Genomic DNA, 40,572 nt, shown 5'->3' with positions numbered 1-40,572 from the left:
AATCACCATGGCTCCGCCATGTCTCAATCCTCCGCCTTGCAGCTGCACGCACCCAGCCCCGCTCCTTCTCCCACCCCCCATGTGCCGGTCGGTCTAAGGCCTGTCGCCCCAGTGGAGCACGTTTCACACGGGGTGTGAACGGAATGCCCGAACCGTCCCGCCGCGCACTCTGGTGCGCCGGGGTACGAATCGGTTGAATCAGTCGCCTCGCAAGAGGCGGCCGGGTCGTCTGCTCCCCCTCGTACAGTTGACGGCCCGCACCCGCGTCGTTCGCCCTGCCGACCTGCCCGACACACCGTGGCAGCGCGGACGACGCAGGATCGCACGACCCACTGCCCACTGATCGGAGGGTGGCTGCGGGGTCGAACCGGAACCGGGTTCCCCCGGGCCGGGCCGGGGCCCGCGTGCGGTCCCCCCGCCGTTCGGCGAGCACAGAAGGAGGGGGCGTATCCGGTAGCCGGATACGCCCCCTCCTCACCTTCTGCGGCCGGTTCGGCCTCGATGGCCGGTCGCCGTCGGCGCGCTACGCGCCGCGCAGCTCCGCGCCCGTCCGCTCCGCGGCCAGCGCGACCGCCGCGTCGCGGGCGGCCGTGGCCTCGTCGACGGTCAGGGTGCGGTCCGGCGCGCGGAACCGCAGCGCGTACGCCAGGGACTTCCTGCCCTCGCCGATCTGCTCGCCGGTGAACACGTCGAACAGCCGCAGCGATTCGAGGAGGTCACCCGCGCCCTCCCGCAGCGCCTGCTCCACGTCGGCGGCGGGCACGTCCTGCGCGACGATCAGCGCGACGTCCTGGGTCGCCACCGGGAAGGTGGAGATCCGCGGCGCCTGGAGCGCACCGTCGACGGCCTGCTCCAGGAGGTCGAGGTCGATCTCCATGGCGCAGGTCCGCTCCGGCAGGTGGAGTTCCTTGATGACGCCCGGGTGCAGCTCACCGGCGTGCCCGACGAGGGCCTCCGCGTCGTTCGCCGTGACGAACAGCGCGGCGCAGCGGCCCGGGTGCCACGGCGCGTGCTGGTCGTTCCGGACGATGAGCTCGACACCCGCCTCGCGGGCGATGGCACGAGCGGCCTCGATGGAGTCCGCCCAGTCCACCGGGCGGCCCTTGCCCCACCAGCCGGCCTGCTCGCGGGCGCCCGCGAGGACGACGGCGGCGCGGCGCGGCTGATGCGGCAGCGCCGCGTTCAGCCCGGCGATCTGCTCGTCGCTGGGACGGTGGTCGACGGGCAGCCGCACGGCCTCCGTCTCCTCGCCGGTCAGTGGGGTCTCCCCCGCTCGAACGGAGCTGAGAGCTTGGGGAAGGAAGACCAGCCCCGTCTCGAAGAGCGCCAGGTCGTGGCTGCCGCGGCCGTCGTTGCGCCGCAGTGCGCCGAGGAGGCCCGGCAGCAGCGTGGTGCGCAGCGCCGGCTCCTCGTCGGAGAGCGGGTTGACGAGCTTGACCGTACGGCGGCGGGCGTCGTCGGCGTCGAACCCGAGCTGGTCCAGCACCGCGTCGCCGATGAACGGGTAGTTCAGCGCCTCGACATAGCCGACTCCGGCGAGCACCCGGCCGACCCTGCGGTGCAGCCGCTGGCGGTCGGTGAGCCCGCGCCCGGACGGCGGCGTCGGCAGTGTCGACGGGAGGTTCTCGTAGCCCTCCAGCCGGATGACCTCTTCGGCGAGGTCGTTCGGCTCGCTCAGGTCGGGCCGCCAGGACGGCACGGTGACGAGGAGCTCGTCCTGCCCGTAGACGTCGCAGCCGACCTGCTGGAGGCGGCGTACGACGGTCTCGCGGCCGTACACGACACCGGCCACGCGGTCGGGATGGTCCGCAGGCATCACGATGGTGCGGGGCGCGGACGGAGCGGTGACCTCGGTGACGCCGGCCTCGGCGGTGCCGCCCGCGAGCAGCACCAGCAGGTCGACGGTGCGCTGCGCGGCGGCGGCCGCGGCCTGCGGGTCGGCGCCGCGCTCGAAGCGCTTGGACGCCTCGGAGGACAGCCTGTGGCGGCGTGCGGTCCGGGCGATCGAGATCGCGTCGAAGTGCGCGGCCTCGATGACGACCTCGGTGCTGGTGTTCTCACCGTTCCGGGCGTCGGCGATCTCGGTGTTGGCGCCGCCCATGACCCCCGCGAGACCGATCGGCCCGCGGTTGTCGGTGATGACCAGGTCCTCGGCGTCCAGGACGCGGACCGTGCCGTCGAGCGTGGTGAGCTTCTCGCCCTGCTGGGCGCGGCGCACCCCGATCGGCCCGTCGATACGGGTGCGGTCGTAGGCGTGCAGCGGCTGGCCGAGCTCCAGCATCACGTAGTTGGTGATGTCGACGGTGAGCGAGATCGGGCGCATCCCGGCCTTCTGCAGCCGGCGCTGCATCCAGATCGGCGAACGCGCCTCGGGATCCAGGCCGACGACGGTGCGCGCGGTGAACCGGTCGCAGCCGAACGGGTCGGCCACCTTCACCGGGTAGCCGAACGCGTTCGGCGCAGGCACGTCGAGGAGAGCCGGGTCGCGCAGCGGCAGCCCGTACGCGATGGCGGTCTCACGGGCGACACCACGCATCGAGAGGCAGTAGCCCCGGTCAGGGGTGACGGCGATGTCCAGGACCTCGTCGACGAGCTGGAGCAGCTCGATCGCGTCCGTGCCGACCTCGTGCTCCGGAGACAGCACGATGATGCCGTGCGTGCCGTCGTCGCCCATGCCGAGCTCGTCGGTGGAGCAGATCATGCCGTGCGAGGTCCGGCCGTACGTCTTGCGCGCGGCGATCGCGAAGTCGCCGGGCAGCACGGCGCCGGGGAGGACCACGACGACCTTGTCGCCCACGGCGAAGTTGCGGGCTCCGCAGACGATCTCCTGCGGCTCACCGGTGCCGTTGGCGGAGCCGACGTCGACGGTGCAGAAGCGGATGGGCTTCTTGAAGCCCTCCAGCTCCTCGATGGTCAGTACCTGTCCGACGACCAGGGGGCCCTTGAGGCCGGCGCCGATGTGCTCGACGGTCTCGACCTCCAGACCCACGTCGACGAGCTTGGCCTGTACGTCACGGCCGGTCTCCGTCGCCGGCAGGTCGACGTACTCCCGCAGCCAGGAAAGCGGGACGCGCATCAGATCTCCATCCCGAACGGCCGGGTGAACCGGACGTCACCCTCGACCATGTCTCGCATGTCTTCGACGTTGTGGCGGAACATCAGCATCCGTTCGATGCCGAACCCGAAGGCGAATCCGCTGTACTTCTGGGGGTCGACGCCGCAGGCGACGAGCACCTTGGGGTTGACCATGCCGCAGCCGCCGAGCTCGATCCAGCCCTCGCTGCCGCAGGTGCGGCAGGGGCGGTCCGGGTCGCCGACGGACGTGCCGCGGCAGACGTAGCAGACCATGTCCATCTCGGCGGACGGCTCGGTGAACGGGAAGAAGTTCGGCCGCAGCCGGGTCTTCATCTCCGGGCCGAAGAGCGCCTGGACCATGTGGTCGAGGGTGCCCTTGAGGTCCGCCATGGTGAGGCCCTCGTCGACGGCGAGCAGCTCGATCTGGTGGAAGACCGGGGTGTGCGTCGCGTCGAGCTCGTCGGTGCGGTAGACCCGCCCGGGGCAGACGACGTAGACGGGCGGCTCGCGGTCGAGCAGGGTGCGGGCCTGGACCGGCGAGGTGTGCGTACGCAGCACGATGCCGGACTCGTCGCCCGTGGTCGGCTTCCCGTCGGGCGTGGTGCCCTGGACGAAGAAGGTGTCCTGCATCTGCCGGGCCGGGTGGTCGGGCACGAAGTTCAGCGCGTCGAAGTTGAACCACTCCGCCTCGACCTCGGGGCCCTCCGCGATCTCGTAGCCCATGGCCACGAAGACGTCCGCGACGCGCTCCATGATGGTCGTCAGGGGGTGACGGGCGCCGGCCGGGGTGCGGTCGTACGGCAGCGTGACGTCCACCGCCTCCTCGACCAGCACACGGGCGTCCCGCTCGGCCTCCAGCTCCGCCTGACGGGCGGCGAGGGCCTTGCTCACGGCGCCGCGGGCCTGACCCACGCGCTTGCCCGCCTCGGCCTTGGCCTGCGGCGGCAGTGCGCCGATCTCCCGGTTGGCGAGGGACAGGGGCGAGGTACCGCCGGTGTGCGCGGTCTTCGCCTGGGCGAGCGCGTCGAGGTCGCCCGCGGCGGCGAAGGCGGCGAACGCCTCGTCCCGCATGCGCTCGATCTCTTCCGGTTTCAGTGCCTCGACCTCGACTGGGTCGTACGACTTGTTCGGTGCCGACATCTCTTCCCGTGCTTCCGATTGGCTGGTACTGCTCTGAACCGGGGACACCCCGGACCCCGCGGCCCCGCTCGACGACTGGAGGACGCAAAGGTGCCAAAGGTCGAGTCTAAAGGCCACGAGGGGTGGAGAAAGCCCGCGGGCTGCTCAGGCCCTCCCGTCGCCCGCCGCCGACCTGCCGGATTGCTTCGCGGACGCTCCTATTTCAGATAGGCCGGAGCCCCCACGGGCAGAATAAATCGGAATTCTGCGCCGCCGCCGGGGCCGCGGCCGACCGTGATCGTGCCGCCGTGCGCCTCGACGATGCCCTTGACGATGTACAGGCCCAGCCCCGTGCCGCCGCGCTTGCTCCCCCGCCAGAAGCGGGTGAAGACGCGGCCCATCGACTCCTCGGGAATGCCGGGGCCATCGTCGCTCACGGTGACGGCTGTTCCCTTCTCGTCGCTCTTCGCGGGTGCAGGTGCGACTTCGATGGTGACGGTTCCCTCGCCGTGGCGCACCGCGTTTTCCAGCAGGTTGCCGAGAACCTGGTCGACCTTGTCCGGGTCGGCCCACACCGCGGGCAGCGGTTGCCGGGTGCGGACGAGGAAGCGGTCGGGCGCCTGGCCGTTCGCAGTGAGGGCCTGGACGTGGCGTTCCACAGCGGCCGAGAGGTCGACCGGCTGGCGGCGCAGCTCCAGGCGGCCGGAGTCGATCCGGGAGATGTCGAGCAGCTCGGCGATGAGCCGGGTGACGCGGTTGGCGTCGGCGTCGACGGTCTCCAGCATCAGGCGCTTCTGGTCGTCGGTGAACCGTTCCCACTTGGCCAGCAGCGTCGCGGTGAAGCCCTTGACGGAGGTCAGCGGGGAGCGCAGTTCGTGGGCGACGGTCGCGATCAGTTCGGCGTGGCTGCGCTCGGTGCGGCGACGGGCCTCGGTGCCGCGCAGGCTGATCACCAGCCGGCGTACCGGACCGGTCGGGTACTCACGGACGTACCGGGCGGCGACCAGGACCTCGCGGCCGCCGGGGAGCAGCAGGTTCCGCTCGGGCTGGCCGACCCGGGTGGCGAGGCCGCCGTACGGATCGGTCAGGGCCCACCAGCGTCGGCCCTTGAGGTCCTCCAGCGGCAGTACGTGCTCCAGCGGGCGGCCGAGTGCGGCGGCCCTGGGTACGGCGGTGATCCGGGCGGCCGCCGCGTTGAAGCAGATGACCCGGCCCGTCCTGTCGGCGATGACGAGTCCGTCGGGAAGGTCGTCCGGGTCGATGCCGGATGCGACGGTGTCCTCCGCCGAGCCGGTGCCCTCGCTGTCGGCCGGGATGCTGCCACCGTCCGGACCCCGGTCGGCGCGCACGTCGGCCGCGTGCGTCTCGCGCGGCCTGCTCATGCCGACAGACATATTCCCGTACCCCACCTCTCGAACCGGTGCAGTGGGCCCCCGAGTTCGTCACCCTACTAGTCGTCGGTGACGGAGCGACACCCTGTGGGGGCGCACTGCTGAGGTGCGCCGGTCGGCGGGGTACGGGGCCGGTCAGCCGGCGGTACGGCGGGGGCGCTGGGCGCGGGCCGAGGCGTACAGGCAGACGGCCGCCGCGGTGGCGAGGTTGAGGCTCTCCGCCTTGCCGTGGATCGGCACCCGGACGACGGCGTCGGCCAGCGCCCGGGTCTCCTCGGGCAGCCCCCACGCCTCGTTGCCGAAGACCCAGGCGGTGGGGCCGCCCATGGTGCCCGCGTCGAGCTCGTCGTCGAGGTCGTCGTCGCCCGCGCCGTCGGCGGCGAGGATCCGTACGCCCGCGTCCCGCAGCCCCTGGACGGCCTGCTCGACCGGTACGCCCACGACGACCGGCAGATGGAAGAGCGAGCCGACCGAGGCACGCACGGACTTGGGGTTGTACAGATCGACGGAGGCGTCGGTGAGGACGACGGCGTCGGCGCCGGCGGCGTCGGCGCAGCGCAGCACCGTACCGGCGTTCCCGGGGTCGCGTACGTGCGCAAGGACGGCGACCAGGGTGGGCTTCGCGGCGAGGACGGACTCGAACGGCGAGTCGAGGAACCGGCAGACGCCGATGAGTCCCTGCGGGGTGACGGTCTGCGACACATCGGCGAGCGTGTCGCCGTCCGCGAGGTGCACCCGGGCGCCGGCCGCGTGGGCGGCGTCGATGATGTCGGCGTACCGCTCGGCCGCCTCGACGGTGGCGAAGAGCTCAAGCAGGGTCGACTCGCCGTCGCTGCCGCGGTGTCCGGCGGCCTCGCGCACGGCCTGCGGCCCCTCGGCGATGAACCGTCGTTCCTTGCCCCGGAAATTGCGGCGGGCGAGGCGCCGTGCGGCGGCGACGCGCGGCGACCGCGGGGAGATCAGTTCGGGGGTGGCCATGGTCGGCAGCGGGCCTCTCTGCGTGCGGAGGTACGGAACAAGGGGTGCAACGCACCGGACCCGCAGACGACGAGCGCCTGCGGGTCCGGCTCAACAGCCAAGAAGTGTGCCCTGGATCAGGCAGCCTTCGGGGCGTTGACGTCACTCGGGAGGGCCTTCTGGGCAACCTCGACGAGAGCGGCGAACGCGTTGGCGTCGTTGACCGCGAGCTCGGCCAGGATCTTGCGGTCCACCTCGATGTTGGCGGCCTTCAGACCCTGGATGAGGCGGTTGTACGTCATGCCGTTCTGGCGGGCAGCGGCGTTGATGCGCTGGATCCACAGCTGACGGAAGTCGCCCTTGCGCTTCTTGCGGTCGTTGTAGTTGTAGACCAGGGAGTGGGTGACCTGCTCCTTGGCCTTGCGGTACAGGCGCGAGCGCTGACCGCGGTAACCGCTGGCGGCCTCGAGGATTGCCCGGCGCTTCTTGTGGGCGTTGACTGCCCGCTTGACGCGTGCCACTTGTTAACTCCTTGTAGCGGGGCTGGTGTTCACGGTATCGACTCACCCAGCCCGGAAACGAATTGGTCCCGGTGTGATCGAGGTCGCGCCCCCGGATTCACCGGGGGCCGAACCTCACTTGCCGAGAAGCTTCTTGATCTTCTTGGCGTCGGCCGGAGCCACGACGACCGTGCCGGTCAGCGAGCGGGTCTTCTTGGACGACTTGTGCTCGAGCAGGTGGCGCTTGCCGGCCTTCTCGCGGAGCACCTTGCCGGAGCCGGTGATCTTGAATCGCTTGCTGGCACCGCTGTGCGTCTTGTTCTTCGGCATCGCGCCGTTCTCTCCTCGTAAGTGGCGCCCCTCGCGGTGCAGGCACCGGACAGCAGGGGCGTCAGATCTTGGTGGGGATCCCGAGGGGACCCGGGGCCGCCTGGGTGGCGCCCCCTGAGGTCACGCCTCGGAAGGTGTCTCGGCCGAAGCCTCGGGCTGCGCTTCGGCCGGAGCCTGGGCAGTCTCTTCCGCAGCAGCCTCGGCGTCCGGGGTGGAACCCTGACGCCCGGCCTTGCGGGCGGCCTGGGCCTCACGGGCCTCGGCCATGGCTTCGGTCTTCTTCTTGTGCGGGCCCAGAACCATGATCATGTTCCGGCCGTCCTGCTTCGGGTTCGACTCGATGAAGCCGAGTTCCTCGACGTCCGAAGCGAGACGCTGGAGCAGACGGAAGCCCAGCTCAGGGCGGGACTGCTCACGACCACGGAACATGATCGTGATCTTGACCTTGTCGCCCTGCTTGAGGAACCGGACGACGTGACCCTTCTTGGTGTCATAGTCGTGCGGGTCGATCTTCGGCCGGAGCTTCATCTCCTTGATGACCGTGTGCGCCTGGTTCTTGCGCGCCTCACGGGCCTTCATGGCCGACTCGTACTTGAACTTCCCGTAGTCCATGAGCTTGCACACGGGCGGACGGGCGGTCGCCGCCACCTCGACCAGGTCGAGGTCGTACTCCTGTGCGAGTTCCAGGGCCTTGGCAAGCGGAACAATCCCGACCTGCTCGCCGCTGGGACCGACAAGTCGCACCTCGGGAACGCGAATCCGGTCGTTGATGCGGGGCTCGGCGCTGATGGATCCTCCTCGGTAGCACCACGCGGCCGCCTGGCGGACAGCCACGTAACGTCTGTTTCGTGAGACCAACCGCACCAGTGCATGAAAAATGCCCCGGACGGGACACAGGCGGGGCTCCTGGAAAACCGGAACACCGCCGCGGCCAACCGCGGGGCTATCGGGCGGCTCCATCGTCCGTACGGAACGATGGGCGCCACCTGACCGGTGACCTGCCGTCCCGGAGGATGGTCAGGTGGGAGATCGGAGCCTCCACTTGTGGGCCGGGCTCATAATTGCCCAGCCGGTCGTTACACCAGGTTAGCAGCTCCCCAGGGCGGGCGCTAACCGGCTGCCGCAGCCCACTCCCGCAGACGGAGCCGGGCCGGCGTGGGCCTATCGTATGGCGCATGAGTGACGCGACCCCCAGCAGTGAAACCCCCGGCTTCGACGACATGACCCGCGACATCGCCGAGGTCCCCGCGGTCGAGGTGATCGTGACGGTCGCCGTCAACCTGATGAGCGCGGCCGCCGTGAAGCTCGGCCTCACCGAGGACGGCGACGAGCACAAGGACCTCGACGAGGCCCGCAAGCTGGTCCACGCCCTGGCCGGCCTGCTGGACGCGAGCGCCACGGAGATCAGCTCGTTCCACGCGGCGCCGTTGCGGGACGGACTGAAGTCGCTGCAGCTGGCGTTCCGCGAGGCCTCGCTGGTGCCGGACGAGCCGGGCCAGGGCCCCGGCGAGAAGTACACCGGCCCCGTCTTCGGCTGAGCCGCCGCCCCTCTCCTCCCCTCCGTACGACCGTGAGCCCCTGCCCGGACGGGCAGGGGCTCACTGCATCCCCGCGTCACGCCCTGCTGAACTCCGCACACCCCGGGGCGGGGTGGGTCAGCAGGTCCACCGGAGCCGCGACCACACCGCCGGTGCGGCTGTTCGCGCGCGTCGGGCCGGTCGGGTGATCAGCGTGTGAAGAGGGGCTCACCGGGCGCGATCGTGTCGGCCGGAAGCAGCGCGAGGTCCAGGCCCCGCACCAGGCGTGCCCGCAGGACCTCGTCGGCGGCGAGCGATTCCGCAACCCGGCGGGCCGTCTCGGCGGGGGCCGCTTCGGGCGCCAGGACCAGGGCGAGAGTGCCTCCCGACCGTCCCGGGACGAGGTGGGCGCGGAGCACGGCGGGCTCGGCGGCGACCGCGTCGCGTACCGCGGAGGTGACCGCCGGGTCGTCCAGCGGGTCGGCGCTGGTACGGCCCTCGGCAAGGGCGAGCAGCGCGGAGCCGGTCAGTTCGTACGCCACGGGACCGGCGAGGTCGAGCACGACCGTGTCCGCCTTCTCGTGTGCGGCCGCCTGCAGCGCCTGGTGCAGGGGTACGGCGACGGGGCGGGCCTTCGGGTCCCAGCGGGCCAGCGAGGCGGTCGAGGTGAAAGCGGGCAGTGCGCGACGGTCACCGGCCTGGAGGGTGGGGACGGCCATGTCACTGGTCTTCTCCCGGCGCAGCCCGGCTTCGTCCTCCTCCACCTCCCCGAGGACGGCGACGACGGGGACCAGGAGCCTGGTTCCCTTGAGCGCTTCGAGGACCGGGCCGACGGCCGTCCGGTCCTCGGCCCAGGCGGCGAGCGCCGCGGTGAGTGCGGGGTCGGCCGCGCCGTCGTCGTCGGAGTAACCGGGGTCCGGAATGTTCTTCATCGCCACACGGCGAGCCTAGTCGGTGCGGTTTCTCACGATGTCCTCAGGTGCGCCACAGCCCTCTACCAGATCCTCTTCCCAGCGTCCGCTCCATGCCTTTGAAGAACGGCTGGATGCCCCGGAGCGCCACCGGGCCGTGGGACATCGACAGCATCGGGCAGGTAAACCGACGGGCACACGTATCTGGTGGCGCTGCTCTCCGCCGGGCAGCCGCCGAAGGAGACGGGCATCGAGCGGGTGGAGTCGGTCGCGAAGGCCACGGTGACGGTGCTCGACGAGGCGCGGTGAGCGCGGCCCCGGCTCTGCCTCAGCGGCGCACGGAGGGCTTCCTGCCGCGCCACAGCAGCACGGCCAGCGCCAGCAGTACGGCTCCGAGGCCGCCCGCGACCGGGGCGAGCCAGCCGACGGGAGCTTCGTCCTTGTGCCGCGAGGTGGGGCCGGGACCGAAGTACCGCTTGCTGTAGCCGGCCTTCGCGGAGTCGGCGGACGCGGCCGAATCTGTTTTGATCCCGGCCGGGCTGAGCGTGCCCCCCGCCTTGATCGCGGCAGCCGGGTCGACGATACCGTAGCCCCGGGAGTCGTCGCGGCCGCCCTCGGGTGAGTCGCGCGCGGTGTCCATGAGGAGCTTCTTGACCTGGGCGGGCGACAGCCCCGGGTGGGCGGCTCGGACCAGCGCGACCGCGCCGGAGACGAACGCCGAGGCGGCCGAGGTTCCCCACTCGATGTAGTAGTGACGGTCGGGGGACGGGACGACGATGTCGACGCCGGGGGCGCTGACGGTGGCGTACCAGCGGCGGGTGGAGAACGCCGCATGCGTGCCGTACCGGTCGACGGCGGCGACCGCGATCACACCGGGGTAGGCGGCGGGATACGAGATGTGGTCGCCCTTCTCGCCCCCGTTGCCCGCCGACGCGACGACGACGGCGCCCTTCTTCAGCGCGTACTGGATGGCGGCGTCCTCACCGCCCTCGGGGTGCGCGGACTCGCTGTCGTCGCCGAGGGAGAGGTTGATGACGTCGGCGCCGTGGTCGGCGGCCCAGCGGATGCCGTCGGCCAGGGCCGTACCGCGGGACTCGCGGGCCTTGGCACGGGACGGGTCGGAAGCTTCGAGGATCACCCGGACCGGAAGGATCTTCGCCTCCGGGGCGATGCCGAGCACCCCGTCGCCGCGGCCGACGCCGTGACCGCGGCCCGCGATGATGCCGGCCATCGCGGTGCCGTGCCGGGCCCAGGAACGGTCGCCGCGCCCCGCACCGAAACCGATCATGTCCTTGCCGGGCAGCACCTGGCCCGCCAGGTCGGGGAGGCTTCCGTCGACCCCGGTGTCGACGACGGCGACGGTGATCCCCTTGCCCCTGGTGGTCTGCCAGGCCCGGTCGGTGTGGAGCGCCTGGAGGCCCCACTGCTGGGGCCGGATCGTGTCCGCGCGGGCGGGGACGGCGGGCAGCAGCGCGAACGCGGTGGCGGCGCAGACCGCGCCGAGTGCGCGGCGGTGACGGCGTCGGCTGCTCATCGCGGCTTCTCCGAGAGGTCGGTGACGGTGCGGCGCAGCCCGCGCTCGATCCGGTCGGCGATGCCCTTGGCCTCATGACCGAGACCTGCCTGCGCCACGGCCGCCGTGGAGTCCGCGGCCAGCGCCTTGGCGACGGGCTGCGGGTGGGTGACCGTACGCCCGTCGGCGAAGCCGGAGACGGCGAACACGACGACCGGTACCTCGGTCAGCACATGAACGGTCCAGGTGGCGCGCTGTCCGTCGCCGAACCCGGCGGCAGCGGTGTCCTTGACGGCGTACGTACGGGGCATGAGGTCGGTGCGGATGTCGAGGTGCTGGTCGGTGAAGCGAGTGCTCAGCGCCCTCATCTCGTCCGTTCCGCCCTCGGTGAAGACCATGCCGACCGTGGTGACGCTGCTGGACGTGGCGTCGGCGTACGTGGCTCGCAGCAGCCGTTCGCAGCCGACCGGTCGGAGCGCCTTGAGGAGCAGGGGGTCGAGCCCGCTCGTGCAGCCACTGTCCGGGGCGACGCCGATCCGGGTCCAGACCCGGTCCGCACCGCCGGGACCCGCGCCTTCGCCCTTGAGGGTGCGCGGGAAGAGGGTGTCCACGGGGATGTCACGCCAGGCGGTGCGGCCGGTGACGTAGGGGTCACGGGCGCCGGGATCGGCGGAGGACTCGCTGGTGAGATAGGCCCCGGTGACCGCGCCGCCGATCAGCCCGAGCCCGAGCACGACACAGGCCGCGGCGGCCGCGGCCCTGGCCGGGTGACGGGTGGGGACGGGGCGCAGCCGGGTGGTGGTCTCGGCGGGCGTCTCGGGGGCGGGGTACGGGCGGTTTCCGTGGGGGTACGGGAGATGGCCACCCGTGTACGGCGGGGGCGGTATCGCGCCGGGCCGCGGTGTGAGATCCACGGCACCGACCGGCCGACGGCGGGTAGCGGCGGGCGGCACCTCGGGCCGGGGCGGCGGGGGTGCGGGGGCGGGGCCGGGAGTGGGGGTGGGGGCGGCCATCGGACTCACGGGACGGAGCCGGGTGGTCGTCTCCACGGGCCTCTGCTCCGGGGCCGGGTTCTGGGGCCGGCTCTCGGTCCGGTCCTGGCTCTGGCTCTGGCTCTGGCTCTGCAGTGGAACGGGATGCTGCGCCGGATTCGGGCCCGGGGTCGCCTGGGCCGGGGACGCGGTGGGCAGGGCCGGGGCGGATGGCTCCGCCGTCCGGCCCGGCTCGTCCGGGGGGCCGGCCGGGCGGGGCGGCGTCGTCGGGCGGGGCGGCACGGGAGCGCGCTGCGCCTCGGTACTCATCCGCCCCCCTGGTCCACGTTCCGTACCGCTCGCGGATCACCTTCACAGGCAGGCCCGTTGGTGACCGCGTGCCCGTCACTCTACGGGCTGGGAAGGGTCGGGTGGGAGCGGGGCGCCGCTGCCCCTTGGGATCTGCCCGGATCGTCCCCCTACCCAGCGGTAGTGGTGTCTGGCAAGCTGCGGCCATGACTGCCCGCGCCGCTGACCGGACCCGCTACGACCGGGCCACCGCGCACCTCGACGCCCCGATCGCCGTCGTCGATCTGGACGCCTTCGACGCGAACGCCGACGACCTCGTCCGCCGGGCAGCGGGCAAGCCGATCCGGGTCGCGAGCAAGTCGGTGCGCTGCCGGACCCTGCTGGAGCGGGTGCTCGCACGGCCGGGCTTCGCCGGGATCATGTCGTTCACTCTGGCCGAGTCGCTGTGGCTGGCCCGGGCCGGGTTCGACGACGTCCTGCTGGCCTACCCGTCGGCCGACCGGTCCGCCTTCGCCGAGCTGGCCGCCGACCCGAAGCTTGCCGCCGCGGTGACGGTGATGGTGGACGACCACGCACAGCTGGAACTGATCGACGCGGCGCGGGCCGGTGGCCAGGAGGAGATCCGGGTCTGTCTGGAGCTGGACGCCTCGCTGCAGCTGCTCGGCGGCCGGGTCAGGATCGGGGCGCGGCGTTCGCCGTTGCGCTCCCCCGCCCAGCTGGCGGAGCTGGCGCGCTCGGTGGCGCGCAGGCCCGGTTTCCGGCTGGTCGGTCTGATGGCGTACGAGGGGCACATCGCCGGGGTCGGGGACGCGGTCGCGGGCCGGCCGTTGCGGTCCCGGGCGATCCGGCTGATGCAGGCGACGTCCCGCAAGGAGCTGGCGGCCCGCCGGGCGGAGGCGGTCCGGGCGGTGCGCACGGTGGCGCCGGACCTGGAGTTCGTGAACGGCGGCGGTACGGGCAGCGTGCAGCACACGGCGGCGGAGTCCGCGGTGACCGAGATCGCGGCCGGGTCGGGGCTCTACGTACCGCGGCTGTTCGACAACTACACGTCGTTCACCGCCCGCCCGGCGGCGCTGTTCGCGCAGCCCGTGGTGCGGCGGCCCGGCGTGGGTGTGGTGACGGTGCTCGGCGGCGGCTATCCGGCATCGGGGGCCGCGGGTGCGGACCGGCTGCCTGTCCCGTATCTGCCGGAGGGGCTGCGCTACGACCCGCAGGAGGGTCCGGGCGAGGTGCAGACGCCGCTGCTCGGCGCCCCGGCCGACGATCTGCTGATCGGCGACAAGGTGTGGTTCCGGCACGCGAAGGCCGGTGAGCTGTGCGAGCGTTTCGACGAGCTGCAGCTGATCGAGGGCGACCGGGTGACGGCGACGGTGCCGACGTACCGGGGCGAGGGGCAGACGTTCCTCTGACCTGTCGGCCGAGGCGGGGAGTGCGGCGGCGCCCGGGTGGGTGTGGGCGGTCCATGCGGTGCCGTCCCACCCTCGGTCGGTGCCCCGGTGCGGCGGCGTCCGGATACCGGCCGGGCGGGGTCGCGCCGCTCATGCCTCCACTCTGGACTTCCGCTGTCAACGGGGGCTCCGGGCAGGCTGCTTGAGGCGTACGCGGGCGCCTGCCCGGAGCGTCGTCCCGCACGGAGCGGACGGGATCAGACGGGCGTGACGTACGCGCCGGAGATTCCGCCGTCGACGAGGAAGTCGGTGGCGTTGACGAACGAGGAGTCGTCGCTGGCGAGGAACGCGACCGCGGCGGCGATCTCCGTCGCCTCGGCGAACCGGCCGATCGGGATGTGCACCAGCCGGCGGGCCGCGCGCTCCGGGTCCTTGGCGAACAGCTCCTGGAGCAGCGGGGTGTTGACCGGCCCAGGGCAGAGTGCGTTGACCCGGATGCCTTCGCGGGCGAACTGCACACCGAGCTCGCGGGACATGGCGAGGACGCCGCCCTTGGACGCGGTGTACGAGATCTGGCTGGTGGCCGCCCCCATGATCGCCACGAAGGACGCGGTGTTGATGATCGAGCCGCGGCCCTGCCGTCGCATGTAGGGCAGGGCGGCCTTGCAACAGAGGTAGACGGAGGTGAGGTTGACGTCCTGGACGCGCTTCCATGCCTCGAGCCCGGTGGTGAGGATGGAGTCGTCGTCGGGCGGCGAGATGCCCGCGTTGTTGAAGGCGATGTCGACGGAGCCGTAGGTGTCGTAGGCGGCCTTGAAGAGCGCCTCGACCTGTTCGGGGTCGGTGACATCGGTGCGTACGAAGAGGCCGCCCGCCTCCTCGGCCGCGGCCTTGCCCGCGTTCTCGTCGATGTCCGCGCAGACGACGTGGGCGCCCTCGGACGCCAGGCGGCGGGCGGTGGCGAGGCCGATGCCGCTGCCGGCGCCGGTGATGACGGCGGTGCGGCCGACCAGGCGGCGGCAGATGTTCTCGGTGTCTGTGGTCATGCCGGTTCAGGCCTCCGTGCTGATGAAGACGTTCTTGGTTTCGGTGAAGGCGGTGAGGGCGTCGGGGCCGAGTTCCCGGCCGAGACCGGACTGCTTGTAGCCGCCGAACGGGGTCCAGTAGCGGACGCTGGAGTGGGAGTTGACGGACAGGTTCCCGGCCCGGACCGCCTGGGAAACGCGCAGCGCGCGGCCGACGTCACGGGTCCAGAGCGAGCCGGCGAGGCCGTACTCGGTGGTGTTCGCGAGTCGTACGGCGTCCGCTTCGTCCTCGAAGGGCAGGACGACCGCGACCGGTCCGAAGACTTCTTCGGTGGCCGCCGGGGAGTCCGGGTCGGCGTCGGTCAGCACGGTGGGCGGGAACCAGAATCCGGGGCCCTCGGGGGCGCTGCCGCGGATCGCGCTCGCGCCCTCGGGGACGTACGAGCGTACGCGTTCCAGCTGGGTCCGGGAGATCAGCGGGCCCATCCGGGTCTTCTCGTCGGCCGGGTCGCCGACGACGACCGAGGCGACGGCGGGGGCGAGAAGTCCGAGGAAGCGGTCGTGGACGGAGCGTTCGACGAGGATACGGGTGCGGGCGCAGCAGTCCTGGCCCGCGTTGTCGAGGAACGCCATGGGGGCGGCTGCCGCGGCGGCCTCGATGTCGGCGTCGGCGAAGACGATGTTGGGGCTCTTGCCGCCGAGTTCGAGGGTCAGCCGCTTCACGCGCGCGGCGCACCTGGCCATGATCTGTTTGCCGACGCGGGTGGAGCCGGTGAAGACGATCTTGGCGACGCCGGGGTGCTCGACGAGGGCGTTGCCCGCCACGTCGCCCGCGCCGGGCAGCACCTGGAAGAGGTGCTCAGGAAGGCCCGCTTCCACGGCCAGCCGGGCGAGCCGCAGTGCGGTGAGCGGGGTGGTCTCGGCGGGTTTGAGGATGACGGCGTTGCCCGCGGCGAGCGCGGGGGCGGTGCCCCAGGCGGCGATCGGCATGGGGAAGTTCCACGGGGCGATCACGCCGACGACACCGAGGGGTTCGAGCAGAGTGAGGTCGATGCCGCCGGGGACCGGGATCTGCCGGCCGCTCAGCCGCTCCACTCCCCCGGCGGCGAAGTCGAGCAGGTCGCGGACGTTGCCCGCCTCCCAGCGGGCGTTGGCGAGGGTGTGACCGGCCTCGTGGACCTCCAGCCGGGCCAGTTCCTCGCGGTGTTCGTCGACGACGACGGCGAAGCGGCGCAGCAGCCGGGCGCGGTCGGCGGGGGCCATCGCCGCCCAGGCGCGTTGGGCGGCGGCTGCCCGTACGACGGCCGCGTCGACCTCGGCGGCGGTGGTGGCCTGGACGGTCGCCACGACTTCCTCGGTCGAGGGGTCGAGAACCAGGTGCTCGGTGATCTCGGCGGTCTTGGTGATCTCGGTGGTCACGTCGTTCCTCACAGACGTTCGAAGGCGCGTCGGAGCTCCCAGTCGGTCACCGCGGCGTCGAAGGCCTCGAGTTCGACGCGCGCCATGTTGCGGTAGTGCGCGACGACGTCCTCGCCGAAGGCCGCCCTGGCCAGGTCGCTCTTCTCCCAGAGGTCGGCGGCTTCGCGGAGTGTGGTGGGAACGTGGTCGTACGCGGCGGTGTAGGCGTTGCCCTCGCAGGGGTCGGGGAGTTCGAGCTTCTGCTCGATGCCGTGCAGGCCGGCGGCGATCATTCCGGCGACGGCGAGGTACGGGTTGACGTCACCGCCGGGCAGCCGGTTCTCGAACCGCGTCGAGCGGCCGTGGCCGACGACACGGAGGGCACAGGTGCGGTTGTCGTGGCCCCAGGCGACGGCGGTCGGGGCGAACGAGCCGGGCTGGAAGCGTTTGTACGAGTTGATGTTCGGCGCGTAGAGCAGGGAGAAGTCGCGCAGGGCGGCGAGCTGTCCGGCGAGGAAGTGGCGCATCACCGGTGACATGCCGCCCTGTTCGCCTGCCATGACGTTGCGTCCGTCGGCGTCCTGGAGGGAGAGGTGGATGTGGCAGGAGTTGCCCTCACGCTCGTTGAACTTGGCCATGAAGGTGAGCGCGACGCCCTCCTGGGCGGCGATCTCCTTGGCACCGGTCTTGTAGACGGCGTGCTGGTCACAGGTGACCAGGGCCTCCTTGTAACGGAACACGATCTCGTGCTGGCCTGGGTTGCATTCGCCCTTGGCGGACTCGACGGTCAGGCCCGCGGCCGCCATCTCGTTGCGGATGCGGCGCAGCAGGGGCTCGATGCGGCCGGTGCCGAGGACCGAGTAGTCGACGTTGTACTGGTTGGCCGGGGTCAGATCGCGGTAGTTGCGGTTCCAGGCCTGTTCGTAGGTGTCCTTGAAGACGATGAATTCGAGCTCGGTGCCCGCCTGGGCGGTGAGACCGTGCTCGGCGAGGCGCTGCAGCTGACGGCGGAGGATCTGGCGGGGGGCGGCGACGACGGGCGAGCCGTCCTCCCAGGCGAGGTCGGCGATGACCATGGCCGTGCCGTCGTTCCAGGGGAACCGGCGCAGGGTCGTGAGGTCGGCGTGCATGGCGAAGTCGCCGTATCCGCGTTCCCAGGAGGACATCGCGAAGCCGTCGACGGTGTTCATGTCGGTGTCGACGGCGAGCAGGTAGTTGCACCCCTCGGTGCCGTGCTCCATGACCTCTTCGAGGAAGAAGGCGGCGGCGAACCGCTTGCCCTGCAGCCGCCCCTGCATGTCGGGGAAGGCGAGGACAACGGTGTCGATCTCACCGCTCTCGACGAGAAGCCGTAGCTCCTCGACCGCGAGCGGGGGTGTGCGGTCTGCCACGGGAAGATCCTCCTTCGGTCAGCCGGAAGTCATAAGGTAGGCGTGAGAACCATTGTTGGGAAGGGAAGCCGGGACGTGGCGGAGGGAAGCGAGCCCATCGAGGGACCGCAGCCGGCGCTGCGGCCTGTCCTGCGGCCCGTGCGGGCGGGGAACGGCTTCGAGGAAGCACTCGAACAGATCCTGCAGGTGGTCAGGCTCGGTCTGGTGCCGGGTGGCGAGCGGCTGCCCGCGGAGCGCGAGCTCGCCGAGCGGCTCGGGATCAGCCGCGTCACCCTGCGGGAGGTCCTGAAGGTGCTGCAGGACCAGGGGCTGGTGGAGAGCAGACGCGGGAGGTACGGCGGTACGTTCGTGCTCCCGCGCACCGGCAGCCCCGGCGAGGACGAGCTGCGCCGCCGGGTGGCGGCCGTCGACGTCGAGGACGTCCTGCGCTTCCGCGAGGTGCTGGAGACCGGGGCGGCCGAGCTGTGCGCCTTGCACGGGCTGACCGACGAGGGCGTGGAACGACTGCGTACGGCTCTGGCTGCGACACACGATGCACCTCTGCCCGACTACCGCAGGCGCGACACGCTCCTGCACCTGACACTCGCGGAACTGTCCGGATCCGCCACGCTGGCCGCGCAGTACGCGGCCGTCCGGGCCACGGTGAACGACCTGCTGGACTGCATACCGCTGCTCGTGCGGAACCTTGAGCACTCACAGCATCAGCACACCGCGCTCGTCGAAGCCGTGCTCGACGGGGACGCCGAGGCGGCACGGGCCCTGATGCGCGAACACTGCGCGGGCACGGCGGCGCTGCTGCGCGGATTCCTGGCCTGACCGCTTGCGCGGCAGCCCACCGGAACGCAAAGGTATTTCTCAGCACCATTGAACCGGGTCCGCCCGCAGGCGGCCGACCGGAGGGCTCCGCCATGTCCGTACCGCTCATCGGCGTCACCACCTACTTGGAGCCGGTCGCCCGCTGGGGTGTCTGGGAGCTCCCCGCTGCCCTGCTCCCGTCCGCCTATCCGCGGCTGGTCCAGCGCTCCGGCGGTCTCGCCGCCCTGCTGTCGCCGGACGACCCGGCACGGGCGGCGGCCGCCGTGGCCCGGCTGGACGGTCTCGTCGTCGCTGGCGGCGCCGACGTCGAGCCCGTACGCTACGGCGCGGAGCGCGATGCCAGGACCGGTCCCCCGGCCCGGGAACGCGACGCGTGGGAGCTGGCCCTGATCGGTGCCGCGCTGGAGTCCGGTACGCCGTTGCTCGGCATCTGCCGCGGCATGCAGCTGCTGAACGTGGCGTTCGGCGGCACCCTCGTCCAGCACCTGGACGGGCACACCAACCCGCTGGGCGCGGCCGGGGCCTTCGGCGAGCACCTCGTGACGCCGGTCCCGGGGACGCGCTACGCGTCGATCGTGCCTGAGGAGTCCCTCGTACCGACCTACCACCACCAGGCCGTGGACCGGCTCGCTCCGGACCTGGTGGCGTCGGCCCACGCGGCGGACGGCACGGTCGAGGCGGTCGAACTGCCGGGGGCCCGGTGGGCGCTGGGGGTGCAGTGGCATCCGGAGATGGGGGACGACCTGCGGGTGATGCGGGCACTGGTGGCGGCGTCGATGCGGGGCTGACCGTGCGCCGATCGGCGGGCTACGCCTCGCGCGCCGTCAGCGCGAGCAGGTCGCGAGCCGGGCCCGTGGGACGGTGCCCCGAAGGCCAGACCGCCCTCAGTTGACGCCGGAGCCGTACCCCCGCCACCGGGATCTTCACCAGCCGCCGCGAGGACAGCTCCTCCCCCAGCGCCAGTTCGCTCAGGACGCACGGCCCCGCACTGCTCTCCGCCGCGCCCTTCACCGCTGTCGTCGAGGAGAGTTCGAGCAGTGGCTGCGCCAGCCCGCCGTGCACGGCCAGTGCCGCGTCCAGGACCTGTCGGGTGCCGGAGCCGCGCTCGCGCAGGATCAGTGGGGTCGCGGCCAGTTCCTGCGGGGTCAGCGGCGTGCGGCGGCGGGCCCACGCATGGGACGGGGCGACCACGACGACGAGGCGGTCGTGCGCGATGACCGTGCCGTCGAGGCCCTCCGGTATGGACAGCCCCTCCACGAATCCGAGGTCGGCCTCGCCGACGAGCAGCCGCCCCGCGACCGCCGCCGAGTTGCCCGCGAGCAGCGAGACCGCGGTGTCCGGCCGTTCGGCGCGCAGGGCGATCAGCCAGCCCGGCAGCAGATACTCGGCGATGGTCATGGAGGCGGCGACCCGCAGCCGCGAGTCGCGCCGGTCGCGCAGCGCCTGCGCGCCCACGTCGAACGCCTCGGCGGCCTCGACGATCCGGCGCGCCCAGTCGGTGACGAGCGCGCCCGCGTCGGTGAGCCGGGAGCCGCGCGGCGACCGGTCGAGGAGGGCCACACCGAGCTGTCGCTCCATCGACCGGATGCGGCTGCTGGCGGCGGGCTGGGTGATGCCGACGTCCCGTGCCGCGCGTCCCAGGCTGCCGTGCCGGGCGACGGCGAGCAGCAGCTCCAGCGCTCCGAGGTCGGGGACCCGGTGGGACAGGAGAACGGGTGCGGGCGCGTCGCTGGACATAAAGTCAGCTTATGACCTCATAGGGACAAGCTCCCTGGTGGGGGACGGCCTCCGGAACAAAGATCGTGGCATGGCCATCTTTCCCCAGACCCGCGCACAGACGAGCGCCCCGCACTCCGCCGCTGTGCGGCTTCCTTCTCTGCAGTACCTCGGCCCCAACTGGTACGCGACGGTCATGGGCACGGCCATCGTGGCCAGCGCGGGCGCGGCGCTTCCCGTGCACGTGCCCGGGCTGCGGGCGGCCTGCACGGTGGTGTGGGCGCTCGCGGCGGTGCTGCTCGCCGCGGTTCTCGCCGCCCGCGCCGGGCACTGGTCCGCCCACCGCGACCAGGCCCGCGCCCATCTCCTCGACCCGGCCGTCGCCCCGTTCTACGGCTGCCTCTCGATGGCGCTGCTGGCCGTCGGCGGCTCCACCATGGTGGTCGGCCGGGATGTTCTCGGGCATCGAGCCGCCCTCGCCGTGGACGTGGTGCTCTACAGCGCGGGCACGGCGATCGGCCTGACCGTCGCGGTCGCGATCCCGTATCTGATGGTCGTACGCCACCGTCCGGCGCCCGGGACCGCGTCGCCGGTCTGGCTGCTGCCGGTGGTGGCGCCGATGGTCTCCGCGGCACTCGGCCCGCTGCTGGTGCCGGAGCTGCCCTCCGGTCAGTGGCAGGAGGCGATGCTGCTGGCCTGCTACGCGATGTTCGGACTGAGCCTGCTGGCGACGCTGGTGATGCTGCCGCTGATCTTCGCGCGGCTCGTCCACCACGGTCCGCTGCCCCTCGCCCTGACCCCCACGCTGTTCCTGGTCCTCGGTCCGCTGGGCCAGTCGACCACCGCGGTCGGTCAGCTCGCCAATGTGGCGCCGGGGGCGATCGGGGCGCCGTACGCCTCCGCGCTCGGGGCGTTCGCCGTGCTGTACGGGGTGCCGGTGATGGGATTCGCGCTCCTGTGGCTGGCGCTGGCCGCGTCGATGGTGGTGCGCGCGGCACGGGGCGGCATGACGTTCAGCATGACCTGGTGGGGCTTCACCTTCCCGGTCGGCACCTGTGTCACGGGCGCCGCGGGGCTGGCCCGGCACACCGGCCTGACGGCGTTCACCTGGCTGGCCGTCGCACTGTACGTGCTGCTGGTGACGGCCTGGGCCCTGGCCGGGGTCCGTACGCTGCGCGGACTGTTCAGCGGAGCGCTGCTCGCAGCGCCGCAGGCGCCGCAGCCAGTGACGGCCCGTACCACGTGAGATACCGCCCGTCGACGAGCGCGGCGGGCAGCGCGGGAAACGCCTCGGGTCCGTCGGTGGCGGTGAAGCGGTACGGCTCGTCGGGCAGCACGACCAGGTCGGCGCCGGTCGCGTTGAGCTCGTCGAGCGGGATGCGCGGGTAGCGCTCGGCGTGGTCCGCGTACACGTTCCGCACGCCCAGCCGGGCGAGCAGATCACCGGCGAAGGTGTCGCGTCCGAGCACCATCCAGGGCCGGCGCCAGATCGGCACGATGGCGCGGCGCGGTACGGAGGCGGGCGGCGGGAGCGCCGCCCAGGCGGCCTCGGCCGCGTCGAGCCACTCGGGCCGGCCCAGCCCGCAGCCGGTCACCAGGGCTCGGTGCAGTTCGGTGAAGGCCTGGTCGAGGGTGCGGATCTCGGTGACAAGGACCGTGATCCCGGCCGCCCGGAGCGCGGCGAGGTCGGGTGCGCGGTTTTCCTCCTCGTTGGCGAGGACGAGATTCGGGCGGAGCGCGAGGACCGCGGCCACATCGGGGTTCTTGGTGCCGCCGATGCGTGCGGCGGTCAGACCGGCCGGATGGGTGCACCAGTCGGTGACGCCGACGAGGAGGCCGGGGGCGGTGGCGGCGACGGCCTCGGTGAGCGACGGGACGAGGGAGACGACACGTTCCACGGGCACCGGTGTCTCAGCGCCTCGGGTCGTTCGTGGCGTCGATGTGCTCGGCGACCGCGACGACCAGCAGCCGGGTGCCCGGCATCGTGGCCCGCCAGCGGTGCCGTACCCCGCCCGACAGGAACAGCGTGTCGCCGCGCTCCAGCCGGTACGCCTGCCCCTCCGCCTCCACCTCGGCGGCGCCCTCCGCGACGTACATCACCTCGTCGTTCCGGTGCTGGAACTCCCGCCCGAGGTCTATCTCGCCGGTGAACTCCAGCGCGCTGAGCTGGTGCCGCCCGCGCACCACTCTGCGTACCCCGTCGTCCTCGCCCGCGCGGACCACGTCGACGGCGCGCGCCGAGTCCGCGGCGGCGCGCAGCCGGGCCGTGGTGGTCTCCAGGGCGTCGGCCACCCGGTCCAGTGACCGGGCGCTGGGCCGAGCCCGCTCGTTCTCGATCTGGCTGAGGAACGGCACGGACAGGCCGCTGCGGCCGGCGACCGCGGCCAGTGTCAGCCCCAGGGTTCTGCGTCGTCGGCGAACCGCGGCGCCCACGCGGAGTGTGTCCTTGTCGTCCATGTCCGGCTCCCTCCCGACTCGCCATCCTTCCGGCTGCCAGCACCTTACGCACAACGTCGGGCAAGAACGGCCGGTAAATGAATGCCGGAACAGCCGGGAGGGGTGGCACCGCCGACCGGCGGTGCCACCCCTTCACGGTGCTTCAGACCCTACTGGGGCGTCATCTTGTCGGCGAAGCCCGGGTTCTCCTTCAGCCAGGCGCGGACCGCGTCCTGCTCCTTGCCCTTGCCGGTCGTCTGGATCTTCGCCTCAAGACTGGTGAGCTGGTCCTCGGTCATCTTGAAGTTCTTCAGCCAGCCGGCGACGCGCGGGTTGTCGTCGGAGAAGCCCTTGCGCGTCAGGGTGTGGATGCCGTCGCCCTTGCCCCAGAGGTTCTTGGGGTCCTTGAGCTTGGTGAGGTCGTACTGGTTGTATGCCCAGTGCGGCGACCAGAGCGGGACGACGATCGGTTCCTTCTTGGCGTAGGCACGCTTCAGCTCTGCGAGCATCGAGGGCGTGGAGCCGTCGACGACCTTGTACTCCTTGTCGAGGCCGTACCCCGGCAGGATCTTGTCCTTGAGCAGCCCGGTCTCACCGGCGCTCGGCTCGATGCCGACGACGCGGCCCTTGAAGTCGGCCGCCCTGCCCTTGAGGTCGTCGAGCGAGTCGACGCCCTTCACGTACGAGGGGACGGCCAGCTCCAGGGAGGTGGGGCCGTACCAGGAGCCCATGTCCTCCAGTCGGTCCCGGTACTTCTTCCAGTACGTGGCATGGGTGACCGGGAGCCAGGAGTCGGTCTCGAAGTCGATCTGGCCGTTCGCCATGCCGGTGTAGAGCGCGCCGGCCTCGTACTGCTTCACGTCGACCTCGAAGCCGCGCTGCTCCAGCAGCTCCTTCCAGAGGAAGGTGGAGGCGATGCCCTCGTCCCACGGGATGTATCCCATGCTGATCTTCTGGCCCTTGCCGACGTTCGATGCGTCGGTGGCGGCACCGGTGTCCTGCTTCGACGAGCCGAAGATGCCCATGCCACCGGCGACGAGCGCGAGGACGACGACGCCGACGACCGCGACGGCGGGCTGCGGACGGTGGTTCCAGATCTTCAGTCCGCCGGCCACCGACTGGGCCTTGGCGAGGGCGCGGCGGCCCAGGGGGGAGACCTCGCGGCCCAGCGCGCTGGTCATCCGGTCCAGGTACATCGCCAGGATGACGATGGAGATGCCCGCCTCGAAGCCGAGGCCGACGTCGACGTTGCCGATGGCGCGGTAGACGGAGCCGCCGAGGCCGCCGCCGCCGACCATGCCGGCGATGACCACCATGGACAGGCCGAGCATGATGACCTGGTTGATGCCCGCCATCATCGTGGGCAGGGCGAGCGGCAGCTGCACCCGCAGCAGGGTGTTGCGCGAGGTGGTGCCGAAGGCCTCGGCCGCCTCGACGAGTTCACCGTCGACCTGGCGGATACCGAGCTCGGTCATCCGGACGCCCGGGGGCAGCGCGAAGATGATGGTGGCGATGATGCCGGGCACGACGCCGACGCCGAAGAAGATGACGCCGGGGATCAGATAGACCATGGCGGGCATGGTCTGCATGAAGTCGAGGACCGGCCGGATCACCGCGGACACCGTTTTGGAGCGCGCCGCCCAGATGCCGAGCGGGACGGCCAGGACCAGCGTGACGATGGTCGCGACGAGCACCAGGGTGAGGGTGTCCATCGCTTCGTCCCACAGCTCGACCGAGTCGATGAGCGCGAAGCCCACGAAGGCGAGAACACCCGCGAGCAGACCGCGCAGCCACCAGGCGATGACGGCGACGATGCCCGCGAAGAGCAGCGGGGCGGGGGCGGAGAGGACGGCGGCTATGCCGTCGAACATGCCGCCGACGGCGGCGCTGATCGCGTCGAACAGCCAGGCCAGGTGGGTCTGCAGCCAGTCGACCGCACTGTTCACCCATTCACCGAGCGGGAGCCTAAACATCGGCGGCCACCTTCTTCGCAGTGGTCGTGGCGTCCTGCTTCGCAAGGGTCGTGGCGTCCTGCGCGAGCTCGATGGGGGTCATCGGCTCGCCGAGGACGGCAAGCAGCCGGGACCGGGGTACGACCCCGACGAGCTCGCCCTTGGCGTCGGTCACGGCGACCGCGACACCACTGCGTGAGCACGGCGTGAACAGCTCGATGATCGGCGTGGATTCGGAGACCGTGGCCGGCGCCGCCCTGAGGACGTCGTCGGGCGTACGGAGTTCCTTGCCGTCGTCGCCCGTGGTGCCCATGACGGTGTGCGGCTCGGCCATGACGGCGCCCGCCGTCAGCACCCGGGAGCGGTCGACGTCCTGGGTGAAGGAGGCGACGTAGTCATTGGCGGGGGTGACGAGGATGTCCTCGGCGGTACCCAGCTGGACGATCCTCCCGTCCCGCATCACGGCGATCCGGTCACCGAGGCGCATGGCCTCGTTGAGGTCGTGGGTGATGAAGACGATGGTCTTCTTCAGCCGCTTCTGCAGTTCGAGCAGCTGGTCCTGCATGTCGCGGCGGATCAGCGGGTCCAGCGCGCTGAACGACTCGTCCATCAGGAGCAGGTCGGCGTCGGTGGCGAGCGCGCGGGCCAGCCCGACGCGCTGCTGCATACCGCCGGACAGCTCGTCGGGCCAGGACTTCTCCCAGCCGGCGAGGCCGGTCAGCTCCAGCGCCTCGGCGGCGCGCTTCTCGCGCTCGGCGCGCGGCACACCCTGTACTTCGAGGCCGTACGCGGCGTTCTCCAGGACGCTCCGGTGCGGGAACAGGGCGAAGTGCTGGAAGACCATGCTGATCTTCGAGGAGCGCACGGCGCGGAGTTCGCGGGGGCTCAGGGCGGTCAGGTCCTGGCCGTCGAACAGCACGCGTCCGGCTGTGGGGTCCAGCAGCCCGTTGAGCATCCGCAGCAACGTGGACTTGCCGGATCCGGACAGACCCATCACGACGAAGATCTGGCCCGGCTCCACGGTGAACGAGGCGTCGATCACCGCTGCGGTCGTTCCGTCGGCGCGCAGCGCGTTGCGGTCCGTGCCGCTCTCGAGCTTCTGCACGGCTTGATCGGGTCGTCTGCCGAACACCTTGTACAGATGGTCGGCTTGCAGCCTTGACACATACACCTCACGCGTTGAACCGAAAACGGTCTGCCACCCCCTCCGGCAGACCGTGGAGCGGCGCGGATTCGGTCCGCTTGGCACGCGCTGCGGTGGAAATGGCGACGTGGTCCGCTCCGATGGCGCGCCTGCCCGCACTTACCCGGGCCAAACAAGACAGTGACCCAGTTCACTTCTGGGTCGGTGTCAGTGCGGTGCGGCATGATCGGGGTGTGACGCGACGCCTGATGCTCCTCGACACCGCTTCCCTCTACTACCGCGCATACTTCGGGGTCCCCGACTCGGTACGCGCACCGGACGGCACACCGGTGAACGCCGTGCGCGGTCTGCTCGACTTCATCGGGCGGCTCGTCCAGGACCACCGGCCGGACGACCTGGTGGCCTGCATGGACGCGGACTGGCGGCCGCACTGGCGGGTCGAACTGATCCCCTCGTACAAGGCGCACCGGGTCGCGGTGGAGACCGCCGACGGGCTGCCCGACGAGGAGGAGACCCCCGACACACTGGCGCCGCAGGTCCCGATCATCGAGGACGTGCTCGACGCGCTCGGGATCGCCCGGGTCGGTGCCGCGGACTACGAGGCGGACGACGTGATCGGCACGCTGACCGGTCTCGCCACCGGCCCGGTGGACATCGTGACCGGCGACCGGGACCTCTACCAGCTGGTCGACGACGCCCGTGAGGTGCGGGTCCTCTACCCGCTGAAGGGGGTCGGGTCGCTGCAGCTGACGGACGAGGCGTGGCTGCGCGAGAAATACGGGGTGGACGGCTCGGGCTATGCCGATCTGGCGCTGCTCCGCGGCGACCCCAGCGACGGGCTGCCGGGGGTCCCGGGCATCGGTGAGAAGACGGCGGCGAAACTGCTGGACGCCTTCGGTGATCTGACCGGGATCATGGCCGCGGTGGACGATCCGGCGGCGAAACTCACACCCTCGCAGCGCAAGCGGCTCGACGAGGCACGGGACTACGTGGCCGTCGCGCCGACCGTGGTCCGGGTCGCGGGTGACGTGCCGCTGCCCGCCTTCGATCCGGCGCTGCCCACCGAGCCGCGCGACCCCGCCGCCCTCGAAGCGCTGGCCGGCCGGTGGGGACTGGGCGGTGCCCTGCAGCGGCTGCTCTCCACGCTCCGGACCTGAGGTGCTAACTTAGGCAAGCCTAAGCACCTGGAGCAGGGAGAACCTCGTGGCAGAACGACCGGCGCGGCAGGCCCCCACGGCGCAGGGGGCCCAGGTCCTGCGCACCGAGCGGATCACCCCGCACATGGTGCGGGTGGTGCTCGGCGGTGACGGCCTGGCCGGCTTCGCGCTGTCCGGGTTCACCGACCACTACGTCAAGCTGTGCTTCGCGCCCGAGGGCGCCGACTACGCGCACCCGTTCGACATGACCCGGATCCGCGAGGAGTATCCGCGCGAGCTGTGGCCGACCACCCGTACCTACACGGTGCGTTCCTGGGACCCGGTCGCCCGGGAGCTGGCGATCGACTTCGTGGTCCATGGCGACGAGGGCCTGGCGGGCCCGTGGGCGCTCCGCGCCGCTCCGGGTGACCAGGTGACCTTCCTGGGTCCCGGCGGCGGTTACGGACCCGACGCGTCGGCGGACTGGCACCTGCTGGCCGGTGACGAGAGCGCCCTGCCGGCGATCGCGGCGGCTTTGGAGCAGATGCCCGCGGGTGCGGTGGCACACGCCTACATCGAGGTGGCGGACGCGTCCGAGGAGCAGAAGATCGTGACGGCCGACGGGGTCGAGCTGACCTGGCTGCACCGTGGCGACCGCCCGGTCGGCGAGGCGCTGACCGCGGCCGTGAAGTCCCTGGAGTTCCCGGTGGGCCGGGTGCAGGCGTTCGTGCACGGCGAGGCGGGCTTCGTGAAGGAGATCCGCCGCCATCTGCGGCTCGACCGGCAGATCCCGCTACCCCAGCTGTCGATCTCCGGCTACTGGCGCCTCGGCCAGAACGACGACGCGTGGCGCTCGGTGAAGCGCGAGTGGAACGAGCAGGTGGAGCGGGAGCAGGAGAGCGCCGCGTAGGCCGCCCGGCCCGGGCACCTGAGGCGGACATCCACGCCCCGGTGCTCGGCCAGTGGATGTTCCTGGAGGGCCGCCGGCTGGGTGTCCCCGCGCTGGTGATGAGCCCTCTGCTGGTGCTGACGATTCTGCTGTCGCCGTTCGGCCTGCTGGTCTTTCCGGTGCTGCGCGCGGCGCGGATGCCGAAGAGCCGGCCCGGGGAGACCTCCCCGGACCGGTTCCACGACGCGGCACTTTCCTGACCCCGCGGCCGCACGCACCGTCAGACGGACTTCTGGTACGAGCGGAAGGTGCGGGTCGACAGCCAGACCGCCACCGCCGCGAGGACGAGCAGCGCTCCCCCGCGGCTGAGCACCAGCCCCCAGTCGGGATCGGCGGTCAGTGCCGAACGGCCCGCCACCATCGCCCAGTTGACCGGGTTGAAGTCGGCGATCTGCCGCATCCAGGACGGCATCTGGCTCGGCGCCATGAACGAGGACGAGAGAAAGGTCAGCGGCAGCAGCAGGAACGTGTTGATACCGATGATCGACTCACGCTGGCGGACCAGCATCCCCAGCGCGTTGGAGAGCGCGCCGAAGACCGTACCGAGCAGGATCGAGGCGACGAGCAGGATCAGCAGCCCACCCGCGCCGCCCGGGTACGTCGCACCGGCGGCCCAGCCGAGCAGCACGATGATGACCGACTGGACGGCGGTACTGATGCCGTTCTGCACGACGTTGGCGTTCATCAGCGCGTTCCGGCTGACCGGGGTGGTCAGGAAGCGGTTGAGCGTGCCCCGCTCGATCTCCTCCAGGGTGCCCATTCCGGCCCACATGCTCGATCCGAGGGCACTCATCACAACGATGCCGGGGATCAGGTAGTCCAGATAGGACGTGGTGCCGAAGCCGCCGAGCTCGACGACCTTCTTGAAGAGGTTGCCGAAGAGGAACAGCCAGATCACCGGCTGGACCAGGGAGATCGCCAGGAAGACCGGCTGCCTGATGATCGCCGTGAGGTGACGCTGGGTCATGTACCAGGTCTGGGCGATGACGTGGCTGCTCATCGGGTGCCTCCTGCGGCGACCGTGGCGGGGATCTGCTGGGCGCCTGCGGCCTCGGCCTCAAAGAAGCGGCGTCCGGCGTAGCGCAGATAGACGTCGTCGAGGGAGGGGCGGGCGACGGTGGCGGCGACGACCGTCGCGCCGGCCCGGTCCAGGGCGCCGAGCAGTACGGGGACGGCGGCGGCACCGTCCTCGGCGCGGACGCTGACCCGGCGGCCATCGGCCAGTACCTCGTACACCCCGGGCAGTCCGGTGAGCGCGGCGGTGACCGTCGCATGGTCTCCGTCGGTGCGCAGCTCCATGTGGACGGCGTCGCCGCGGAGTTCGCCCTTGAGTTCGTCGGGGGTGCCCTCGACGACGATCCGGCCGCGGTCGACGATCGCGATGCGTTCGGCGAGCCGGTCGGCCTCCTCCAGGTAGTGCGTCGTGAGCACAATGGTCAGGCCCTCGTCGCCGGCCAGCCGGGCGATCTCGTCCCACATGGCCGTACGGGCCTCGGGGTCGAGTCCGGTGGTGGGCTCGTCCAGAAAGAGCACCTCGGGGCGGTGGACCAGACCGAGCGCCACGTCCAGGCGCCGCTGCATTCCACCGGAGTACCCCTTGACCTGCCGCTTCCCCGCGTCTGCGAGGTCGAAGCGGTCCAGCAGTTCATCGGCGCGGCGCTGGACCGCGGCGCCCCGCATCCCGTACAACCTGCCCTGCAGCAGCAGGTTCTCCCGGCCGGTGGCGACCGGGTCGGCACCGGATTTCTGGGCGACGACGCCGATCACGCGCCGGACCCGGTCGGGTTGGCGCAGCACGTCGTGTCCGGCGACGCTCGCGGCGCCGGAGTCGGGGCGGGCGAGGGTGGTGAGGATCTTGACGGTGGTGGACTTCCCGGCGCCGTTGGGGCCGAGGAGTCCGAATACCGTGCCGGCACCGACGGTGAGATCCATACCGTTCAGTGCGGTGACATCGCCGGGATAGGTTTTGATCAGTTGTCGCGCCTCTACTGCGGGCGCACGGGTGCTCATGACGGAGCTCTCCTGTGGTCAGCGGGGTGTTCGGGCATGCCGAACCGATCCGCGTGAAGAGAGCCGGGCTATCCTGAGTGTGCCGCACCTCGATCGCCTGGCTCGCCCTCACGGCATGGCCGGTCCGGGGTTCGAAACCCTGGCGGGAGCTGCTCCAACAGCTCCTGCCGGGGTCTTTCTCTTTCTCCGGTACCGCTTGTCGCTGCTTCTTCGGTACCGCTCGGCGCTACGCCTTCCGCTCGGGATCGAGGACGATCTCCTGTTCGCTCAGGTCCTGCCAGTCCTGCGGAACCTCGCCGGTCTCATGGAAGGACTTCCACTCCTCGATGCCACTGATCGTGGCGTCGAGAATCTCGGTACGGAATTTCTTGATCCACTCCAGCTGGGCATCGATCATGTGGAGCTGGTATTCGATCTCCACCACGAAGACCCGGGGCAGCTTCTCCGTCAGCTGGCCGAGGATGCCCCGGATCGCCGCGGACTGGACCGCCAGCGCCGCCTCCCGGGCTCCCAGCAGCTCCGCGACATTCTCCGGAGGCAGCACCGGCAGCAGTGAGAGCGCGGTCTCGAAGACCGGGTACTCGGCGGCCGGAACGGCGAGCAGATCGGAGAGCCAGTCGACCATCTCGGCACGCCCGGCCTCGGTGATGCCGTAGAGCGTGCGCTCGGGGCGGTTGCCCTGGCGCTGCACGCCGGCCACCTCGACGTACCCGTGCTTCTCCAGGTTCTGGACCACGGTGTACAACGAGCCGAAATTGATCTTGACGCTGTGTTCCTTGCCGCGCCGGCGAAGCGTCTGGGCGATCTCGTACGGATGCATGGACCGCTCGGCGAGCAGCACCATCACCGTGAGCGCCAGTGGATTGCCGAGCTTGCGCCGCTTGGCCACCAACCCACCGCCCTTCACTTCGCCGGTTTGTCACTTCGTCGTCGAATACTCGTATACGAACATATCGCGAGCACCCTTACGCGTCAACCGCGATGTATCGCGAATTAGCGGCGGCGTGGAAAGATTTCACGCACTGACCAATCCGCGCTGCCGTCGGCTCCGGATCACCTCACGAAACCGATGCGCATCCTGGGAGGAAGCCCGCGTGAAAGAAGCCGTGCGTCGAGCCGACCAGCGGCTCCGCGCGGCCGACGTCCGCACCACTGGCACTGCTGACCTTCCCGACCGCCTGAGGAGCCCCCTCCCATGACCGTCTCGGTGGCGCTGTTCACCTCCGATCTTCGGTTGCACGACAACCCCGTGCTGCATGCCGCGGTGCGCGACGCGGATTTCGTCGTCCCCCTCTTCGTCCAGGACGACGGCATCCGCCGGACCGGTTTCGACGCGCCGAACCGGCGGGCGTTCCTCGCCGACTGCCTCGTCGATCTCGACGCGGGGCTGCGCCGCCGCGGCGGCCGGCTGGTCGTCCGCAGCACCGACGTGGTCGCGGGGGCCTGCGCCGCGGTCGCGGAGACGGGTGCGGAGAGTCTGCACATCGCGGCCGGGGTGAGCGGGTACGCGAGGGAACGCGAGGAGCGCCTGCGTACGGCTCTCGGGGCTGTCGGCTGCGCCCTGCACGTCCATGACGCGGTGGTCACCGCGCTCGCTCCGGGCCTGGTCGTCCCGGCGGGCCGTGACCATTTCGCGGTGTTCACCCCGTACTTTCGCCGTTGGGTGGCGGCAGGGGTACGGGGCACACTGGCCGCGCCGCGGACGGTACGGGTGCCGGACGCGGCTACGTCCGCACCGCTGCCCACGCGAGCGGAGGTGCGGGGCGTCTCCCCGGGGCTTGCCGAGGGCGGAGAGACGGCAGGGCGCAGGCTGCTGGCCTCCTGGCTGCACGGCCCGATGGCCGACTACGGGACCGGCCGCGACGATCTCGCCGGGGACACGACATCCCGGCTGTCGCCGTTTCTGCACTTCGGCTGCCTCTCCGCGGCCGAACTGGTGCACCGGGCACGGGAGAAGGGCGGACCGGGCGCCGACGCGTTCGTACGGCAGCTGGCCTGGCGGGACTTCCACCACCAGGTTCTCGCCGCCCGGCCGGACGCCGCATGGGCCGACTACCGTCCGCGCGGCGACCGGTGGCGGTCCGACCCCGACGAGATCGAGGCATGGCGTGCCGGGCTCACCGGCTATCCGCTGGTCGACGCGGCGATGCGACAGCTGGCGCACGAGGGCTGGATGCACAACCGGGGACGGATGCTGGTCGCGAGTTTCCTCACCAAGACGCTGTACGTGGACTGGCGCGTCGGCGCCCGGCACTTCCTCGATCTGCTGGTCGACGGGGACCTGGCGAACAATCAGCTCAACTGGCAGTGGGTGGCGGGCACCGGTACGGACACCCGCCCCAACCGCGTACTCAATCCGCTGATCCAGGGCAAGCGGTTCGATCCGCGGGGCGCATACGTACGGCGCTGGGTGCCGGAACTGGCGGACCTGGACGGCGCCGCGGTTCACGAGCCGTGGAAGCTCACCGGCCCGGACCGGGCCCGGCTCCGGTATCCGGACCCGGTGGTGGATCTGGCCGAGGCCCGCGCCCGCTTCGAACGGGCGCGCGGCCTCGGCTGACAGCTGACCACCGGCTGCCCGCTGCCGGCTGGCCAACCACAACTGTCCGCCGCCGATTGCGTGCCATGCCGGTTCCTCCGGTCCCTCGCTTCCGGCCCGCGCCGGGCGGGCCGGTGTACGCCGAACGGGCCCCCTCAAAGGGCCCCTCGAAGGGTGATTCGTGGCCGGGGCCGACACGGATTGGCCGATGACCGCCTCTCATCCGATCGGGTGACGGACCCAATCCGCCGGGCGTCCGACGCCGAATCAACGGATGTGAACGAGAAACAGAACGACGTGCAGCAGCGAAGGACTTCCGGGTCCCGGCGGTCCCGCTGGGAACGTTCCGGTCTCGCCGGGCTCAGCGGTCTGATCGCCGGGTTCTGCGCCCTGGCCGTGGCCGAACTGGTCTCGGCTGTCGTACGTCCGGAGGCGGGTCCGGTCGTGGCGGTGGGCGGGACGGTCATCGACCGCACTCCCCCGGCCTTGAAGGACTTCGCCGTACGGCACTTCGGCACTACCGACAAGCTGGTGCTCGAACTGGGCATCCTGGCGCTGCTGGCGGTTTTCGCCGTGGCGGTCGGGCTGCTGGCGCTGCGGCACCGGCTGCTCGGCTCGGCGGCCGTTCTGGTCTTCGGCGTGGTCGGGGCGGTGGCGGCGGTGGGACGGCCGGGAGGCAGCCCCGCCGATGCCGTGCCCTCGATGGTGGGTGCCGTCCTGGCCGCAGGGGTGCTCTCTCTCCTGGTCGGACGGCTCGGCCCGGTGCTCCGTCCCTCTCCCGCGGTTGGAGAGAGGGACGGGCAGCGGGACGGCACCTTCGACCGGCGCGGTTTCGTGATCGCGGCGACCGCTGCGGCGGCGGCCTCGGCCGGTGCGGGGTTCCTGGGACGGCGGCTCACGTCCGCCGTGCAGGCCGGGGCCACCGCCTCACGGCATGATCTGGTCCTCCCGGTCCCCGATTCACCGGCGGCCGCCGTACCACCCAAAGCGGATCTGCGGATCCGGGGCCTGAGCTCGTTCATCACCCCGAACAAGAGCTTCTACCGGGTGGACACCGCCCTGGTCGTGCCCCGCATCAACGCCGATTCGTGGCGGCTGCGGATCCATGGCAAGGGGGTCACCCGCCCGCTCGCGCTCAGCTTCCGGGACCTGCTGGGGCGGGAGATCATCGAGCGCGACATCACCCTGGCGTGTGTCTCCAACGAGGTCGGCGGCCCGTACGTCGGCAATGCCCGGTGGATCGGTGTGCGGCTGGCCGATCTCCTGCGCGAGGCCGGCGTGAAGCCGCCGTCGCAGGGCGGGCCCGCCGACCAGGTCGTGGCGCGTTCCGTCGACGGCATGACGATCGGCACGCCGGTCGAGACGGTCATGGACGGGCGCGACGCGATCCTCGCCCTCGGCATGAACGGCGAACCCCTGCCGTTCGCGCACGGCTTCCCGGTCCGCATGGTGGTGCCGGGACTCTACGGGTACGTCTCGGCCTGCAAGTGGATCAAGGACATCGAGCTGACGACGTTCGCCTCGTACGACGCGTACTGGGTCAGGCGCAGCTGGTCCCAGCAGGCGCCGGTCAAGACGGAGTCGCGGATCGACACGCCGCGTCCGTTCGCCTCACCGAAGTCCGGCATCGTGCCCGTCGCCGGGGTGGCCTGGGCCCAGCACCGGGGGATCTCGCGGGTGGAGGTCCGGGTGGACGGCGGCCCGTGGCATCGGGCCCGGCTCGCGGCTCAGGACAGCCGGGACACCTGGCGCCAGTGGGTGTGGGAGTGGCCGGCCACCTCCGGCAATCACACGCTGGAGGTCCGTGCGACCGACGGGACGGGTGCCACTCAGACCGGCGAACGCGTCGGCACCGTCCCGGACGGTGCGACCGGCTGGCACTCGGTGGTGGTCGACGTGTCCTGACCCGCTCTCCCCCCGCAGGCACTGTCATTTTCGTCGACACCGTCCTGGTGCCCCCGCAGTGGCACCACAGGGACACCACGGACCGGCCGGGGTTGCGTCAGCGCCCCGGCCGGCCTCTGCCGTGCGCTGCCACGGTGAGCACTTCGGCGCCGCCCGGAGACGGCTGTGTCAGGCAGCGGAAACAGGTTCTCCCCCATTTCTGCCATCTGGCAGGCATGCGGCTCCGGCCGCTGCGCCGCACGGGGCACCCCGTACACCCGGACGTTCCAGATCACCGCCGCCGAAGGGCTCCTCGCCGCGCTACACTGCGCCGGAGCGGGCCTCCATCCCGTATCCGCGTCCGTAGCGGAAGGCGCCCGCTGATGTTCGCGACCCCCTTCACCGAGCTGCCGGTCGTGGACATCACGCCCCTGCGCCACAGCGACCATGCTGGGGAACGCGCCTGCGCCGTGGCCGAGTTGGGCCACGGCGCCCGTGAGAACGGATTCCTCTACCTGTCCGGCCACGGCATCGACCCGGCCCTCCTCGACCAGCTGCCCGCCGCAGCGAAGTCGTTCTTCGCCCAGCCCCTACAGGAGCAGAGGGCGTGCTGGATCGGGAACTCGTCCAACCGTCGCGGTTACGTCCCCGAGCCATGAGCCAAGGGACCAGACAGGACCGCGTGGTGGGCGCCGTGGTCGGTTCGGCGGTTGGCGACGCGCTCGGGGCGCCGTTCGAGTTCGGGCCCGCGGGTGTGTACGCGGACCGCTTCCCCGACGGCTTCGGCACGATGTGCGGGGGCGGTGGCTGGGATCCGGGCGAGGCGACGGACGATACGCAGATGGCCGTACTGGTCGGTGAGTCGCTGCTGGAGCGGGACGGGCTCGATCTGCCCGACATCTTCGACCGGTTCCGGCGGTGGGCGGCGGGTGAGCCGAAGGACATCGGCCTGCAGACCGAGTGCGTCCTGACGAGCGGCGACCCCTGGGACCGGGCCGCCGCTCTGCACTTCCAGGTCAACGGGCGGGCGGCGGGCAACGGTTCGCTGATGCGGGCCGCCACCTCCGCCGTGTACTTCGCGCGGACCAACGGCCCGGAGCCGGCGGCGCGGGCCACGACGATGGACGCCGCCCGCCGGATCGCGGCACTGACGCATGGCGACGGCGCCGCCTGGGAAGGCACAGCCGTCCTCCAAGAGCTGATCCGGGTGGCGCTGAACGGCGACGACCCGCTCGCAGCCGTGCCGGGCACCCTGGCCGACGTACACGACGACCGGCGCGAACGCTGGGCGACCGTCCTCGCACCGGGCTGGCATCCGGGTCTGGCGACGGAGTTCAACGGGGCGGTGTGGCCGTGCCTGGGGACAGCGGTCTGGGCGCTGCGCACGACACATACCTTCGAAGCCTCGCTGGCAGCGGCGATCGACGTCGGCGGGGACACCGACACGGTCGCGGCCGTGACCGGCGCCCTGACCGGGGCGGTGTACGGCATGGGCGCGATCCCGCCACGCTGGACGGAGCCCCTGCACGTCCCTCTACCGGGGTACGGGGACCGGGTTCTGCGCACACCCGAGCTGGCGGCCCTGGCCCGGCGTCTGGACGCCCAGGGATCATAAGATCCACGCGGCCCGAAATGTACACATAAGGCTGAGATAAGCGCAGAATGGTGGAGCAGGCGCCTACAGCACACTCCCCTCACACCGCGGTCGGGCCTGCAGGATCGAAGGAGACGACTCTCATGTCCAACGTCTCACACACCCGCGCTGACATCACCAGTCACCCGGATGTTTCCGAAATGCGGGAGCGCTATGCCCGCATGCTCGGTGGTCGCGATGTGGCGCTCGTCGACGGACCGGTGTTCCTCGTCGGTCTCTACTGCGCCGTCTCGCCCTGGGTACTTCACTTCACTGCAAGCCAGCCCACCCTCGTGCAGCACAACCTGATCATGGGGATCGCGATCGCGGTGCTGGGACTCGGGTTCACGGTGATGCCGGACCGGATGTACGGCCTGAGCTGGGCCATCTGCGCCATGGGTATCTGGATGATCATCTCGCCGTGGGTCGTCGCCAGCAGCCCCGACATGGGCGTCATCCTCAACAACGTCATCATCGGCGGTCTGGCCGTCCTGCTGGGGCTGGCCTGCGTTGGAGTGGCGATGAAGAGCAATCGAACCTAGGGGGGCACCCCCTGGCGGTCCCTGAACGACGAAGGAGCGTGAGCTTCCGGCCGGTCGGCACCCAGCGGACCGGCCGAGGCACGTCCGGGGAGGGTCCGCGGGGTACCACGTCCACCAGCAACCGTGCGCGGGCTACGCACGCTCCGCCCCCACGATCCGCGGCGCCGCATCCGCACGGGAAGGGGCGGGCTCGGGCAGGACCGCCGCAGGCGCCCCACCCGAGGCCCGGTCGACCGAACCCGCAGCACACACCCCGTCACCCCACCGAGCTGTACGCCACAACCCCCCGGAGCACCGCATCCGTTGCCTTGCGTGCAGTGCGCGCCACGGACCCGGCGCCCGCGCCCGGCGGCGCCGCGGCCGCGATCTGCCCCAGCACATCGATGACCTGCTTGCACCACCGTACGAAGTCCCCCGCGGGCATGTCCGCCTCGCGCAGCACCTCGTCCAGCGTCCGCCCCGACGCCCACATGTAGACGGCCCAGGCGAATCCGAGATCGGGTTCCCGCTGCCCGACCCCCTCCGCCTGGTTGATCTTGAAGTCCTCCTCGAGGGCATCGAGTCGTCCCCAGATACGGACCATCTCGGCCATCGCCGTCTTCGCCGGGCCGGACGGCAGCTTCGGCGCCACGGCATCGTCCGCCTGCCGCGCCTCGTACACCAGCGCAGACACACACGCGGCGAGCTCCGCCGGATTCAGCCCTTCCCAGACCCCTGCCCGCAGGCACTCGCTGGCCAGCAGGTCCAGTTCACCGTAGAGCCGGGCCAATCGCCGCCCGTGCTCGGTGACTTCATTGCCCCGCAGATAGTCGAGCTCGGTGAGGAGCGCCACGATCCGGTCGAAGGTGCGGGCGATCGTGTTCGTCCGCCCCTCGATCCGCCGCTCCAGCTGCTTCGTGTCCCGCTGCAGCCGGTGGTAGCGCTCCGCCCACCGCGCATGGTCCTCGCGCTCGTTGCACCCATGGCACGGGTGGGCCCGCAACTCGGCCCGGTAACGGGCGATCTGCTGGTCGTCGGCGGCCTCGGCCCGCCCCCTGCGGTGCCGCTCCGGCACGATGTGCCCCGCCTTGGTCCGCAGGGCCGACGCCAGATCGCGCCTGGACTGCGGCGACCGCGGGTTGAACGACTTCGGCACCCGCATCCGCTCCACCGCCTCGACCGGCACGGGGAAGTCGATCGACGCGAGCCGCTTGACCTGCCGCTCGGCGGTGAGCACCAACGGCCGCGGCCCGTCGTGGTATTCGAGCCCGCGATGCGTGTTGGCCCGCCCGGCGGGCAGCCCCGGGTCCAGCACCAGGGCCAGCCCGGCGAACTTCCCGGTCGGGACATGGATGACGTCGCCCGGCTTCAGCTTCTCCAACGACGCCGCTGCGGCGGCCCGCCGCTGTGACGCGCCGTGCTTGGCGAGTTCCGTCTCCCGGTCCTTCAGGTCACGGCGCAGCCGTGCGTACTCCTCGAAGTCGCCGAGGTGACAGGTCATGCCCTCGCGGTAGCCCTCGAGCCCCTCCTCGTTCCTCTGTACCTGCCGGGAGATCCCGACGACCGAGCGGTCGGCCTGGAACTGGGCGAACGAGGTCTCCAGCAGTTCGCGCGACCGGTGCCGCCCGAACTGCTGCACCAGGTTCACGGCCATGTTGTACGAGGGCCGGAAGCTGGACCGCAGCGGATACGTGCGCGTACCCGCGAGTCCGGCCAGCGCCCCCGGGTCCATGCCGCGCTGCCACAGCACCACCGCATGGCCCTCGATGTCGATCCCCCGCCGCCCGGCGCGCCCGGTCAACTGGGTGTACTCGCCCGGGGTGATGTCGGCGTGCTGCTCGCCGTTCCACTTGACGAGCTTCTCCAAGACCACCGATCGCGCGGGCATGTTGATGCCGAGGGCGAGGGTCTCCGTCGCGAAGACCGCCTTGACGAGCCCGCGTACGAACAGTTCCTCGACGACTTCCTTGAAGGTCGGCAGCATGCCCGCGTGGTGCGCGGCGATGCCGCGCTCCAGACCTTCGAGCCACTCGTAGTAGCCGAGGACATGGAGATCCTCGGGAGGGATGGAGGCGGTCCGCTCCTCGACGATCTCCCGCACCAGGCGGCGCTTGCTGTCGTCATTGAGCCGCAGTCCGGCCTGGAGACACTGCTGCACGGCGGCCTCGCAGCCGGCTCGGCTGAAGATGAACGTGATGGCGGGCAACAGGCCTTCGGCGTCCAGCCGGTCGATGACCTCGGGTCTGGACGGGGTCCAGATCCGGCTGCGCTGGCGCCGCTCGCGCTCCCGGTCGGCCTCCCTCACCATCTTTCCGCGGCGGCGCTCGCGCGGGTTGTATCCGCGCTGGCTCTCGATGCGGGCGAGCCGGACGAGGTCGGGGCTGACCTCGCGGCGGCCGACGCCGCGGCCGCCGTGGTCGGTCTCCTCCTCGAAGAGGTCGTACATCCGGCGGCCGGCCAGGACGTGCTGCCAGAGCGGCACGGGCCGGTTTTCGGCGACGATGACTTCGGTGTCACCGCGGACGGTGTCCAGCCAGTCTCCGAACTCCTCGGCGTTGGACACGGTCGCCGACAGCGACACCAGGGTCACCGAATCGGGCAGATGAATGATCACTTCTTCCCACACCGCGCCACGGAAGCGGTCGGAGAGGTAGTGCACCTCGTCCATCACCACATAGCCGAGACCGCGCAGTGCCTGGGAGCCCGCGTACAGCATGTTCCGCAGCACTTCGGTGGTCATGACGACCACGGGCGCGTCCCCGTTGACACTGTTGTCGCCGGTCAGCAGGCCGACCTTGTCCGCGCCGTAGCGCTTGACCAGATCGGTGAACTTCTGGTTGGACAGGGCCTTGATGGGCGTGGTGTAGAAGCACTTGCGGCCCTGGCGCAGCGCGAGATGCACGGCGAACTCGCCGACGATCGTCTTGCCCGACCCGGTCGGGGCCGCGACCAGCACCCCTTTACCCGCCTCCAGGGCCTTGCATGCATCGATCTGGAACGGGTCCAGACCGAACTCGTACAACTCGCGGAAGGGCGCGAGCGCCGTGGCCTGCTCGGCGGCGCGGATCCGGAAAGCCTGGTATCGCTCAGCTGGTGAGAGGTCCTCTGTCATCTTGGTTACGAGCCTACCCGTCGCCTCCGACAGTCAGCGCGATCTTTAATTCACTGTGCAAGAACCCTGGCCGCGCCCGGCACACAGGTCGCGGTGAGCGGAAGGGCGCCGAGCGGTTCACCGTCCGCATACGCGGTGACACCGGCCGCGGCCAGCTCGATCGACGAGACCCGGTGCACCGTGACCTGCGGATGGCCGAGGTGCGTGCCCTTGTAGACGCGGGGGAACACCTTGAGCAGGGTGGTACGGCTGCAGTCCCCGACGACGGTCACGTCGAAGAGCCCGTCGTCCATGACGGCGTCCGCACAAATCCGCATCCCGCCGCCGTACGTGGACCCGTTGCCCACGGCGATGAGCGTCGCCTCGATCTCCTGGACCGGCCCGCCGTCGAGCCTGATGCGGTACGGGATCGGTCTGAACGCGGCGAGTTCGGCGAGGATCGCCAGGTCGTACTTGAACCGCCCGCCGGCCCAGCGCATCCGGTTGCCCCGGTCGTTGACCCGGGAGTCGAAGCCGGAGGCGAGCACCGAACCGAACCATCGCTCCCCGACCCTGCCGAGGTCGATCTCGCGGACGCTGCCGCCCTTGAGCGCCTCGGCCGCGAGCCGTCCGGCCGCGGCCGGGTCCCGTATCGGCAGGCCGAGGGCGCGGGCGAAGTCGTTGCCGGTGCCGACGGCGACGACGCCGAGCGGTGTCATGGTCCCGGCGACGGCCTGGAGGGCGAGGGACATCATGCCGTCCCCGCCCACGGCTATCAGCGCACCGGTCCCGTCCGCGACGGCCTCACGGGCCCGCCGCAGCGCGTCGTCGGCGTCCTCGCCCAGTACCGTGCGCACGGAGAATCCTGCGGCCCGCAACGCGGAAGCGGCCGGCTGCGCGGCGTGCGCGCCCCGGCCGCGTCCTGCGGTGGGATTGACGAAAAGGGTGAT

36 protein-coding genes (1 of these 36 cut by a window edge) are annotated in these 40,572 nt (G+C 71.2%); 13 read left to right on the top strand and 23 right to left on the bottom strand.

Features of this window, described 5'->3' with window-relative positions; translation table 11 throughout:
• Positions 1–523: 523 nt before the first annotated feature.
• From pheT to infC, 7 genes are all read right to left on the bottom strand, one after another.
• On the bottom strand, positions 524–3,076 hold the full coding sequence (gene pheT, locus AB0915_RS08370; RefSeq protein ID WP_366690321.1) for a phenylalanine--tRNA ligase subunit beta: 2,553 nt from the start codon (positions 3,074–3,076) through the stop codon (positions 524–526).
• Entirely contained in the window at positions 3,076–4,215 is a 1,140-nt protein-coding gene (gene pheS / locus AB0915_RS08365; RefSeq protein ID WP_366690320.1) for a phenylalanine--tRNA ligase subunit alpha, read from the bottom strand. The genes pheT and pheS overlap by 1 nt, the downstream gene beginning before the upstream one ends.
• A 197-nt stretch (positions 4,216–4,412) precedes the next feature.
• On the bottom strand, positions 4,413–5,588 hold the full coding sequence (locus AB0915_RS08360; RefSeq protein WP_366690319.1) for a PAS domain-containing sensor histidine kinase: 1,176 nt from the start codon (positions 5,586–5,588) through the stop codon (positions 4,413–4,415).
• Between the two features lie 132 nt (positions 5,589–5,720).
• Positions 5,721–6,563 (bottom strand): RNA methyltransferase, encoded by an 843-nt coding sequence (locus AB0915_RS08355; RefSeq protein WP_366690318.1) that lies wholly within the window; start codon positions 6,561–6,563, stop codon positions 5,721–5,723.
• A 116-nt stretch (positions 6,564–6,679) separates the two neighbouring features.
• Complete coding sequence (gene rplT, locus AB0915_RS08350; RefSeq protein WP_003970214.1) at positions 6,680–7,063, bottom strand: 50S ribosomal protein L20; 384 nt, start codon at positions 7,061–7,063, stop codon at positions 6,680–6,682.
• Positions 7,064–7,177: 114 nt separating this feature from the next.
• Complete coding sequence (gene rpmI / locus AB0915_RS08345; RefSeq protein ID WP_030918579.1) at positions 7,178–7,372, bottom strand: 50S ribosomal protein L35; 195 nt, start codon at positions 7,370–7,372, stop codon at positions 7,178–7,180.
• A gap of 120 nt (positions 7,373–7,492) precedes the next feature.
• Positions 7,493–8,206, bottom strand: coding sequence for a translation initiation factor IF-3 (gene infC, locus AB0915_RS08340; protein ID WP_366690317.1), 714 nt, complete (start codon positions 8,204–8,206; stop codon positions 7,493–7,495).
• A 341-nt stretch (positions 8,207–8,547) separates the two neighbouring features.
• Here infC and AB0915_RS08335 point away from each other — a divergent pair, with 341 nt between their 5' ends.
• Positions 8,548–8,910, top strand: coding sequence for a DUF1844 domain-containing protein (locus AB0915_RS08335; RefSeq protein WP_037700593.1), 363 nt, complete (start codon positions 8,548–8,550; stop codon positions 8,908–8,910).
• A 188-nt stretch (positions 8,911–9,098) separates the two neighbouring features.
• On the opposite strand, the gene AB0915_RS08330 is transcribed toward AB0915_RS08335, so the two are convergent.
• The 3 genes from AB0915_RS08330 to AB0915_RS08320 all read right to left on the bottom strand — a co-directional run bounded on the left by AB0915_RS08330 (position 9,099) and on the right by AB0915_RS08320 (position 12,227).
• The gene (locus tag AB0915_RS08330; RefSeq protein ID WP_366690316.1) at positions 9,099–9,827 is read right to left on the bottom strand and encodes an SseB family protein; all 729 of its coding nucleotides are present in this window, start codon (positions 9,825–9,827) and stop codon (positions 9,099–9,101) included.
• Between the two features lie 301 nt (positions 9,828–10,128).
• Complete coding sequence (gene mycP / locus AB0915_RS08325; protein WP_366690315.1) at positions 10,129–11,334, bottom strand: type VII secretion-associated serine protease mycosin; 1,206 nt, start codon at positions 11,332–11,334, stop codon at positions 10,129–10,131.
• Positions 11,331–12,227 carry a hypothetical protein gene (locus AB0915_RS08320; RefSeq protein ID WP_366690326.1) on the bottom strand — a complete coding sequence of 299 codons (897 nt, stop codon included), beginning with the start codon at positions 12,225–12,227 and terminating at the stop codon, positions 11,331–11,333. The genes mycP and AB0915_RS08320 overlap by 4 nt, the downstream gene beginning before the upstream one ends.
• A gap of 572 nt (positions 12,228–12,799) precedes the next feature.
• Here AB0915_RS08320 and AB0915_RS08315 point away from each other — a divergent pair.
• Positions 12,800–14,002: an amino acid deaminase/aldolase gene (locus tag AB0915_RS08315; protein WP_366690314.1), complete on the top strand. Its 1,203-nt coding sequence runs from the start codon at positions 12,800–12,802 to the stop codon at positions 14,000–14,002.
• Positions 14,003–14,238: 236 nt separating this feature from the next.
• Here AB0915_RS08315 and AB0915_RS08310 read toward each other — a convergent pair whose 3' ends face one another.
• Genes AB0915_RS08310 through AB0915_RS08300 form a run of 3 tightly spaced genes read right to left on the bottom strand, consistent with a single transcriptional unit; the run spans position 14,239 to position 17,795 of the window.
• Positions 14,239–15,027, bottom strand: a complete 789-nt coding sequence (locus tag AB0915_RS08310) for a 3-oxoacyl-ACP reductase (RefSeq protein ID WP_366690313.1) — start codon at positions 15,025–15,027, stop codon at positions 14,239–14,241.
• A gap of 6 nt (positions 15,028–15,033) precedes the next feature.
• Positions 15,034–16,425 carry an aldehyde dehydrogenase family protein gene (locus AB0915_RS08305; protein ID WP_366690312.1) on the bottom strand — a complete coding sequence of 464 codons (1,392 nt, stop codon included), beginning with the start codon at positions 16,423–16,425 and terminating at the stop codon, positions 15,034–15,036.
• Between the two features lie 8 nt (positions 16,426–16,433).
• On the bottom strand, positions 16,434–17,795 hold the full coding sequence (locus AB0915_RS08300) for a glutamine synthetase family protein (protein WP_366690311.1): 1,362 nt from the start codon (positions 17,793–17,795) through the stop codon (positions 16,434–16,436).
• Between the two features lie 75 nt (positions 17,796–17,870).
• Here AB0915_RS08300 and AB0915_RS08295 point away from each other — a divergent pair, with 75 nt between their 5' ends.
• The gene (locus AB0915_RS08295) at positions 17,871–18,611 is read left to right on the top strand and encodes an FCD domain-containing protein (RefSeq protein WP_366690310.1); all 741 of its coding nucleotides are present in this window, start codon (positions 17,871–17,873) and stop codon (positions 18,609–18,611) included.
• Between the two features lie 92 nt (positions 18,612–18,703).
• Complete coding sequence (locus tag AB0915_RS08290; protein ID WP_366690309.1) at positions 18,704–19,399, top strand: gamma-glutamyl-gamma-aminobutyrate hydrolase family protein; 696 nt, start codon at positions 18,704–18,706, stop codon at positions 19,397–19,399.
• A gap of 19 nt (positions 19,400–19,418) precedes the next feature.
• Here the strand turns inward: AB0915_RS08290 and AB0915_RS08285 are convergent, their stop codons facing one another.
• The gene (locus AB0915_RS08285; RefSeq protein ID WP_366690308.1) at positions 19,419–20,348 is read right to left on the bottom strand and encodes a LysR family transcriptional regulator; all 930 of its coding nucleotides are present in this window, start codon (positions 20,346–20,348) and stop codon (positions 19,419–19,421) included.
• A gap of 70 nt (positions 20,349–20,418) precedes the next feature.
• Between AB0915_RS08285 and AB0915_RS08280 the strand changes: the two genes are divergently transcribed.
• A complete protein-coding gene (locus AB0915_RS08280) occupies positions 20,419–21,573 on the top strand; it encodes a TDT family transporter (protein ID WP_366690307.1) in 1,155 nt (384 codons plus the stop codon).
• Here the strand turns inward: AB0915_RS08280 and AB0915_RS08275 are convergent.
• From AB0915_RS08275 to AB0915_RS08260, 4 genes are all read right to left on the bottom strand, one after another.
• Entirely contained in the window at positions 21,512–22,231 is a 720-nt protein-coding gene (locus AB0915_RS08275) for a helical backbone metal receptor (RefSeq protein WP_366690306.1), read from the bottom strand. The two genes, AB0915_RS08280 and AB0915_RS08275, sit on opposite strands and share 62 nt — an antisense overlap.
• Positions 22,232–22,238: 7 nt before the next feature.
• Positions 22,239–22,784 (bottom strand): helix-turn-helix domain-containing protein, encoded by a 546-nt coding sequence (locus AB0915_RS08270; RefSeq protein ID WP_366132738.1) that lies wholly within the window; start codon positions 22,782–22,784, stop codon positions 22,239–22,241.
• 149 nt (positions 22,785–22,933) lie between these two features.
• Complete coding sequence (locus AB0915_RS08265; RefSeq protein WP_366690305.1) at positions 22,934–24,736, bottom strand: ABC transporter permease/substrate binding protein; 1,803 nt, start codon at positions 24,734–24,736, stop codon at positions 22,934–22,936.
• Complete coding sequence (locus AB0915_RS08260) at positions 24,729–25,820, bottom strand: glycine betaine/L-proline ABC transporter ATP-binding protein (RefSeq protein WP_366690304.1); 1,092 nt, start codon at positions 25,818–25,820, stop codon at positions 24,729–24,731. The genes AB0915_RS08265 and AB0915_RS08260 overlap by 8 nt, the downstream gene beginning before the upstream one ends.
• A gap of 287 nt (positions 25,821–26,107) precedes the next feature.
• Here AB0915_RS08260 and AB0915_RS08255 point away from each other — a divergent pair, with 287 nt between their 5' ends.
• The 3 genes from AB0915_RS08255 to AB0915_RS08245 are packed head-to-tail and all read left to right on the top strand — an operon-like array spanning position 26,108 to position 28,144.
• A complete protein-coding gene (locus AB0915_RS08255) occupies positions 26,108–27,016 on the top strand; it encodes a 5'-3' exonuclease (protein WP_366690325.1) in 909 nt (302 codons plus the stop codon).
• A gap of 46 nt (positions 27,017–27,062) precedes the next feature.
• Positions 27,063–27,905 (top strand): siderophore-interacting protein, encoded by an 843-nt coding sequence (locus AB0915_RS08250; RefSeq protein ID WP_366690303.1) that lies wholly within the window; start codon positions 27,063–27,065, stop codon positions 27,903–27,905.
• Between the two features lie 41 nt (positions 27,906–27,946).
• Positions 27,947–28,144 (top strand): abscisic acid-deficient protein Aba4 family protein, encoded by a 198-nt coding sequence (locus AB0915_RS08245; protein WP_366690302.1) that lies wholly within the window; start codon positions 27,947–27,949, stop codon positions 28,142–28,144.
• Positions 28,145–28,164: 20 nt separating this feature from the next.
• Here AB0915_RS08245 and AB0915_RS08240 read toward each other — a convergent pair whose 3' ends face one another.
• The 3 genes from AB0915_RS08240 to AB0915_RS08230 all read right to left on the bottom strand — a co-directional run bounded on the left by AB0915_RS08240 (position 28,165) and on the right by AB0915_RS08230 (position 30,843).
• Complete coding sequence (locus tag AB0915_RS08240) at positions 28,165–28,944, bottom strand: ABC transporter permease (RefSeq protein ID WP_366690301.1); 780 nt, start codon at positions 28,942–28,944, stop codon at positions 28,165–28,167.
• Positions 28,941–29,954 (bottom strand): ATP-binding cassette domain-containing protein, encoded by a 1,014-nt coding sequence (locus tag AB0915_RS08235; RefSeq protein WP_366690300.1) that lies wholly within the window; start codon positions 29,952–29,954, stop codon positions 28,941–28,943. Before AB0915_RS08235 ends, AB0915_RS08240 begins: the two co-directional genes overlap by 4 nt.
• 226 nt (positions 29,955–30,180) lie before the next feature.
• Positions 30,181–30,843 carry a PadR family transcriptional regulator gene (locus AB0915_RS08230; RefSeq protein WP_366690299.1) on the bottom strand — a complete coding sequence of 221 codons (663 nt, stop codon included), beginning with the start codon at positions 30,841–30,843 and terminating at the stop codon, positions 30,181–30,183.
• 306 nt (positions 30,844–31,149) lie between these two features.
• Between AB0915_RS08230 and AB0915_RS08225 the strand changes: the two genes are divergently transcribed.
• The 5 genes from AB0915_RS08225 to AB0915_RS08205 all read left to right on the top strand — a co-directional run bounded on the left by AB0915_RS08225 (position 31,150) and on the right by AB0915_RS08205 (position 36,552).
• Positions 31,150–32,514, top strand: a complete 1,365-nt coding sequence (locus tag AB0915_RS08225; protein WP_366690298.1) for a deoxyribodipyrimidine photo-lyase — start codon at positions 31,150–31,152, stop codon at positions 32,512–32,514.
• Between the two features lie 348 nt (positions 32,515–32,862).
• Positions 32,863–34,398, top strand: a complete 1,536-nt coding sequence (locus AB0915_RS08220) for a molybdopterin-dependent oxidoreductase (RefSeq protein ID WP_366690324.1) — start codon at positions 32,863–32,865, stop codon at positions 34,396–34,398.
• 362 nt (positions 34,399–34,760) lie between these two features.
• The gene (locus AB0915_RS08215; RefSeq protein WP_366690297.1) at positions 34,761–35,036 is read left to right on the top strand and encodes a 2-oxoglutarate and iron-dependent oxygenase domain-containing protein; all 276 of its coding nucleotides are present in this window, start codon (positions 34,761–34,763) and stop codon (positions 35,034–35,036) included.
• On the top strand, positions 35,033–35,992 hold the full coding sequence (locus AB0915_RS08210; protein ID WP_366690296.1) for an ADP-ribosylglycohydrolase family protein: 960 nt from the start codon (positions 35,033–35,035) through the stop codon (positions 35,990–35,992). The genes AB0915_RS08215 and AB0915_RS08210 overlap by 4 nt, the downstream gene beginning before the upstream one ends.
• Before the next feature lie 122 nt (positions 35,993–36,114).
• Complete coding sequence (locus AB0915_RS08205) at positions 36,115–36,552, top strand: SPW repeat protein (RefSeq protein WP_366690295.1); 438 nt, start codon at positions 36,115–36,117, stop codon at positions 36,550–36,552.
• A gap of 256 nt (positions 36,553–36,808) precedes the next feature.
• Here the strand turns inward: AB0915_RS08205 and AB0915_RS08200 are convergent, their stop codons facing one another.
• Positions 36,809–39,643, bottom strand: coding sequence for a DEAD/DEAH box helicase (locus tag AB0915_RS08200; RefSeq protein WP_366690294.1), 2,835 nt, complete (start codon positions 39,641–39,643; stop codon positions 36,809–36,811).
• A gap of 50 nt (positions 39,644–39,693) precedes the next feature.
• Positions 39,694–40,572 carry the 3' portion of a diacylglycerol kinase gene (locus AB0915_RS08195; RefSeq protein ID WP_366690293.1) on the bottom strand. 12 nt of this gene lie beyond the right edge of the window, so only the last 879 of its 891 coding nucleotides appear in the window; the start codon falls outside the window, past its right edge; its stop codon occupies positions 39,694–39,696.

Origin of the sequence: Streptomyces sp. NPDC048411, assembly GCF_040704695.1 — a bacterium.
Lineage (GTDB): Bacteria > Actinomycetota > Actinomycetes > Streptomycetales > Streptomycetaceae > Streptomyces.
The sequence above is the reverse complement of the archived record's forward strand: the minus strand, read 5'-3'. Positions and strand labels throughout refer to the sequence as shown.

What these genes read in the sequence shown, in the direction of transcription:
- pheT (WP_366690321.1), bottom strand. Translation starts at nt 3,076, where the DNA reads ATGCGCGTCCCGCTTTCCTGGCTGCGGGAGTACGTCGACCTGCCGGCG.
- pheS (WP_366690320.1), bottom strand. Translation starts at nt 4,215, where the DNA reads ATGTCGGCACCGAACAAGTCGTACGACCCAGTCGAGGTCGAGGCACTG.
- AB0915_RS08360 (WP_366690319.1), bottom strand. Translation starts at nt 5,588, where the DNA reads ATGTCTGTCGGCATGAGCAGGCCGCGCGAGACGCACGCGGCCGACGTG.
- AB0915_RS08355 (WP_366690318.1), bottom strand. Translation starts at nt 6,563, where the DNA reads ATGGCCACCCCCGAACTGATCTCCCCGCGGTCGCCGCGCGTCGCCGCC.
- rpmI (WP_030918579.1), bottom strand. Translation starts at nt 7,372, where the DNA reads ATGCCGAAGAACAAGACGCACAGCGGTGCCAGCAAGCGATTCAAGATC.
- AB0915_RS08335 (WP_037700593.1), top strand. Translation starts at nt 8,548, where the DNA reads ATGAGTGACGCGACCCCCAGCAGTGAAACCCCCGGCTTCGACGACATG.
- mycP (WP_366690315.1), bottom strand. Translation starts at nt 11,334, where the DNA reads ATGAGCAGCCGACGCCGTCACCGCCGCGCACTCGGCGCGGTCTGCGCC.
- AB0915_RS08315 (WP_366690314.1), top strand. Translation starts at nt 12,800, where the DNA reads ATGACTGCCCGCGCCGCTGACCGGACCCGCTACGACCGGGCCACCGCG.
- AB0915_RS08310 (WP_366690313.1), bottom strand. Translation starts at nt 15,027, where the DNA reads ATGACCACAGACACCGAGAACATCTGCCGCCGCCTGGTCGGCCGCACC.
- AB0915_RS08290 (WP_366690309.1), top strand. Translation starts at nt 18,704, where the DNA reads ATGTCCGTACCGCTCATCGGCGTCACCACCTACTTGGAGCCGGTCGCC.
- AB0915_RS08285 (WP_366690308.1), bottom strand. Translation starts at nt 20,348, where the DNA reads ATGTCCAGCGACGCGCCCGCACCCGTTCTCCTGTCCCACCGGGTCCCC.
- AB0915_RS08280 (WP_366690307.1), top strand. Translation starts at nt 20,419, where the DNA reads ATGGCCATCTTTCCCCAGACCCGCGCACAGACGAGCGCCCCGCACTCC.
- AB0915_RS08270 (WP_366132738.1), bottom strand. Translation starts at nt 22,784, where the DNA reads ATGGACGACAAGGACACACTCCGCGTGGGCGCCGCGGTTCGCCGACGA.
- AB0915_RS08265 (WP_366690305.1), bottom strand. Translation starts at nt 24,736, where the DNA reads ATGTTTAGGCTCCCGCTCGGTGAATGGGTGAACAGTGCGGTCGACTGG.
- AB0915_RS08255 (WP_366690325.1), top strand. Translation starts at nt 26,108, where the DNA reads ATGCTCCTCGACACCGCTTCCCTCTACTACCGCGCATACTTCGGGGTC.
- AB0915_RS08240 (WP_366690301.1), bottom strand. Translation starts at nt 28,944, where the DNA reads ATGAGCAGCCACGTCATCGCCCAGACCTGGTACATGACCCAGCGTCAC.
- AB0915_RS08235 (WP_366690300.1), bottom strand. Translation starts at nt 29,954, where the DNA reads ATGAGCACCCGTGCGCCCGCAGTAGAGGCGCGACAACTGATCAAAACC.
- AB0915_RS08225 (WP_366690298.1), top strand. Translation starts at nt 31,150, where the DNA reads ATGACCGTCTCGGTGGCGCTGTTCACCTCCGATCTTCGGTTGCACGAC.
- AB0915_RS08215 (WP_366690297.1), top strand. Translation starts at nt 34,761, where the DNA reads ATGTTCGCGACCCCCTTCACCGAGCTGCCGGTCGTGGACATCACGCCC.
- AB0915_RS08210 (WP_366690296.1), top strand. Translation starts at nt 35,033, where the DNA reads ATGAGCCAAGGGACCAGACAGGACCGCGTGGTGGGCGCCGTGGTCGGT.
- AB0915_RS08205 (WP_366690295.1), top strand. Translation starts at nt 36,115, where the DNA reads ATGTCCAACGTCTCACACACCCGCGCTGACATCACCAGTCACCCGGAT.
- AB0915_RS08200 (WP_366690294.1), bottom strand. Translation starts at nt 39,643, where the DNA reads ATGACAGAGGACCTCTCACCAGCTGAGCGATACCAGGCTTTCCGGATC.